Origin of the sequence: Klebsiella sp. 1SOBk5mer, assembly GCF_046603115.1 — a bacterium.
GTDB lineage: Bacteria > Pseudomonadota > Gammaproteobacteria > Enterobacterales > Enterobacteriaceae > Klebsiella > Klebsiella quasipneumoniae.
In genome coordinates this window covers 1-57,204 of the sequence record NZ_JBKIUU010000006.1, presented here as the reverse complement: position 1 = coordinate 57,204, position 57,204 = coordinate 1, and the positions used below count along the sequence as shown (strand labels likewise).

Genomic DNA, 57,204 nt, shown 5'->3' with positions numbered 1-57,204 from the left:
CCACGCCCTGGCGACAACCGGCGGCGTCGCGGCCAAACCGCCATATCTTTTGACACAGGCGAAGAGGCTAGAGTGTTAACAGGTTATGCCGATAGTAGCGCGTTCCAGGCGGTTTCGCCATTTGCGATTTCGCTATATATTCTTGTATATATCGCTACCTTCGTGCATTTTCGTTACAGAATAGCCATAAATCATCTTTTTGCCTTGATATCGGTCAGTTTGTCGGGCTCCTCCCATCGTCTTTTAGGGGTAGATCGGGTAGTGTGTGGCCGTTTATGTGAAATAAGGAATTTCTATGCGCAATCGTACATTCGCTGACCTGGATCGGGTGGTGGCGCTCGGCGGCGGGCATGGTCTGGGTCGGGTGATGTCCTCCCTCTCCTCGCTGGGCTCACGGCTGACCGGCATTGTGACCACCACCGACAACGGGGGATCCACCGGGCGGATCCGCCGCTCGGAAGGCGGCATTGCCTGGGGCGATATGCGCAACTGCATCAATCAGTTAATCGCCGAGCCGAGCGTGGCGTCGGCGATGTTTGAGTACCGTTTTAGCGGCAATGGCGAGCTTTCCGGCCATAACCTGGGAAATCTGATGTTAAAGGCGCTGGATCACCTCAGCGTGCGGCCGTTAGAAGCGATCAATTTGATCAGAAACCTGCTCAAAGTGGACGCTTTTCTTATTCCGATGTCGGAACAACCGGTGGATTTAATGGCGCTCGATCATGAAGGCCATGAAGTATACGGTGAAGTGAATATCGATCAGCTGGATAGCGTGCCGCAGGAGTTGATGCTCACCCCGCCGGTACCGGCCACCCGCGAGGCGGTAGAGGCCATCGCCGAAGCCGATCTGATCCTCATCGGCCCGGGCAGTTTCTATACCAGCCTGCTGCCGATCCTGCTGCTTGACGAGATGGCCCAGGCGCTGCGCCGCACTCCGGCGCCGATGGTGTTTATTGATAACCTCGGCAAAGAGCACAGCCCGGCCGCGAGGCTCTCGCTGGCGGAGCGCATCGCGATTATGGAGCGCTACGTTGGCAAGCGGGTGGTGGATGCAGTCATCGCCGGCCCAAAAGCCGATATCAGCGGCATCGACGACCGGCTGGTGATCCAGACGCCGCTGGAAGCCAGCGACGTGCCCTATCGCCATGACCGGGCGCTGCTTCGCGGGGCGCTGGAGAAAGCGCTCCAGCTGCCGGGCTGATCCTGCGCGCCGAAGGCTCGGCTTTCGGCGCACCTTAAAATCTTAAGGTTGTCTTAAAACAGAGCTGGCACTATACCCTTATCTCTTCCTGTGGGTATGTACTATGTCGTTATTGCCTCTGCGTCGGCCGGTCGTCAGCCGCACGACTTATCTGATTATTTTCGCGGTCTATATCGGGCTTTTTCTTAACCTCGCCTTCTACCGCCAGGCGTATACGCTGCTGCCGGTGAACAACCTGCACACCGCGCTGGTGTTTCTGAGTATGCCGCTGGTGGCATTCAGCGTGATGAATATCCTCACCACCCTCGCCTCGTTCCTCAAGCTTGACCGGCTGGTGATTAGCCTTTTTATTCTGCTCAGCGCATCGGCGCAGTACTTCATCTGGAGCTTCGGCGTGGTGATCGACCGCAGCATGATCACCAACATCCTCGACACCACCCCAGCGGAGAGCTTTGCCCTGCTCTCCGGCGAAATGATCGTTGTCCTTGGACTCTCCGGGGTGCTGGCGGTGCTGGTCGCCTGGTGGGTTAAAATTCGTAAACCGGCCACGCTATGGCGCGGCGTGGCCTGGCGCCTGGTGAATATGGTGGCCTCCGCGCTGCTGATCGTCCTGATTGCCGTCCTCTTTTATAAAGACTATGCCTCGCTGTTTCGCAACAACAAGGAGCTGGTGAAATCCCTGAGCCCCTCCAACAGCATTGTGGCGGTGAACTCCTGGTATGCGCACCATCGCATGGACAACCTGCCGCTGGTGAAGATTGGCGAAGATGCCAAACAGAACCCGGTGATGCATAACGGTCCCCGTAAGAACCTGACGATTGTGGTGCTGGGCGAAACTTCCCGGGCGGACAACTTCTCGCTGGGCGGATATCCGCGCGACACCAACCCGCTGATGCAACAGGACGGGGTGATCTACTTCCCGTACACCACCTCCTGCGGAACCGCCACGGCGGTCTCGGTGCCGTGCATGTTCTCCAATATGCCGCGCGCGCACTATGACGAAGAGCTGGCCCATCATCAGGAAGGGGTGCTGGATATTCTGCAGCGCGCCGGCATTCAGGTGCTGTGGAACGACAACGATGGCGGCTGTAAGGGGGCCTGCGATCGGGTACCGCACCAGAACGTGACCGATCTGAAGCTAACCGGGCAGTGCATCGACGGCGAGTGCTACGATGACGTGCTGTTCCATCATCTCGACAGCTATATCGATAACCTGCAACAGGATGGCATTATTGTGCTGCATACCATCGGCAGCCATGGGCCGACGTACTACAATCGCTATCCGGCTGAATTCAAAAAATTCACCCCAACCTGCGACACCAATGAGATCCAGGGCTGTACCCGGGAGCAGTTGACCAACACGTATGACAACACCATCCTGTACGTCGACCACGTGGTGGATAAAGCGATAAAACTCCTGCAGGCGAAACAGGACAAATTCACTACCAGCCTGGTCTATCTTTCCGACCACGGCGAGTCGTTAGGGGAAGATGGGGTCTATTTGCATGGTCTGCCGTACTCTATCGCGCCGGATACGCAGAAACACGTGCCGATGGTGATGTGGCTCTCTGCCGACTACCAGCAACGCTACGGCATTTCCGCGCAGTGTCTGCAGCAGCGAGCGAAAAAAGAGAATTACTCGCAGGATAATCTGTTCTCCACCCTGCTCGGCCTGCTCGGCGTCAGCACCCACGAGTACCAGGCGGCAGATGATATTTTAACGCCATGTAGAGAGGCTGGTTGATGAAAATCTTAGTCATTGAAGACGATGCGCTGCTGTTGCAGGGGTTAATCCTGGCGATGCAAAGTGAAGGATACGTGTGCGACGGCGTCTCCACAGCGCACGAAGCGGCGCTGTCGCTGGCCAGCAATCACTATAGCCTGATCGTGCTCGATCTTGGCCTGCCGGACGAAGACGGCGTGCATTTTCTCGCCCGCATGCGACGGGAGAAAATGACCCAGCCGGTGCTGATCCTCACCGCCCGCGATACCCTTGAGGATCGCATTAGCGGTCTCGACACCGGCGCGGATGACTATCTGGTGAAACCCTTTGCCCTGGAAGAGCTGAACGCGCGCATTCGCGCCCTGCTCCGTCGGCATAATAATCAGGGCGATAACGAAATCAGCGTCGGCGACCTGCGCCTCAACGTCACCCGTCGCCAGGTGTGGCTCGGTGAGACGGCGCTGGATCTGACGCCGAAGGAGTATGCCCTGCTATCGCGACTGATGATGAAAGCCGGCAGCCCGGTACATCGCGAGATCCTCTACAACGATATCTACAGCTGGGACAATGAGCCAGCGACCAATACCCTGGAAGTGCACATCCACAACCTGCGCGATAAGATTGGCAAATCGCGGATCCGCACCGTCAGGGGCTTCGGCTATATGCTGGCTAACCACAACGAGACGGAATAGACCATGGCTCTGTTTGCAACCGAAAACTGGACCATGCGCCACCGGCTGCTGTTGACCATCGGCGCCATTCTGGTGGTCTGTCAGCTGATCAGCGTCTTCTGGCTATGGCATGAGAGCAAAGAGCAGATCCAGTTGCTGGTGGCCAGCGCCATCGAAGGGCACAACAATCAGAAGCATGTGGAGCATGAGGTAAGGGAAGCGGTCGCCAGCCTGCTGGTGCCGAGCCTGCTGATCGTGGGTCTGGCGCTGTACATCAGCATGCTGGCGGTACGTAAAATCACCCGCCCGCTTTCACGTCTGCAAAGCGAGCTGGAGAGTCGCACGCCGGACAACCTCACCCCCATCGTGCTCAGCGAATCGGTTCCCGAGGTGACGGCGGTGACCACCGCCCTGAATCAGCTGGTTTCCCGCCTCAATCTGACCCTTGACCGCGAACGGCTGTTTACCGCCGACGTGGCGCACGAGCTGCGCACCCCGCTGGCCGGGCTGCGGCTGCACCTTGAGCTGCTGGCGAAAGTGCATGGCATGGGCGTCGACCCGCTGATCCAGCGCCTCGACCAGATGACCACCAGCATTTCGCAGCTGCTGCAGCTGGCGCGCGTCGGTCAGTCCTTTTCCGCCGGCAGCTATCAGCAGGTGCTGCTGCTGGATGACGTGGTCAAACCGCTGCAGGATGAGCTGGAGACCATGCTGGCCGAGCGCCAGCAACGGCTGCTGCTGACGGATGTCGAAAGCGAGGCCGTCGTCTCTGGCGACGCGACGCTCATCCGCGTCATTCTGCGCAATCTGGTGGAGAATGCCCATCGCTACAGCCCGCAAGGGTCGACGATCCGCGTGTCGGTGAAAGCGGGTCTGATGCCGGTGATGGCAGTGGAAGATGAAGGACCGGGGATTGATGAGGCGAAAAGCGGCGAACTCAGTAAGGCCTTTGTACGCATGGACAGTCGCTACGGCGGCATAGGGCTCGGACTGAGCATCGTCACGCGCATCGCTCAGCTGCATGACGCCCAGTTCTTTTTGCATAACCGCCAGCCGGGGCCAGGGGTCCGCGCGTGGGTGTTATTCCCGCGGCGTGCGGGTCAGAACGTCAGCACCCACTGATGGAAGAAGGCAACAATAATGACCAGGGCGGTGGCGACCGCCAGATATTCACGGAAGTTGATTTTTTGCATGGGCGCTATCCTCATCAGGTTGAGGATAGTGTCGCCTGGCGAGATTAAGCAAACATTAAGAAGGCCGCTTTGCGGCCTTTTTTCTTCTCCGCCGTGGGTTATCTGGCTGCGGAACGGTCAGCGCAGCGCCGTACCTTCACTGCGCCCTCGCCTATCCCCGTCCGGCGGTATGCGCCAACACTCAGGAGGCGGCGATAAACAGTTCGCGCAGCTGATGCAGCTGGTCGCGAATTTGCGCCGCCTCTTCGAACTCGAGGTTCTGCGCGTGCTGCATCATCTGCCCTTCCAGCTCGTGGATTTTCTGCTGCAGCGCTTTTGGCGTCATATCCACGCCGCTGAGCCCGGCAGGCTCGACGGCCTTCGCTTTACCGCGCCCTTTGGCTTTGGTTTTCGCCAGGCTCTGGCCCAGCTGCAGGATATCCACCACTTTCTTGTTGAGCCCCTGCGGCACGATGCCATGCTCTTCGTTGTAGCGCTGCTGTTTCTCCCGTCGCCGCTCCGTCTCGCCGATGGCTTTCGCCATCGAGGGAGTGATCTTATCGCCGTACAGAATAGCCTTGCCGTTGACGTTGCGCGCCGCGCGGCCGATGGTCTGGATCAGCGAGCGTTCGGAGCGCAGGAAGCCCTCTTTGTCCGCATCGAGGATCGCCACCAGCGACACCTCCGGCATATCCAGCCCCTCACGCAGCAGGTTGATCCCCACCAGCACGTCAAACTCGCCAAGACGCAGGTCGCGGATAATCTCCATACGTTCGACGGTGTCGATATCCGAGTGCAGATAGCGCACCCGCTCGCCGTGCTCCTCAAGGTACTCGGTTAAGTCTTCCGCCATCCGCTTGGTGAGGGTGGTGACCAGCACGCGCTCGTTGATGGCCGTGCGCAGGCGGATCTCCGACAGCAGGTCGTCGACCTGGGTGGCCACCGGCCGCACTTCGATGATCGGGTCCAGCAGACCGGTCGGACGCACCACCTGATCCACCACCTCGCCGCCGGATTTATCCAGCTCGTAGGCGCCGGGGGTCGCCGACACGTAGATGGTTTGCGGCGCCAGCGCTTCGAATTCTTCAAACTTCATCGGCCGGTTATCCAGCGCCGACGGCAGGCGGAAGCCGTACTCCACCAGCGTCTCTTTGCGCGCCCGGTCGCCGCGGTACATGCCGCCGATCTGCGGCACCGTGACGTGGGATTCGTCGATCACCAGCAGGCCGTCTGCCGGCAGGTAGTCGAACAGGGTGGGCGGCGGCTCGCCGGGCCCGCGCCCGGAGAGGAAGCGCGAGTAGTTTTCAATGCCCGAGCAGTAGCCCAGCTCGTTCATCATTTCGAGGTCGAACTGGGTGCGCTGGGTTAAGCGCTGCTCTTCCAGCAGCTTGTTGTTGGCCAGCAGCACCTTGCGCCGCTCCGCCAGCTCCAGCTTAATCTCTTCCATCGCCTGGACGATGCGTTCCCGCGGCGTCACGTAGTGCGTCTTGGGATAAATGGTGTAGCGCGGCACCGTCGATTCCACATGGCCGGTAAGCGGGTCGAACAGCGACAGGCGCTCAACCTCTTCGTCAAACAGCTCAATGCGCAGGGCGATATCGTCGGATTCCGCCGGGAAGACGTCGATCACCTCGCCGCGCACGCGGAAGGTGCCGCGCTGGAAGGCCTGATCGTTGCGGGTATACTGCAGCTCGGCCAAGCGGCGCAGGATCGCCCGCTGGTCAATCAGCATCCCCACCGTCAGATGCAACATCATTTTCAGATACAGGTCCGGGTCGCCGAGGCCGTAGATAGCCGAGACCGAGGCCACCACCACCACATCGCGCCGCTCGAGCAGCGCTTTAGTGGCCGACAGGCGCATCTGCTCGATATGTTCGTTTACCGAGGCGTCCTTCTCAATGAAGGTATCTGAGCTGGGGACGTAGGCTTCCGGCTGGTAGTAATCGTAGTAGGAGACGAAATACTCGACGGCATTCTCGGGGAAAAATTCTTTCATCTCGCCGTAGAGCTGGGCCGCCAGGGTTTTGTTTGGCGCCAACACCATCGTCGGCCGCTGCAGATCGGCAATCACGTTGGCGATGGTAAAGGTTTTACCGGAGCCGGTGACCCCCAGCAGCGTTTGATGCGCGAGCCCATCCTCCAGCCCCTCTTCCAGGCGGCGGATGGCTTCCGGTTGGTCTCCGGAGGGGCGAAAGGCGGAATGCAGAACAAACGATTTACTCATCAATCAGAACCTGAAAAAGATTTAGCGGCCGGTGTTTAATTCTACCCCTAGGGCCGTTTTTTGCCAACAAAATATACTGGATATTTAAACAGTGCGTGATTATGATAGCGCCACAATATGGCCTTTTTTGCCGGCAACCGGGGGATAAAACGCGCGCCGGGCGGAATAATCCTCCGGCCGTCAGGGTTATCCCCAGAAATTTTTACCTTTTAACATTTGTCAAGCGGACGGGTGAAAGTTTTATGGCAGCAGATGACGCTTTTCTTACACCCATTGATTTTATCTAACAAGCTGATATTTAATGCCTTTAAAGAAAAGACGCCTTTCGCGCCAATTCAGCCGCAAGCCGCGTACGCTCTAGCTTACCGCAGGTTTTCTAACTCTAATACACAAGGTTATCCACAGGAATAGTGGATAACTGTCTGCAGCCCAAGACCACCGCCGCCCGGCGCAAATCGTCTGGCGGCCTAAACCGCGCGGCGAAAAATTTTTATCGAACTATTTTTGATAACTATCCGCTTAAAGCCGCTCGATTTTTGCTGCTTTTTGCACCACCCTTTAGCGTCGGGCACCGGAAAAGTGCAGCCCCGGCGCTGGCTGTGCCTGATGGTATCGGCGTTTAGCGTTTTTTTCCGAGCGTTCTTTTTCCTGGCAAGAGTTTTGCAGCATCTTTCTGTCGCCCTGACGCCAGGATAAGGAGAAAACGTCCATGTTGAATTTACAGGCAGTAAATCACTTTTACGGCAACCAGCATTCGCTGTGGAATGTCGATCTTGAACTACGCCCGGGGGAGTGCATTGGCGTACTGGGACGCGAGGGCATGGGAAAAACCACCCTGGTTAACTGCATTGCCGGGCACCTGCCGGTGGCCAGCGGCCGGATGACCTGGCATGACATTGGCGCCCCGCCGCAGGATCTCACCCCCCTGTCGGCCCAGTCGCGCAGCGCCATCGGTATCGGCTATGTGCCGCAGGATAAACGCATCTTCTCCCAGCTCAGCGTGGAAGAGAATCTACATATTGCCCTCGCGGCCGGGAAACCCGGGGCTAACGCCAGCGGCGGCGAAATCTATGAACATTTTCCCGAACTCTATGCCCTACGGCAGCGCAAAGGCGCCTCGCTGAGCGACGACGATCAGTACCAGCTGGCGCTGGCCAGGGCGCTGATTGTCCAGCCGCGGCTGCTGATCCTTGATGAACCCTCGCGCGGCAGAGGGCCGCGCTGTCTGCAAAAGCTGGCGGATCTGCTGCTGCGGTTGAATCGCGATATCGGCCTGACGGTGCTGCTCGCCGAGCAGCACCTGCCCTTTATCCGCCGGGTGGCGGATCGTTTCTGTGTTTTGCACCGGGGCCGTAACGTCGCCGAAGGCGATATTATGGCGCTGGATGAACCGCTGCTGGCGCAGTGGATGACGCCGGATCCAGCGCCCTGAGGTCCAGATACTGGCCGAGATCGTCGCGCTGCGCGATATCGGCAAGCCACGGTATTTCACCGAGGAACGGCGCGGCCAGCCGGTTTTTCAGCGTCGCCAGATACTCGGCGTGGCGCTTGCCCGGCGGCAGCACGTCATTGGCGATCCACCCCGCGAGCGGCAGCCCCGCCTGGCGTACCGCCTGGACGGTAAGCATCGCGTGGTTGATGCAGCCGAGCTTGACGCCCACCACCAGAATCACCGGCAGCTGCTCCGCCTGCGCCCAGTCGGCGAAGGTCAGGGTTTCCGAAAGCGGCGTAAACCAGCCGCCGGCCCCTTCCACCAGCACCCAGTCGGCGAGGCGTTCTAACTCGCGCAGCCCGCTGGAGAGCCTCGCCGCGGCGATCGGCCGTCCTTCGTCGGCGCTGATGATATGCGGTGAGGTCGGCTCGGCGAAGGTATACGGGTTAACCTGCTCATAGCGCAGCGCGACCCGGCTATGACGCTGCAGCGCCAGCGCGTCTTCATTACGCAGCCCGGCGGCGGTAAGCTCGCTGCCGGAAGCCACCGGCTTGTAGCCGGCGGTGTGAAAACCCAGCTGATTCGCCGCCTGCAGCAGGGCGCTGCTGGCGATGGTTTTCCCGACTTCAGTGTCGGTCCCGGTGACAAAAAAACGTTTAGTCACGCTCAATGACTCCTGTAAAAAGAGAATACGTCAGCGGGCAGACGCCCTGCCGCTGCGGCCAGGCCAGCTGTAGCTCGCGCAGTTTGCTGCGGCTAAGCGGGGCCGATGCCCGCCCCTGGTGCAAATGGGTGGCGCCGATGCCCTTCAGCGATCGCATGGCGCTCAGCGCATCGACGAACGGCAGGCTAATCTGATGCACCTCGCCGGACGCCCGCAGGCCGCTCAGCGCCTCGCGCACCGCCGCTTCGCTGAGAAAACGGTTGGCATGCGGCCGGTCGTCGATGGCCTGCCACGCCTGATTGAGCTCCGGCAGCGAGTCGGCCAGCAGCGTGCTAAACGCCACGCTGCCGCCGGGACGCACCACCCGGTACAGCTCGCCAAGGGCTGCGCGCAGATCGTCGCACCACTGCACCGCCAGATTGCTCCACGCCAGATCGACGCAGGCATCGGGCAGCGGCAGCGCCTCAATGTCGCCCAGCAGGTAATGCTGGGCGGCGTCGTTACGCTGCGCCTGGGCCAGCATCCCGGGGGAGAGATCCAGCGCGGTCACCACGCTGCCCGCCTCACGCCAGCGGCGGCTCATGCTGCCTGGGCCGCAGCCGGCATCCAGCACCCGGGGAAAATCGCGATGCGCCAGCTGGCGCAGCAGCAGTTCCGCGCTGCGCCGCTGCAGTTCATCATGTTGCGAATAGCCGCTGGCCGCCCGGCCAAACGCCGCGGCGACCGCCTGCTTATTCACCGTGGCCATGCAGCACCTCCAGTAAACGGTTAATGTCCTCAGCCTGATGGGCGGCGGTCAGGGTCAGGCGCAGACGAGCGCTGCCGACCGGCACCGTCGGTGGACGGATCGCCGTTGCCCAGCAGCCCGCGTCGCGCAGACGGCTGGCCAGGCTCAGCGCCCGCCCGTTATCGCCGACGATCAGCGGCTGGATCGCGCTGACGGAGTCGGTCAAACCCAGCGACGTCTCGCCCATCCCCGCGCGGAACTGACGGATACGGGCGGCCAGGGTGTCGCGGCGGCGCTGGCCTTCATCGCTGCGAATCACCCGCAGCGCGGCGCTCAGCGCCACCGCCTGGGCGGGCGGCATCGCGGTGCTGTAGATCAGATGACGGGCAAACTGCAGCAGATAATCGGCCAGCGCGTCATCGCACAGCACCGCCGCGCCGCTGACGCCGAACGCCTTGCCGAAGGTAACCACCAGCAGCTCAGGGCGCACCGCCTGCGCGGCGCAGCTCCCGCGTCCTTCGTCGCCGACCACGCCGACGCCGTGGGCGTCATCCACCAGCAATAGCGCCCCGGCGGCCTGCGCCGCGGCGTGAATGGCCGCCAGCGGCGCGCTGTCGCCGTCCATGCTGAAAATGCCTTCGGTGACCGCCAACTGTTCGCCCGCCAGCGGCTTAGCCAGCAGTTGAGCGAGCTGTTGCGGATCGTTGTGGCCGAAACGGCGTAGCTGCGCCGGGCTCAGACTGGCCGCCTCCAGCAGGGAAGCGTGGCTCAGGCGGTCGGCCACAATCCGATCCTCTTTATCCGCCAGGGCGGCGATCAGCGCCTGATTGGCGGCAAAGCCGGAGATAAACAGCAATGCGCGCGGGTAGCCCAGCCAGTCGGCAAGTTCCTCTTCCAGCGCACGGTGGGCCTCGCTATAGCCGCTTACGTGTCCCGAGCCGCCGGAACCGACGCCATAACGTTCCGCCCCCTGCTGCCAGGCGGCGATAATCGCCGGATGCTGGCTCAGGCCGAGATAGTCATTGCTGGAGAAGTTAAGCCAGCGCTCCCCTTCCCGCTCCAGCCAGCGCCCGGCGCCGTGCGTCACCGGCAGGCGGCGGCGAAGGGCATCCGCCGCCCGTCGCTCGTCCAGCGCCCGATCGATTCGCTGCTGCCAGGTCATAGCGCCGCCGCGTTGTAATATTCCTCAGTGTCCGGGGTGAGTAAGGCCTGCTCCAGACGCTGCTGCTGCTCATTGTCGCCTTCCAGCACCGCCGTCTGTTGCGGGTTGATCCCCAGCTTGCGGAACAGCTGCAGATCGTTGTCCTCTTCCGGGTTCGGCGTGGTCAGCAGCTTGCAGCCGTAGAAAATGGAGTTCGCCCCGGCCATAAAGCACATCGCCTGGGTCTGCTCGTTCATCTGCTCGCGGCCGGCGGAGAGACGCACGTAAGAGGTGGGCATCATGATGCGCGCGATGGCGATAGTGCGAATAAAATCGAAAGCGTCGACGTCGTCGTTATCCGCCAGCGGCGTACCTTTGACTTTTACCAGCATGTTGATGGGCACGCTTTCCGGCGGCGTGGGCAGGTTGGCCAACTGCAGCAGCAGGCCAGCGCGGTCTTTCACGGTCTCCCCCAGCCCGACGATACCGCCAGAGCAGACTTTGATCCCGGCGTCACGCACTTTGTCCAGGGTATCCAGGCGCTCCTGGTAGGTGCGGGTGGTGATGATGTTGCCGTAAAATTCCGGCGAGGTATCAAGGTTGTGGTTGTAGTAATCGAGGCCCGCCTCGGCCAGGCGCTGCGCCTGGCTGTCGGTCAGGGTGCCGAGCGTCATACACGACTCCAGCCCCAGAGCCTTCACCCCTTTCACCATCTGCTCCAGATAGGGCATATCGCGATCGTGGGGGTTTTTCCACGCCGCTCCCATGCAAAAACGCGTGGAGCCGGCGTTTTTTGCCTGACGGGCGGACTCCAGAACCTGCGCGACCTCCATCAGGCGCTCGGTTTCGAGACCCGTTTTATAACGCGCGCTCTGCGGACAATATTTACAATCTTCCGGGCAGGCGCCGGTCTTGATCGACAGCAGGGTGCTGACCTGCACCTGGCGCGGATCAAAGTGTTGACGGTGGATTTGCTGCGCTTCGAATAGCAGGTCGATCAGCGGTTTATTAAATAATTCCGTAACTTGCGACATTGTCCAGCGGGGTTGGTGAGCCATTTTCCTCTCCAAAGGTCGTACACTACCTGTTTCACACAGCCTCTTTGTTGGCTGCACTCGCACACCCCTGTCAGATAGTGAACTATGCTGCTGGGGATGTTCTCGCTTGCCGCCTCGATGCTGCGCGAAATATTTTGTGTACGTTTCATTGTAAATAAGTTCAGTGTAGACTTGTAAACCTAAATGTTTTCAAAATGGTTTACAAGTCACTTATGACCCTGGACGATCTCGCCTTCGATCGGCGCCACATCTGGCACCCCTACACTTCTATGACTTCCCCCCTGCCGGTCTACCCGGTGGTTTCCGCCCACGGTTGCGAGCTGTCCCTCGCCAGCGGAGAACAGCTGATTGACGGTATGTCCTCCTGGTGGGCGGCGATCCACGGCTACAATCACCCGCGTCTTAATGCGGCGATGAAAGCGCAAATCGACCAGATGTCGCACGTGATGTTCGGCGGGATCACTCACCCCTCGGCGGTGGCGCTGTGTCGTCAGCTGGTGGCAATGACCCCGCAATCGCTGGAGTGCGTTTTCCTCGCCGACTCCGGTTCGGTAGCGGTTGAGGTGGCGATGAAAATGGCCCTGCAGTACTGGCAGGCGAAAGGCCAACCGCGTCGTCGTTTCCTGACCTTCCGCAACGGCTATCACGGCGATACCTTCGGCGCGATGTCGGTCTGCGATCCGCAGAACTCGATGCACAGCCTGTGGCAGGGCTATCTGCCGGATAACCTGTTTGCCCCCGCGCCGCAGAGCCGCTTTGACGGCGAGTGGGATGAAATGGATATGGTGCCCTTTGCCCGCCTGATGGCCGCGCACCGTCACGACATCGCCGCGGTGATCCTCGAACCGATCGTTCAGGGCGCGGGCGGGATGCGGATGTACCATCCGGAGTGGCTGAAGCGGGTGCGTAAAATGTGCGACCGGGAAGGGATACTGCTGATCGCCGATGAGATTGCCACCGGCTTTGGCCGCACCGGCAAGCTGTTCGCCTGCGAGCACGCCGGTATCGCCGCCGATATTCTGTGTCTGGGCAAGGCGCTGACCGGCGGCACCATGACCCTCTCCGCCGCGCTGACCACCCGCGAGGTGGCGGAAACCATCAGCAACGGTGAAGCCGGCTGCTTTATGCACGGCCCAACCTTTATGGGCAACTCGCTGGCCTGCGCGGTGGCCAGCGAAAGCCTGCGCCTGCTGGAGAGCGGCGAATGGCAGCGGCAGGTGGCGGCGATTGAAGCCCAGCTGCAGACCGAGCTGGCTCCGGCGCGGGGATCCGCCCTGGTCGCCGACGTCCGCGTGCTGGGCGCTATTGGCGTGGTTGAAACCTGTCGCCCGGTCAATATGGCTGCCCTGCAGCGCTTTTTCGTCGAGCAGGGGGTGTGGATCCGACCGTTTGGCCGCCTGATCTACCTGATGCCGCCGTATATCATCACGCCTGAACAGCTGTCCCGCCTGACCCGCGCCGTTAACCTGGCGGTGCAGGACGAAACATTTTTTAGCGAATAAATAGCGGAATTGCGTCGTGGTGCAGGCTACACTTCCTGGTTAATCAGCGCATTATCAATGAGGATGAAGCATGAAACTGATCAGTCACGATCTCCAGGACGGCGGTAAGCTGCCTAATCGTCACGTCTTCAACGGCATGGGCTACGATGGCGACAATATTTCGCCGCATCTGATGTGGGATGATGTGCCCGCAGGAACCAAAAGCTTTGTGGTGACCTGCTACGATCCGGATGCGCCGACCGTCTCCGGCTGGTGGCACTGGGTGGTGGCTAACCTGCCTGCGGATACGCGCGTCCTGCCGCAGGGGGCCGGTTCCGGTCAGGCGGAGTTGCCGGAAGAGGCCGTTCAGACCCGCACCGATTTTGGCAAGGCGGGATACGGCGGCGCGGCGCCGCCGAAGGGCGAGACCCACCGCTATATCTTTACCGTCCACGCCCTGGACGTTGAGAAAATTGAGGTGGATGCCGAGGCCAGCGGCGCAATGGTCGGCTTTAACGTCCATTTCCATTCCCTCGCCAGCGCCTCCATCACCGCCCTGTTCAGTTAATCTTCCCCCGGATAGCGGCTTGCGCCTTATCCGGGCTACCTGCTAACAGGCTCATACCTCGTAGGCCCGGTAAGCGCAGCGCCACCGGGCGATGACAGCAGGCACGGAGCCGATTTTGTGCCGGGTGGCGGCTGCGCCTGACCCGGCCTGGAGTTCGTGCGACCTGTCGTTCATTTATTCACCAGCCTTGCTGAAACTGCCGGTGCTGACGGCCTCAAAATCGCTGAGACGTTCCCGCAAGGCCGGGGCAGCCCGCATGGATGCGGGCTGAGGGCCGTGTTTTGCACGGACGCTGCCTCGGCCCGACCCGAAGCCTGCAGGGATAAGTCGAAGGTACCGCGTAGCGGCGATTTTGCTGGCCGGAGCCCGGGGGTACAGGGGGCGGCGGCGACTGGCCGCCCCCTGTGCGCTCCCTCCGCCGTAAGAGACATAACGCAGAAAATTAACCGGGAGCGCAATCTGCCCGGAATTAACATAGAAGTTGTAGCCCTGCCAGGCGCAGTGCGAACAAGGACATTTCCGCTTGTACCGTTATTTTGCCGGGTGGCGGCTGCGCCTTACCCGGCCTGGAGGGTCCTCTCCCAGGCTCATACCTCGTAGGCCCGGTAAGCGCAGCGCCACCGGGCGATGACAGCAGGCACAGAGCCGTTTTATGCCGGGTGGCGGCTGGCGCCTGACCCGGCCTACGGGGTCCTCTCACAGGCTCATACCTCGTAGGCCCGGTAAGCGCCGCGCCACCGGGCGATGACAGCAGGCACAGAGCCGATTTTGTGCCGGGTGGCGGCTGCGCCTTACCCGACCTACAGGGTCCTCTCCCAGGCCAACACCTCGCAGACCCGGCAAGCGCCGCGCCGCCGGGAAAGTATTGATTACCTTCCAGGCAACCCTGTTGCATGGTGATTTTGCCGGGTGGCGGCTGCGCCTTACCCGGCCTGGAGGGTCCTCTCCCAGGCCAACACCTCGTCGCCCCGGCAAGCGCAGCGCCGCCGGGGAGATCTGATTTACTGCTCAGTGACAACCTGCAGCGCGGTTTTACGCACCCGCGCGTACCACACCACCGTCAGCAGCCCGAGCCAGACCAGGCCGGCGATCAGCGCCATCCGCGTCTCGGCAAACATCCCCAGCACAGCGATGACCAGCCCCATAAACAGCAGCGTTAACAGCGGCGCCACCGGCCAGAACGGAACGGGGAAGGCAATCTGGCTGCGCTCTTCGGCAGACAAACTACGGCGCATGGCGAAATGGGACAGCAGGATCATCAGCCATACCCACACCGTGGCGAATGCCGCCAGCGAAGCAATCAGCACAAATACCTGCTCGGGGATCAGATAGTTCAGCACCACCGCCGCCAGCAGCGCGCCGCCCATGACCACCACCGTCATCCAGGGTACGCCGTTGCTGGCGATGCGCTGGAAGCTTTTCGGCGCCAGCCCCTCCTTCGACATGCCGTACATCATGCGTCCGGCGCCGAAGATATCGCTGTTAATCGCCGAGATGCTGGCGCTGATCACGATGATGTTAAGGATTGTCGCCGCCGCCGGGATCCCCAGACCGTCGAAAATCAGCACAAACGGACTCCCCTGCTCGCCAAAGCTGTTCCACGGGAAAATCGCCATCAGCACCGCCAGGGTGCAGACGTAGAACAGGATAATGCGCAGCGGAATGGTATTGATGGCCTGCGGGATGACCTTCTTCGGATCCTTCGCTTCCGCGGCGGTGACGCCGATAATCTCCACCCCGCCGAAGGCGAACATCACGATACCAAGCGAAGCGATAACGCCCTGCCAGCCGTTAGGGGCAAAGCCGCCGTGGCTCCAGAGATTTTCCAGCCCGGTGGCCGGGAAGCTATGGCCGAAGCCAAAGAAGATGATCCCCGCCCCCGCCAGCATCATGGCGATAATCGCCACCACCTTCACCAGCGACAGCCAGAACTCCATCTCGCCGAACACCCGCACGTTGCACAGGTTCATGGCGCCGATAAAGAAGATGATGCTGAGGATCCAGATCCAGCGCGGGACATCGGGATACCACAATCCCATATAGATGCCGAAGGCGGTCACGTCGGCCAGGGCGACGATTACCATTTCAAAAGTGTAGGTCCAGCCGGTAATAAACCCGGCCAGCGGGCCGAGATACTGGCGGGCATAGCTGCCGAAGGAGCCGGACACCGGGTTGCGCACCGCCATCTCGCCCAGCGCGCGCATGACGATAAACACCGCCGCGCCGCCAATCAAATAGGCCAGCAGCACCGCCGGGCCCGCCGCCTTGATGGCGGAAGCCGAGCCATAGAACAGCCCGGTGCCGATCGCGGAGCCGAGCGCAATAAATCGAATGTGTCGGGCATTGAGCCCGCGCAGCAGATGTGGCTTGTGTTGTTGTTGCATATACAGGTGTCCTGGTTTTTTTATTTGACGACAAATATGCGATGTAGGGCGGTCGGGGGAATGATTTCCCCCGACGCGGGTACAGAGAACAACGGTGATTAGTGCAGGCCTGGCAGTACGGCAGGCAGCAGACGCGTCAGGTGACGGGCCGCCAGAAGCGCAATGGCATTATCGATATCCGGGGCGAAGTAGCGATCCTGCGTATAGTGAGGGACGCGTTCGCGCAGCAGATGGCGCGCCTCTTCCAGCAGCGGGCTGGTGGTCAGCCCTTCGCGCATATCCAGCCCCTGCGCCGCCGCCAGCCACTCGACGGCCAGTACGCCGCGGGTATTCTCGGCCATCGCCCACAGGCGGCGACCGGCCGCCGGCGCCATCGAGACGTGATCTTCCTGGTTGGCGGAGGTCGGCAGGCTGTCGACGCTGTGCGGGTGCGACAGCGCTTTGTTTTCACTGGCCAGCGCCGCCGCCGTGACCTGGGCAATCATAAACCCGGAGTTCACCCCGCCGTTTTTGACGAGGAACGGCGGCAGCTGCGACATATGGCTGTCCATCATCAACGCGATGCGACGCTCGGAGAGCGAGCCGATTTCGGCAATCGCCAGCGCGATATTATCCGCCGCCATCGCCACCGGCTCGGCGTGGAAGTTACCGCCGGAGATCACGTCATTCTCGGCGGCGAAGACCAGCGGGTTATCGGACACCGCGTTGGCTTCGGCCAGCAGCACCTCAGCCGCCTGGCGGATCTGGGTCAGGCAGGCGCCCATCACCTGCGGCTGACAGCGCAGGGAGTACGGGTCCTGCACCTTGCTGCAGTTATGGTGCGACAGTGAGATCGCGCTGTCGTCGGTCAGCAGATGGCGATACAGCGCCGCCGCGTCAATCTGCCCGCGCTGGCCGCGCACTTCATGGATGCGCGCATCAAACGGACGACGGGAGCCCAGCGCCGCTTCGGTGGTTAACGCCCCGCAGACGACCGCGGAGGCGAACAAATCTTCGGCTTCGAACAGACCGCGCAGGGCAAAAGCGGTCGACGCCTGGGTGCCGTTGAGCAGCGCCAGCCCCTCTTTCGCCGCCAGGGTAATCGGCTCCAGCCCCGCCTGACGCAGCGCTTCGGTGGCCGGCAGCCAGTCGCCGCCGCGTACCCGCGCTTTACCTTCGCCAAGCAGGGTCAGCGACATATGGGCCAGCGGCGCGAGGTCGCCGGAGGCGCCGACGGAGCCTTTCGCCGGGATCCACGGCGTCACGCCGGCATTCACCAGGCCAATCAGCGCCTGGATCACGCTCAGGCGGATCCCGGAGAATCCGCGGGACAGACTGTTAATCTTCAGTACCATAATCAGGCGCGCCAGGTCATCGTCCAGCGGCTCGCCTACGCCCGCCGCATGGGACAGCACCAGCGAACGCTGCAGGTTCTCCAGATCTTCCGTCGAGATACGGGTCTGCGCCAGCAGGCCAAAACCGGTGTTGATGCCGTAGGCGGTCCGCCCTTCGGCAAGGATAGCGTTGACGCAGGCCACGCTCTCGTCAATGGCGGCAAACGCGCCGCTGTCGAGGGCAATATTCACCGGGTGGCTGTAGATGTCGCGGAGCTGCGACAGGCTGAGTTGACCCGGGATCAGAGTTAAAGATTTCATTTCGCGTTCCCCTGCGTTGCCGCCACCATCGGAAGATTCAGACCCTGTTCTGCCGCGCATTCAATGGCAATCTCGTACCCCGCGTCGGCATGACGCATCACGCCGGTGGCCGGGTCGTTGTGCAGGACGCGGGCGATACGCGCTGCCGCTTCATCGGTGCCATCGCAGACGATAACCATCCCGGAGTGTTGCGAGAAGCCCATGCCTACCCCGCCGCCGTGGTGCAGCGACACCCAGGTCGCGCCGCTGGCGGTGTTGAGCAGCGCATTCAGCAGCGGCCAGTCAGAGACCGCGTCAGAGCCGTCGCGCATCGCTTCGGTTTCGCGGTTCGGGCTGGCGACGGAGCCGGAGTCAAGATGATCGCGGCCAATCACGATCGGCGCGGAGACTTCGCCGCTGCGCACCATTTCGTTAAACGCCAGGCCCAGCTTCTGCCGCCATTCCAGACCGACCCAGCAGATACGCGCCGGCAGTCCCTGGAAGCTGATGCGCTCGCGCGCCATATCCAGCCAATGGTGCAGATGCTTATCATCCTTGATGATCTCTTTCACTTTCGCGTCAGTCTTGTAGATATCCTGCGGATCGCCGGAGAGCGCCACCCAGCGGAACGGACCGATACCGCGGCAGAACAGCGGGCGGATATAGGCCGGCACGAAGCCCGGGAAATCGAAGGCGTTGCTGACGCCCACTTCCTGAGCCATCTGGCGAATGTTGTTACCGTAGTCGAAAGTCGGCACCCCCATCTCATGGAAGGCCAGCATCGCCTGCACGTGGTCGGCCATCGAGCGTTTCGCCGCCAGAATGGTGCCCTGCGGATCGGATTCAGCTTTCTGCTGATACGCTTCCCAGCTCCAGCCTTTCGGCAGATAGCCGTGCAGCGGGTCGTGGGCGCTGGTCTGGTCGGTGACCATATCCGGGCGCACGCCGCGTTTCACCAGCTCCGGCACGATCTCCGCGGCGTTGCCGCACAGCGCGATGGAGATAGCCCGGCCTTCGGCGGTGTATTTCTTGATACGCGCCAGGGCGTCATCCAGAGAAGTGGCTTGTTCGTCCACGTAGCGGGTGCGCAGACGGAAATCGATGCGGCTCTGCTGGCATTCAATATTCAGCGAGCAGGCGCCGGCCAGCGTCGCGGCCAGCGGCTGCGCGCCGCCCATGCCGCCCAGCCCGGCGGTTAGCACCCAGCGGCCTTTCAGGCTGCCCTGATAGTGCTGGCGACCGGCTTCGACGAAGGTTTCGTAAGTGCCCTGGACGATGCCCTGGCTGCCAATGTAGATCCAGCTGCCGGCGGTCATCTGGCCGTACATCGCCAGCCCTTTGGCATCCAGCTCGTTAAAGTGTTCCCAGGTCGCCCAGTGCGGAACCAGGTTGGAGTTAGCGATCAGCACGCGCGGCGAGTGTTCATGGGTTTTGAAAACGCCCACTGGCTTGCCGGACTGGACCAGCAGGGTCTCGTCGCTTTCCAGGTTCTTCAGCGCCTTCACGATAGCGTCATAGCATTCCCAGTTGCGCGCTGCGCGACCAATACCGCCATAGACCACCAGTTCGTGCGGGTTTTCGGCGACATCGGGATCGAGGTTATTCATTAACATACGCAGCGGGGCTTCGGTCAACCAGCTCTTCGCGGTCAGCGTCGTGCCTCTTGGCGCACGGACGTCCAGCTGGCGATATTTGCTTTGCGACATCGGGGTTTCTCCTGACAATGAACGTTGTTTACGTAGATACATATACTTGTCTATACAAGCATGCGCAAGCCAGGATTTAACAGAAATGATACAATTTTGTTATATTGCGTCAGCAATCACGTTTTGCTGACGCCAGCGTGGATCAGGAGCCAAAGCGGCCCTGCAGACGATAGCGGCTACCGGGGAACAGCAGGCGCGCGTGGGAGACGATGTGGGTTGTCGACCAGGTGCGCCGGCGGATCAGCAGGCAGGGATCGTGGGCGTGAATATGCAGCAGCGCGCACTCTTCCGTCGTGGCCTGCACCGCTTCAACAATATGTTCACCTTCTGTTAACGGGGCGATCAGCGACAGATAATCATGGGGCGTGGTGGCGGTATAATCCTGCTGGAGATAGTCCGGCACCACCGCGGCATTGACGCAGCGATCTTCGATTTGCACCGGCACCTCGTTTTCGTAATGCACCATCAGCGAGTGAAAGATGCGGGTGCCTTCCGCTACGCTGAGCGCCGCCGCCTGAATATGATCCGCCCGGGTCTCCTCCAGCAGCAGCACCTCGCAGCGGTGCTGATGGTGACGGGCAATAATTTCTTCGGCAATGCTGCGCACCTCAAACAGCGCCGACTGCCCTTTCGGCTCGGCGACAAAGGTCCCCACCCCTTGCAACCTGACCAGCAGGCCTTCATCCGTTAGCTCGCGCAGCGCGCGGTTGATGGTCATCCGGCTGAAGCCGAACTGGGCCACCAGCTCCGCTTCGGAAGGGATACGGTCATGCGGTCGCCAGACGCCGCTGTGAATTTTTTCACCGATAGCCTGCTTCACCTTCTCATAAAAAGGCGCGGGCGCGGAACGGGGTTGCTGTGAAAACATAGCCTGGCTTTCCTTTTGCAAAATGGGCGGCGAAACACCCAGAATATACCGGAATGGCTACTGCCACCAATGGACGATTTGCCATGCCAGACGGGCGGCCGCGCGGGCGCCCTGACCGTCAATGTCAAACTGCGGGTTGAACTCCACCAGATCCACCGCCTGCAGCTTACCGCTGCGGCACAGCGGCTCAACGATGCGCAGCAGGGTCGCCAGCGGCACGCCCAGCGCCGCCGGGGCCGACACCGCCGGCATTTCCCGCGCCGGGAGCACGTCGAGATCGATGGTCAGATACAGACGATCGTACTGCGCGATGTTGCGCTCAAGCTCCGCCAGCACCCGGGTTTCGAAGGCCTCCAGCACCTGGAGATCCTCCACGATAGCCACCTCGCGCCGCGCCGCTTCCTCCCAGAGCGCCTGGGTGTTGGCCGCCCGACTGACGCCGATGCAGGTATAGTGAAAAGCGCGCTGCTGCGCGTCACACTCCAGCGCCAGCTGGCGAAATGGCGTCCCGGAGCTGGCGCGCTCGGCAATGCGCAGATCAAGATGCGCATCGAGATTAATAATGCCCACTTTTTCGCCCGGGAAGGCATCCAGTACCCCCGCGCCATGACCGAAGGCGGTCTCGTGGCCGCCGCCCAGAACCAGCGTGCGTTTCCCGGCGCGCTGGCAGGCGGTCACCGCCTCGCGCAGCGCCTGATGCGCGGCTTCCAGCTGTTCGCCATCGACGCTAATCGTGCCCATATCCACGCAGCGGTCGTGGCCCTGATGGCTGGCCATATTGGCCAGCGCCCGGCGTAGGGTCGCCGGGCCGTCAGCCGCTCCGGTACGCCCTTTGTTGCGCCGGACGCCTTCGTCACAGGCGAAGCCAAGCAGCGCGATATCGCCGGGCAGCGCCTGCGGCGCGAAGCGTTCCGCGCGGGGGATGGTCTGAAACAGGCGCAGCGCATTCGGCGCTTCCGCGCTATCATCGCGCCCCTGCCAAAGGTTGGCGGGCGTAGCTTGCCACAGCGTCATTGCCATTCTCCTTGTACCACGCGTCCCCAGAGCGGACTGCGCCCCGGCTCATACACCATCTCGACCGGATGCTCGGCATCCCAGATGGCAAAGTTCGCCGCAAAGCCCGCCGCCAGCTGACCGTGGCTGTTCTGCCGCCCCAGCGCCCGCGCGGCATGGCGCGTCACACCGGCCCACGCCTCCTCCGGCGTTAAACCAAACTTGACGCAGGCCATATTCATCGCCAGATGCAGGCTGGCGAAGGGGCTGGTGCCGGGGTTGAAATCGGTCGCCACCGCCATCGGCACCTGGTACTTGCGCAGCAGTTCCACCGGCGGTTTGCGGGTTTCATTGAGGAAGTAAAACGCGCCGGGCAGCAGGGCCGCCACGGTGCCGCTTTCGCGCATCGCCGCCACCCCCTCTTCCGTCAGATATTCAATATGGTCGGCGGACAGTCCGTGATAACGGCTCACCAGCTGGGCGCCGCCCAGCGAGGAGAGCTGCTCAACGTGACCTTTAACCGGAATGCCCAACGCCTGCGCCGCCTGAAACACCCGCTCGGTTTGCTGCGGGCTGAAGCCGACGTTTTCGCAGAAGACGTCAACGCTTTCAAACAGTCCCTCCCGCCACAGCGTCGGCAGGATAGTGTCGCAGACCAGCGTAATATAGCCGTCGGCGTCGCCTTGATATTCCGGCGGCGTGGCGTGGGCGGAGAGCAGCGTCGCCGAGAGTTCCACCGCGTTATCGCGCGCCAACTGGCGGGCGACCCGCAGCATTTTGCGTTCGTTTTGCAGATCGAGACCGTAGCCGGATTTGATCTCCAGGGTGGTCACCCCTTCACGCAGAAGGCGGGCCAGACGCGGCTGCGCCAGCGCCAGTAATTCGGCTTCGCTGCTGTCGCGGGTGGCGCGCACGGTGGCATTAATCCCCCCGCCGCTGGCGCTGATGGTCTGATAGGAGACGCCGTTCAGCCGCTGCTCCCACTCCTGCGCCCGGCTGCCGCCGAAGATCAGGTGGGTATGGCAGTCGATTAATCCCGGCGTGACCAGCCGGCCTTCGAGATCGATCCTGCGCCCGCTGGGGAGGTCATCTTCGGGGACGATTGCCGCAATGCGACCGTCGCGCACCAGCAGCGCGTGGCGCTCCAGCAGACCGTACGGTTGGGAAGCATCAGGGTTCAGGGTGGCGAGACGGGCGTTTCGCCAGATAACGCGTTCGGAGGTGGCTTCAGTCATAGCGCTTAACTTGTCATGGGTTGTATAGACATTTATTTTCATAACGCCGGGAATGTCAACAAAAGCGCGAGTAAATGTTATTTATTTGTGACTGGAGACCGTCCGGCGACGCGGCGTATTGCGTAAAGAAGGTAAGTTTTTCAGCCCACGTCTTCCCGTTTCGTTCAAGTTAGTATAAAACAGCAGGTTTTAAAGGACTTATACCCTGGCGTCTCAGCCGGGGTATTTCACTACGCTTAATTTTGCCCGGAGCAACATGAACACATATTCCGTTTCCCGTCTGGCGCTGGCGCTGGCCTTCGGCGTGACGCTGTCCGCCTGTAGCTCGACGCCTGCCGATCAACAGCCCTCAACGCAGACTGCACCGGGCACCACCGCGCGTCCCATTCTGAACGCCGATGAAGCGAAAAACTTTACCCAGGCGGCCTATTTCCAGTCGCTGACCCCCAATGCCGCGGCCTGGACGCCGTCCGCCATCAGCCTGCCGGCGCAGCCTGACTTTATCGTCGGCCCGGCGGGAACCCAGGGCGTGACGCATACCACCGTCCAGGCGGCGGTGGATGCGGCGATTGCCCGCCACTCTAACCGTCGTCTGTTTATCGCCATCATGCCGGGCGAATACCCGGGCACCGTCTACGTTCCGGCGGCGCCGGGCGCCCTGACCCTGTATGGTACCGGCGATAAACCGATCGACGTGAAGATCAGCGAAGCCATTGATTCCGAAATGGATCGCAACACCTGGCGTCGTCTGGTCAATCCGGGTGGCAAATACATGCCGGGCAAACCAGCGTGGTATATGTTCGACAGCTGCCAGAGCAAATCCACCGCCACCGTCGGCGTGATGTGCTCCGCGGTCTTCTGGTCGCAGAATAACGGCCTGCAGCTGCAGAACCTGACCATCGCCAACAACCTGGGCGACAGCGTCGATGCCGGCACCCACCAGGCCGTTGCCCTGCGCAGCGATGGTGACCAGGTGCAGATCGATAAAGTGAACATTCTTGGCCGCCAGAACACCTTCTTCGTGACCAACAGCGGCGTGCAGAACCGTCTGCAGGACAACCGTCAGACCCGCACCCTGGTGACGAACAGCTATATTGAAGGCGACGTGGATATCGTTTCTGGCCGCGGCGCCGTGGTGTTTGATAACACCGACTTCCGCGTGGTGAACTCGCGTACTCAGAAAGAAGCCTACGTCTTCGCGCCGGCCACCCTGAAGAGCGTGACCTACGGCTTCCTGGCGACCAACAGCCGCTTCACCGCCTCCGGGGATAACGTCGCGCAGCTCGGCCGCGCGCTGGACGTTGACGGCAACAGCAACGGCCAGGTCGTGATCCGCGACAGCGCCATCAATGAAGGCTTTAACATCGCCCAGCCGTGGGCGGCGGCGGTAGGCTCCGGCCGTCCGTTCAGCGGCAACACCGGCAGCGCGGATGACAAAGGCAATCTGCAGCGCAACCTCAACGACAACGGCTTCAACCGTATGTGGGAATATAACAACCGCGGCGTGGGAAGCAGCGTGGTCGCCGAGCCGAAACAATAAACCGCGATACCGGCACAGCACAATAAAAAGAGGGGGCGATGCCCCCTCTTTCCTTTTTCGTTCAACGCTTCACGCCGTCAGGCGGTTCGCCATTTGCGGGTCAGCGGTTTTTCCAGCTCCACAATCAGGAACATGGCGAAGCCGATGATAAAGGTGATCACCCAGTAGCGGAACGGCAGCCCGGTGGTGCCGAACAGCAACTGCATAAACGGCGCATAGATAATCAGCAGCTGCAGCACCAGCAGCACGCCGCTGACGATCCAGATCCCTTTGTTAGCCAGCAGACCTTTGGTCAACGAGAAACCATCCGACACGCGGCAGTTCAGCATATAGAACCACTGGGCGGTGACCAGAGTCTGCAACAGCACGGTACGGATAAACTCCGGCGAATAGCCGCGCGGCTGCAGCCAGGCTTCGAGAATAAAAGCGCTGACCGCAATCATCGACCCCACAAACGCCACGCGCCAGATGGCAAAGCCGTCCATCACGTGCAGTTTCGGGTCGCGCGGCGGCCGTCGCATAATATTTTTCTCACCGGCTTCAAACGCCAGACCAAACGACAGCGTGGCGGAGGTGGCCATGTTCATCCACAGGATCAGCACCGGCGTCAGCGGCAGTACGTTGCCCGCCAGCAGCGCGATCACGATCAGTAACCCCTGCGCAAGGTTGGTCGGCATGACAAAAAGAATGGTTTTTTTCAGGTTGTCATACACCCGGCGCCCCTCGCGGACCGCGCTGGCGATGGTGGCGAAGTTGTCATCGGTCAGCACCATATCGGCGGCTTCCTTGGTCACCTCGGTCCCCTTGATCCCCATCGCCACGCCGACGTCAGCCTGCTTCAGCGCCGGGGCATCGTTCACCCCGTCTCCGGTCATGCCGACAATCTCTTTCTTGCTCTGTAGAGCCTGCACCAGACGGAACTTATCTTCCGGGCTGGTGCGGGCGAAGATATCGAACTGCTGCGCGGCCACGCTCAGCTGCGCGTCGTCCATCACCTCCAGCTCGCGCCCGGTAATGGCGTTCCCCGCATTGCCAATCCCCAGCATTTTGCCGATGCTCATCGCCGTTTGCGGGTGGTCGCCGGTGATCATCTTCACGCGGATCCCGGCCTGCAGGCAGTCGGCAATCGCCGTGATCGCTTCCGGACGCGGCGGATCCATCATCCCGGCAACCCCTAATAAAATGACCCCCTGCTGTAGATCCTGATGGGTCAGCTCGGTCTGGCCTGCGGCAGCCGGCTTCCAGGCCGCGGCCACCATTCGCAGCCCCTCCCGGGCGTACTCTTCAATTTTGCTTTCCCAGTACGGGAGATCCAGCGGCTGCAACCCGCTGTCGCTCTGCTGATACTGGCACAGGCGGAACAGAACATCCGGCGCGCCGGTGACCAGCACCACCTCCTCTTCGCCCAGCCGGTAAAGCGTCGACATGTATTTATATTGCGAATCAAAAGGAATTTTACTGCGCAACTCGCTGGGCTGCGGCGACAGGGTTATCTTCGCCGCCAGCACCTTCAATGCCCCCTCGGTGGGGCCACCGGTGATTTTCCACAGCCCGCTTTCCTCTTTGATAAGCTGGCTGTCGTTACACAGATCGATGGTGCGCAGATAGCGCTCAAGAAGCGATCCTGGCGCCACCGCAACCGGCGACGGGTCGTCGATAGCATGGATTTTACCGACCGGCTCATAGCTGTCCCCTTCCACCCGATAGACGCTGTCCGCGGTGATCACCGCCTTCACCGTCATTTCGTTCATGGTCAGGGTCCCGGTTTTATCCGAGCAGATAACGGTCATCGCGCCGAGGGTTTCTACCGTCGGCAGCTTGCGGATAATCGCTTTCTGGCGGGCCATCGCCTGCACGCCGAGCGACAGAATAATCGAGATAATCGCCGGCAACCCTTCCGGGACCGACGCCACCGCGAGGCTAATCAACGACAGCATCAGTTCGGAGACCGGCATATCGCGGAACAGCAGGCTAAAGACGAACAGCGCCGCCATCATCACCAGAATCAGGATGAAGATGGCTTTGCCCAGCTTGTCCATCTGCACCAGCAGCGGCGTGCGGTGCTTCTCAATGCCCGCCATCATTTGGTTGATGTGGCCCAGCTCGGTATCGCCGCCGGTGGCCACCACGATCCCTTTCCCCGCCCCTGAGCTGACGGTGGTCCCGGAAAACAACAGGTTGCTGCGATCGCCGAGCGGTAAATCGCCGCTTAGCGGCTCGGTGGTTTTTTCCACCACCGTCGACTCGCCGGTGAGGATCGCCTCTTCCACCCGCAGGTTGTGCGCCTCAATCACCCGTAAATCGGCGGGGATACGGTCGCCGGTGCGGATCACCACGATATCGCCGGGTACCAGCGAGGTGGTGGGGATGGTTTCATGGTTGCCCTGTCGGATCACCACCGCCTCGCTGGACAGCATATTGCGGATACTCTGCAGGGATTTTTCAGCATTACTTTCCTGAATGAAGCCGATCAGCGCATTGACCACCGCCACCGCGAGGATCACTGACATGTCGATCCAGTGGCCCATTACCGCCTTCAGCAGCGCCGCCGCCAGCAGGACGTAGATCAGCACATCGTTAAAATGCACAATAAAACGCAGCCAGGCGGGTTTACCCGGCTTCTGCGGCAGGGCGTTTTCGCCATACTGCTGCAGGCGCGTGGCCGCCTCTGTTCCGCTAATCCCGTCCGGCGAACTCTGTACGCTGGCGAGCGTCTCCTCGACGGAGCGCTGATAATAGGGCGCCCCCGGTTTATCTGTATTCATACTCTCTCCCTCGATTTCTGAAGCGGAAGTCAGGACGACATCCCGCCGTCATCAGCGCACAACGAAAACCGGTACATGGGCATAGCGCACGATATTGGCCGCTTCCGAGCCCAGCAGGTGAGTCTGAATCCCCGGATTGCGCGAACCGACAATCACCACGTCCGCTTGTAGCTCATCGGCCAGAGCAATCACTTGATCGCGAACATTGCCACTGCGCACATAAAGATGGCTGGCGTCTTCCGCAAGGCCATTTTTTTTGACCAGCTCAGTCAGTTTTTCCTTAGCGGTATTAATCAAATGGTCTTCCATCTTTCGGGCATCAGAGATAAATCCGCGCGTTAACACCGGAGAGAATGCCGGAATGACATGGACAAGATGAATTTGCCCGGAAGAATGCTGGGCGAGGAATTTCGCATGAGAGAGGGCTTTGTCGGCCAGGCCTGCATCAAACACGTCAACGGGAACAACGATATTTTTATACATGAGATAATCCTTTTATTACCAATACAATGCGTAGTGATGAATAACCCCATACTTGGGGAGGAACGAAATCTCAACAACAGAAGCGGCGAGCGGAATAGATGTTATTAAACGTAGCACAGGAAAATTAACATTAGAAAATGACGGATTAATAGACTGAAAAATATTATAAAAACCACATATTCCCTGCAGTTCTCCTGCGTTTTCCCCAACCGTGCCGCTGCCGCTCGCGGTATGCTCTTTTTTAACACTTCACCTTTTCTCCGACTATGCTGATTACAAGCAGGAGTGCCGCTCCGAATGTCCGGTGGTCACCGTGGGGGCCGAATTAAATGACATTCGCGGTTCGGGTGGGAGTAAAGGGAGAAAATCATGTTTGGTTATAGCCTGTTACGTCTGGGATTATTTGTCGCGCTGGCCATTGTCGCCTGCACGCTGGTGGGACTATTCACCTATCTGGTTGTCGCCGCCCTCGCCGAATAAGCGTGCGCCGCGTAATAAAAATGTAAAATAAATCCTGAATCTGAGGGGAATACTGTGAACCGTTATTTTTCTCTCATCCCGGTTGTTATTTTATTTACAACCGCTTGCGATCAGAAATCGCCGTCCGTCGAGTCCGCCCCGCGCATGGTCAAGGTGGCGCAGGTGACCGCCGTGGGCAATACCCAGCAGCGAACGTTTCCGGCACGTATCGAGTCTGGCGACTCCACCGAGCTGTCGTTTAAGCGGGGGGGCCAGGTGGAATCGCTGGATATTCGCCAGGGGGCGACCATCGCCCAGGGGCAAACGCTGGCGCGCCTGAATGCCCGCGAGGCCCAACAGCGGGTCAATGAACGACAAACGGCGGCTACCCTCGCCCAGCGTCAGTTTGATCGCTTCCAGACCCTGGCGGGACGTCAGGCGATTTCCCAGGCGGAGATGGACGTGCAGCGCGCCAATCGCGATGCCGCCAACGCGGCCTTAAAAATCGCCCGTGAAGAGCTGGCGCAAATGAGCCTCACCGCGCCCTTCGGCGGGATTGCCGCCGGCGTGCATATCCGCAACCATCAGGTGGTCGCCGCCGGCCAGCCGGTGATCACCCTGACGCGTACCGACCTGCTGGATGTGGTCTTCAGCATTCCCGAAAATCTGTTCACCTCCCTGGATATCCGCAATACCGCCTACCGCCCCGTCGTCAGGATCAATACCCTGCCGGGCCGCGAATTTACGGCGGAATACAAAGAGCATACCGGCAGCAGCGACAACAGCACCCTTACCTGGCAGATCATTTTAACCATGCCGCGGCCGGATGATTTTCCCACCGTCGGCGGGGTCAGCGGCACCGTGACGGTCAATCTCGGCAATTTACCGGCCAGCGCCGGAAGGGAAACGCTCATGGTGCCGGTAGAGGCGGTGTTTAACCCGGATAACCGGCCGAAGAATGAACCGGTCGTCTGGGTGGTGAAAGGCGACAACGCGCATCGGTTTCTTGAGGAGCGCAAGGTCACGGTCGGCGAGGTGACCTCGCAGGGAGTGGCCATCACCGACGGTCTCCGCGCGGGTGAAGAGGTGGTCGCGGCGGGCGTGAGCGAGCTGCATGCCGGGCAGCCGGTGCGGATCTGGACGCGTGAACGAGGATTATAAATGGACATTTCCCGTCAGTTTATTAATAACCCGACCCGCGTCTGGTTAGCCATTCTGCTGCTGGGGGTGGGTGGTCTGTTCGCCCTGCTCAATATCGGCCGTCTGGAAGATCCTGCCTTCACCATTAAAACGGCGGTGATCGTGACCCACTACCCGGGCGCGTCCGCTCAACAGGTGGAGGAGGAGGTGACCCTGCCGCTGGAAAACGCGATTCAGCAGCTTCCCTCACTGGATAACGTCAGCTCCATCTCCTCAAATGGCTTATCGCAAATTACGGTGAATATCGCTTCGCAGTACCATTCCAGCGAGCTGCCGCAAATCTGGGATGAGCTACGTCGCCGCGTCGGTGACGCCAGCCGACTTTTCCCCCCTGGCGTAGTGACCCCCTTCGTCAACGATGACTTTGGCGATGTGTTTGGCTTTTTCTTCGCTATCTCGGGCGACAGTTTTACCAACCCCGAGCTGGTGCGCTATGCCGAACAGCTGCGTCGGGAGCTGGTGCTGGTTCCTGGGGTCGGTAAAGTCGCTATCGGCGGTGTCATTCCGCAACAGATCAATGTTGATATCTCGCTGGCGAAAATGGCGGCGCGCGGGATCACGCTCAACCAGCTCGCCGCTATCCTGACCCGGCTCAACGTGGTGTCCAGCGCCGGAGAGATCCGCGTTGGCAGCGAATCGATCCGCCTACACCCCACCGGGGAGTTTCAAAGCATCGATGAACTGGGGGATCTGCTGGTCAGCCCTCACGGCGCCAGCGCCACCACTCGACTGCGGGATATTGCCACGCTGTCGCGCGGGCTGACTGACTCGCCGTCCAGTATTTATCATGCCAACGGCCGCCAGGCGGTGACCATGGGGGTCTCTTTTATTCCTGGCGTCAACGTCATTGACGTCGGGCACGCCCTTGAAGCCCGCCTCCAGCAGATGGCCGTCGACAAACCGGCGGGTATCGATATCGCCATTTTTTACGATCAGGCGGCTGAGGTCGCCCACTCGGTCAATGGCTTTATTACCAACTTCCTGATGGCCCTGGCGATCGTGGTCGGCGTGCTGCTGGTGTTCATGGGAGTACGCAGCGGGATCATTATCGCCCTGTCGCTGGCGCTCAACGTCCTCGGCACCCTGCTTATCATGTTTGTCTGGGGGATCGAGTTACAGCGGATCTCCCTCGGGGCGCTGATCATCGCCCTGAGTATGCTGGTGGATAATGCCATTGTCATTGTCGAAGGGGTGCTTATCGCCCGCCAGCAAGGATCGCCGCTGCTGGGCGCCATTAACTATGTGATCCGCCGCTCCGCCCTGCCGCTGCTCGGCGCCACGGTCATCGCCATCCTCGCCTTCGCGCCGATTGGCCTCTCGCAGGACTCCACCGGAGAGTATTGCAAATCCCTGTTCCAGGTGCTGCTGATCTCCCTGATGCTCAGCTGGTTCTCCGCCCTGACCATCACTCCGGTGCTCATTAAGTGGTGGTTGTTTAAACACGCCCCGCCGGCCGCCGCGCCGGAGGAAAAAGCCGATCCCTACCGCGGCCGCTTTTACCGTGGCTATCAGCAGACGCTGCGAATACTGCTGCAGCAAAAGACCCTGACCCTGGTGCTGATGGGCGCCCTGCTGGCCGCGGCGATCTGGGGCTTCACCTTCGTGCGACAGAATTTCTTTCCGTCATCGAATACGCCCATTTTCTTTGTCGACCTGTGGCTGCCCTACGGTACCGATATTAACGCCACCGAGCAGATGACCCGCGATATTGAGCGGTCGATCGCCGGCCAGCCGGGGGTGGTCACCACCGTCGCCACCATTGGCCAGGGCAGTATGCGTTTTATTCTTACCTACAGCGGTCAGCGGCAGTACAGCAACTACGCGCAGATTATGGTGCGGATGGACGACCAGCGCGGCATCGCCCCCGTCACCCGCCACGTCGAAACCTGGATCGCCAGAAACTACCCGCAGGTGAACGCCAGCACCAAACGCATTATGTTCGGCCCCTCCGGCGATAGCGCGATTGAAGTGCGCATTAAGGGCCCTGACCCGGATACGCTGCGCGCGCTGGCCAGTCAGGTGAGCGATATTCTCGCTGAGGATCCGGCGACCGACAGCGTGCGTAACGACTGGCAGAACCGCAGCAAGGTGATCCGCCCGCAGTACTCCCTAGCCCTGGGGCGCGAGCTGGGGGTGGATAAACAGGACATAGATAACGCGCTGGAGATGAATTTCTCCGGCAGTCGCGCCGGGTTATATCGCGAGGGCGCCGATCTGCTGCCGGTGATCGTCCGGCCGCCGGCAGCGGAGCGACAGGATGCCAACCATCTGCATAACGTGCTGGTCTGGAGCCAGAGCCGCCAGCAGTATATCCCGTTGAGTAACGTCATCCATGGCTTCTCCCTGGAGTGGGAAGATCCCTTGATTCTCCGCCGGGATCGCACCCGGGTGCTGACGGTCCAGACCGATCCCAGCCCGCAAAGCGGCCAAACCTCGGGTGATATTCTCGCCCGGGTGAAACCGCGCATTGACGCATTGACGCTGCCGCATGGCTACCGCATCGAATGGGGCGGCGATGCCGAGAACTCAAGTGAAGCACAGCAAGGGCTGTTCACGACCTTGCCGCTTGGCTATCTGGTGATGTTTATCATTACGGTGCTGATGTTCAGTTCGCTGAAAAACGCCGTCGCCATCTGGCTGACCGTCCCGCTGGCGCTGATCGGCGTCACGCCCGGCTTTTTGCTGACCGGCATCCCCTTCGGCTTTATGGCCTTAATCGGCCTTCTCAGCCTCAGCGGCATGCTGATCCGCAACGGCATTGTGCTGGTGGAAGAGATAGAGCAACAAAAACAGGAGAAAGATCAACGACAAGCGATCATTGATGCGGCAACATCTCGTCTGCGGCCGATCCTGCTGACCGCCTTCACCACCGTGCTTGGCCTTGCCCCGCTGCTGCGCGATGTTTTTTTCCAGAGTATGGCAGTGGTGATTATGTTCGGTCTGGCCTTCGCCACCGTGCTAACGTTGCTGGTTCTGCCGGTGATTTACGCCTGCTTTCACCATAAGGATATGACGCCTCAACGATGAACAGTACCGGCCTGAGCATTATTAAGACACTCGGCTGTATGACAGCGGTGACTTTTTTCACCATCTATAATACCTGGGATCGCTTTGATTATGACTATCACTGGATCCTCGGGCTGCTGACCTTTGTCTCGACCATCGCCACGCCGCTGTTTTTTGTGGTGGCCGGCTATCTTGATGCGCAAACGCGACACGACGCCAACTGGCAAATTGGTAAAATTAAAAGCGTGGTGATCGTCTTTCTGTTTTGGGTGACGGTCTATTATGTCTGGGAGCCTTACCAGCGCGGCTACCTGATCCAGCCCTGGTTTATTTTCGCCCTGATTGTCATCTATACCTTCCATCCCCTGATTGCCTGGCTCAGCCAGCGGCGCGGTCTGTTTTTCACCGTGGTCCTGACGCTACTGTGCTGCTCTTATGGTTACGACCTGCTCTCGGTGCTCTACCCGGAAAGACATCTTTTCAGCCTGGCGCCGCAGTATCGTCTGTGGACGTGGCTACTTTTTTATTTAACCGGGCAGTTATTTAACGATCCGCGGGTCACGGAGTGGATACGCGACCCGCGGGTGATTAAAGCCGCCATTATCGCCCTGCCCTTTGTCTATTTATTTACCTGGTTTTATGAACGCCACTTTTTCTTCGCGCTGTTTAAAGCCGATCGCAATGCGTTCATTCTCACGGGGTCGCAGATTTATATTCTAATCGTCCTGCTGGTGATCGCCGCTAACGCCGTGCAGTTTAAAAAGAACCGCGAACTGAAGGAGGCCGTGCTGGCGACGGTTAGCAAAGCGATGACCGGGGTCTATATTTTGCACTACTCCGTTTTTCATCTGCTGGTGATGCTGATCCCTATTCACTCGTTAGCCACCAAGCTGGGAGTGATTGCGCTAACGTTTGTCCTGTCGGTGCTCATTTCCCTCGCCGCGCTCTCCAGTACGCTGCTCAGGAAGGTGATAACCCTGTAACAAACGACGCGGTAACTTAGCGGAAGCTCCACTGGATGCTGATCACAAACACGCTGGGAATAATAATGCCGCTCTCAAGTGCGAAATAGTCGGTAAAGTTGTACTGGATAGCATGGTAGATATAGGGTGAAAAGCCGATCCCGGTGGCGTCCTTAAAATCTTTATAGGAGCCATGATCGCCGCAATGCTCGAAGGCGTTGAAGAAGAATTCGCCGGTATAGCCGTAAACGCCTTTGAACGTCCACCCGCTGCCGTTGTGGTACCAGTCTCTTCTCACCCCCAGCGCCAGACAGCGATCGTCGAAACTGTTATTCATGGTGCCAATCAGCAGGCTGTATTTCGAGTCGTCAGAGAATTTCCGCTCCACCGAGAAAAAGTGGTTCTCGAAATTCTCAGTATATTGACCGTGATTATTGGTCAGATGGTAAACATAGGAACCGGTATTCACCGAATAGAGGTTAATCTCTTTCGCCTGCGCGAGAGTCGCTAACCCGGCCAGGAGCATCACGCTTTTACCGCGCATTTCCCCTCCTCACACCTCTACGCCTGTCCATAGACAGACTGCCTTTGCCGTATTTACCGGCCGTGACAGGGGTAAAAGACCCGACAGGGAAATGGGGGAAAGATAACGATGCCGAACCATCGCATCGCTAGTAAAAAGCGTAGCACACGCCTTATCCGCCAACAAACCGACCGAAGGATTAACGAAATGGCCGATGTGTTGCTCTTTACCTGATTGTGCAAAAAACAGACAAAACCTCACCTGATATCCGCTATGATCAGCGTCCGACGCGGAAGAAAGCCACCTGTCGACGACAGAGTTGCTGTGTACCCCTTCCTGCGTCGGCGCGATTTCATCCAACACGCCAGCCAGCACAACACCTTCCCATTGAGCTCACGCCTGTCGTCAGCCTCTTCCCGCTAGTTTTACAAGTGGAACCTGCACAAACCGGCTTTAATGTACAAGTTATGCAGCTATTCAAATCCTTTAAAATCAATAAGTAAAAACACACATTAAAAATAAGCCGTTCCGTTGTACATATACTTCTGAAAAAAGTTGTACATAGTGGGATCACCGTCTATAGTTTGGAGTGTTAACTGCTTGTTGCGCAACGAAGCGGGGATGTTTAACGGTGGCGCGGCAAGTCAGGCGGTGGTTCCTGGTTTTGCATTTCCTGTTCGTGACTTGGCGCGTACCGATGGTACGTAGCGACTTTTATTGTCAGTTTGCGTTATACGTGGGAGAGTTCGAGCTATGCATATTAAAAATACCATTCCAGCAGAGTTTGTCTTCAATTCGGCCCTGATGAAGAATATTGAAAATACGCTCATTAAGCAGCACAGAACGATAAATAATGAGCGGATGATTACGGAAATTCAGCATCGCCTGCAAACGGAAAGTAATGAAATACTCTCCGACCTCTATTTGCAGGCGCTGGATATGCTGTACAGCAAACCTCATCATTAATTAAACTCGCGGAGCTGGCAGCAGACTTAAGCCTGCGGCGCCGGCACGCCTGGGTCTCTATCGGCTAACTGAGGCAAATAAAATGTCACACCATAATACCTGCTATCGTACTGAACATTACGATCTGTGGTTTGATAATCGTTTTCTTCTCTATGGGATGTCGCTGATCCTGAATAGTCTGCCGGCATCTTACTTTCGCAAAAAACATGTTTTCTTTACCAGCGACAATTATTTCGCGGTACTACAGCACAACTATAATCGTCGGGATACGTTATTTATTCTGTTAACCGAAGGCAACGATCTTAATTTTCTTAGTGAACTGCCTATGCTGCGCTTACCGGCCAATTCAACGCCGGAAGAGTTAAAGATATTTCTGCACCAGCCAACCCGCTACTATAAAACCCACCCGGCGCCGGGCGCCTCGGTGCAGTTTACCGAGCGGGAAAAGAAAGTGATTCAACTTATCAGCAATGGCGAAGCGGTCGCCAGCATTGGCCGGTCGCTGAATCTGCATATTAAAACCATTTATCAGATCCGGCTGAATCTGATTAAAAAGCTCGGCTGTAGCGGTAGGACCGATTTTTTTAATATCAGCCGCAGCGAAACCTTTAAATCCTGGAGCCAGATCCACCTGTAACCCGGCGCGTTAGCCCCGGTCTGCTTTGCGGATCGGGGCGATTAATTATTACCGTGAAAATGGATGCTGAAGCCCTGCTCCTGCCAGTGGCTGAGCAGCTCTTCCTGGAGAGGGGTGGCGGCGCGTCCGGTCCAGACGAAGATATGCTGCCCGGGGAACAGCTCGGGCCGCGGCGACTCCAGCGGTTCGGCGAGGACGTTGACGTGCCAGCCGCGCTGGGAAAGACGCCATGCCTCCAGCCACAGACGCGTCCTGTCCTCATTGCTCCAGCCCACCAGCAGCGTCTCCCTGCCGTTCTTTTTACGCGCTTCGGCGAGAAACAGCGCCACGCAGTCAATCAGCAGACCATCCAGCAAACTACTAATCACCAGAGAGGTATTCTGATCGAGCTTCAGACGCTGACGTACCGGCACTAACAGGCTGTCGATGAGCGTGTCGACGGGGTGTTGATGGCTTAGCGCCAGTAATTTGGCACGGATTCTGGCGGGCTGCATATAACGCAGAATGGACATCATCTCTTCCTGAAGATGCGCGGATTCGTCGCGCGCCGCCGGCAGGTTACCCTCCAGAAGCGCTTTGACTTTCCCGACGGATACGCCGCGCTCGATCCAGCGCTTGATCTCTTCAATGCGCAGGATATCTTCTTCATCAAATTGCCGATGCCCGCCTTCGCTACGCTGCGGTTTCAGTAGACCGTAACGACGCTGCCAGGCGCGCAGTGTGACCGGATTGATTCCGCAACGTTCGGCGACTTCACCGATACTGTAAAACGCCATAGCAGCCTCACATCAACCTGATACTTTAATACCTAAACTAACGAATTCAGGCATCCTGTACAACTCTATTTTCTTGTACAGATAAAGATAACAGGTTGTGGCTCACAGCGCTTGGGAAAAAGATGAAAAAATAGTTGACTGATTTCGCGGTGGATTATTTTTTTTCCGGCCAGGCGACGGCGGGTAAGCCCCCCAGGCGCGCGCTGGCGAACAAATTCCCCTGAAACTGCGAAATACCGGCTGATTCCAGCCACATCCACTCTTCAGCACGCTCAACGCCGACGGCAGAGACAGCAATCTCCAGCGAAAAACAGCATTTGATAATCGCCTGTACAATTGACTGGCGCGGTCCATCCTGGTGGATATTGCGGATCAGCTCATGGTCGATTTTAATTCTGTCGGGCTGGTATTGCGCCAGCAGCGACAGCCCGGCAAACCCGGCGCCGAAGTGATCGATGGCAAGATTGATACCCGCCCCTTTTAGCTTTCGCACCGCATCGGTAAAATCATCCATCCGCGAAATCACTTCCCGTTCGGTAAACTCGACAATAATCTGTTCAGGAATAAGATCATTACGCTGAATTTGATCGAGCAGGAAACCCACCGCGTTCGGCGCTTTAACCAGCGTCATCGGCAGTAAATTAATACTTAACGCCTTATTACGTAAGCCTAATTGCCCGGCCAGCGACAGCGCGACGCGTTTACTGTGCAGATCGGCGAGATAAATATCGTCCCCGGAAAGCCCGGCAAAATAGGCGCCAGGCGACTGGCCGTCCGGTGTGCGTAACAGCGCTTCCCACGAAATAATTTCGCAAGCGAAAGGGTCGACAATCGGCTGGAAGGCAAAGGACCAGCTTTCCTTATTATCAATTATCGGCGTATCAGGATAGAAAGTATTCTGATCGGGGATAAATACCCAGCTGTCAGCGGAAGGAATCTCAAAATAGTTCGCTTTTTCCGTTGATTCGACAAAGGTGCGGAAAAATTGCAGTGCCCGGTCATCATAGGTGAGCTGATATTTTGTGGTCCCGCGGTCCATCACCGCCTGCAGCACCTCCTCGCGATCATGTTCCCGTAAATCAAACAGTTCCATGCCGACCTTACCGAAACGGCGGGACGGCGCATAATCGCACAGAAGCTCCACCAGGTTATAATGGCGGGGATCCCGGCAAATATGCTGATAAATATCCTGAACCTTTTCTTCAGGTCCCTCAATGAGTTGAAAAAAATGCGTCCCGTTAAAAAGTAAAATACCGGTGACGTCCGCCTGCCCATTTCTTTCGTTTGCCCTGGCAACCATGGCCTCGATCGATTTGAATGAGACATTGTCGCAAATATGGCTGCGATAAATGATGGTGGTTAGCATAGTGATTCCAGATGGGAGGGTAAGCATTCACAGTAGCAGTTATCAGGCTAATCGTCTTGTAAAACTACGTTTTGTCTTAACAAAAAAGATACACTAAAAATCCCTTTTTTGTGCAAGGCTTTTTCATTTTTCTTTTCTTGTACAACGTGCACCGTTAAACCCTACCTTTACAAGCCAGAACCGCACAAAACACATAAAAATAAATTATTAAAAATCAATTAGTTAACGATGCCTGAATCATTATTGTTCAACTTTGTGTGTACAGGTTAACAGTTATTGTATAAGTTTAATGGCAGTTAACAGATGAGTGAAATGTAAGGAGCAGATATGCAGCAGAATGGTTACATTCCAGATACAGCGAACGCAATTGCCCAGTATTTCAACAAAGCATCGTTACCTTCCCAGCAGGAAACGCTGGGTCAGATTGTGATGGATATTCTCAACGAAGGGCGTCATCTCAACCGCAAGGCGCTGTGCACTAAACTGTTGAGCCGCCTCGACCGGGCCCGTGCCCCCGAGGAAGAGAGTCACTATCAGACCTTAATTGGTCTGCTGTTTGCCGATCAGGAATAACGTCATCGATCGTCGCCTGTTGCGCCGCAGTAGCAGATGAGGGGCGATCGCTTCCATAAACCTGCTGCTGACCTGAATGTCCGTTCGCAGATTCAGGGAGAGAGTGGCATGCAGTGAGACGGTTATGAATAGCAGTGAAACTGAGGAAATCACCGATGAGATCATCGGCGAGGCGGTACTCGCGCTTCTGAAAACGAATCGCCCTATTACCACCCCGACCCTGCTGGTTCGACTTCGGTTGATGCAGGCGACAGAGTCAGACCGACAGCGAAGAAAGGTTATCGCTGCCGTGATTGAAGAAATTTGCGCAAAGCTTGCCCGTCAGCGGAAGCAAGCGCCTTTGCAGGTAAAGAAAATCAATGGCCGTTGGGAAACCCGAGGATCGCCGGCGCAAAGCGCCATGGCGCCGGAAGGTAAAAAGATCCACTGAGTATCCTAACCGTGGTGAATAACACAGAGTGAGAATGTGATGAGACAGACTATGCATCAGCAACCCGATATTTACGCAGGACTGCAGGACACCGCGCTCTCCGACTATTTCCGTAACGCCGGTGATAAGCTGGTTGATGAGTCCGCCGTGATGTCGCTGGCCATCAACAGTATTCTCCAGTCAGAAGGTCACCTGAACAATAAGGCCATTATTTTATGGCTGATTCAGGCGCTGGAAAGCACCGATGACGTGGTGACCGCAGACGTGATCCGTAAAACGCTGGAGATTGTCGTCGGCTACACCATGGACGATATCTAAGGCCGTCACGCTTCAGGCCCGCCAGGGCAACCCCTTTCCGACAGAGCCTGTCCGCTCTGTTAAAAAAAACCTCGCTGACGCGAGGTTTTTTCATTTACGCCTGACGGATCAGTGGGCGTTGACTACCACCCACATCGGCCCCTGCCCGACCGCATAACGCCCCTTCTCCTGCAGCAGTCCCTGCTCGCCGGTAATTTCGTATACCGCGATATGGTGCGACTTCTGCCCGGCGGCAATCAGATACTTACCGCTGTGATCGAGATTAAAGCCGCGCGGCTGGGTTTCGGTCGGCTGATAGCCTTCCACCGCCAGCACGCTGCCATCTTCCGACACGCTGAACACCGTGATGATGCTGGCGGTACGATCGCAGGCGTACAGGTGACGACCGTCCGGAGTGATATGAATATCCGCCGCCCAGCGCACGCCGGTGAAATCAGACGGCATCATATCCAGAGTTTGTACACATTCGATATTGCCATTCGGGTCTTTCAGCTCCCAGACGTCAATTGAGCTGTTTAGCTCATTGACGCAGTAACCATACTGCTGGTTCGGATGGAACACCATGTGGCGCGGACCCGCCCCTTCGACGGTGGTGACTTCCGCTGGCTCCTGGGCGGAGAGGAAACCATCCTCGCTGAGGGTAAACAGGCAGATGCGATCCTGCTTCAGCGCCGGCACCCACAGGGTACGATTGTCCGGGGAGATATTGGCCGAGTGGCAGCCTTCCAGCCCGTCCACCACGGTGATGGTTTCGCCCGGCAGACCATCCTGCAGCGGGGTCACGCTGACGCAGCCCTGATTGTAAGAGGCGCTGAAGACAAAGCGACCATGATGATCGGTAGAGATGTGGGTCGGGCTGCCCGGCAGCGCCGCTTCCCCTGCGAAGGTCAACGCCCCGTTATCCGGCGTGATGCGATAAGCTAACACGCGAAACTCCGGACGAACGCCAACGTACAGATACTCCTTATTGGGGCTGACCACCATCGGCTGGACCTGCCCCGGGGCATCAACCACCTGCACCAGCGTCAGTTTGCCGTCCGCTTCAAGACTCCAGACGTGGATTTGTTGGCTTTCCGGGCTGGCGGTATAAACGGTTTGTTTCATGACTACTCCTTCCCTCACTGCACGTGGATTTTTCATTTTCAGGATAACTGCACCCCGAAAATTATAAGACATCCGCCCATGATACTCGCATCGCCCGCCGAATTACCGACTGACGGCGGCACAAAGGGCATACAGACATTCACGGCAGATGTGGAAAAATTGGTCCTGACGCCACGGCGGTGTACCATCATGGCCAGGTCACTTTTCAACATCAACCGGAAATAACACATGACAACACGCGTGATTGCCCTGGATTTAGACGGCACCCTGCTCACCAGCAAAAAAACCATCCTGCCCGCTTCGCTGGAAGCGCTGGCCCGCGCCAGAGAGGCGGGCTACCAGGTGATCGTCGTTACCGGACGTCATCACGTCGCTATTCATCCTTTTTATCAGGCACTGGCTCTCGATACACCTGCAATTTGTTGTAATGGCACTTATTTGTATGATTATCACGCAAAAAAGGTTTTGGCGGCCGATCCTATGTCGGTGGAACACGCGGTAAGCCTCACCGCCATGCTCGCCGAACAGCAGATCCACGGCCTGGCCTATGTGGATGACGCGATGCTTTACGAACAGCCCACCGGGCATGTGATCCGCACCCGCAACTGGGCGCAGGCGTTACCGGAGGATCAGCGCCCGGTCTTCAGCCAGGTCGACTCGCTGGCGCAGGCGGTCCGCGAGGTCAAGGCGGTATGGAAATTCGCCCTCACCGACGACGACATTCCCCGTCTGCAGCGCTTTGCGCAGGAGGTCGGCGAGACGCTGGGCCTCGAGTGCGAATGGTCGTGGCACGACCAGGTGGATATCGCTCGCGCCGGCAACAGCAAAGGCAAACGCCTGGCGCAGTGGGTCGCTGACCAGGGGCTGTCGATGCAGAACGTGGTGGCCTTCGGCGATAACTACAACGATCTGAGTATGCTGGAAGCGGCAGGCACCGGGGTGGCGATGGGTAATGCGGTGGACGACGTCAAAGCCCGCGCCAACGTGGTCATCGGCGACAATGAGTCCGCCAGCATCGCCGAGTTTATCTACCGTCAGCTGCTGTGATCAGGCGGCAATCGACACGCTTTTGATCTGGGCAAATACCTGCTGGCCTGGCGCTATCGCCAGGTCATCCCGCGCCCACGGGCTGATTCGAGCCCACAGCGGATGGCCGCTCACCCTGAGCTGAACCTCAATCTGCCCGTTGACCTCCAGACACTGAACCACCTCGGCGCGTAAGATATTGCGGATGCTGGTTGCGGACGGCTGGGCCAGCACCAGCGAGACGTCCGACGCCTGGATGCGGATCCGCGCGCTCTCCCCGGCGGGACGATCGAGCCGGTTAACCCACAGCATTTGATCCCCCAGCGTCAGCGCGGTCATCGCGTACTGCGGATGCTGCGCGGCGACGGTGGCGCTGAGGATCGTACTCTGCTGTTCCGCCGGCAGCCAGGGGTGCATCACGCTGCTGCTCCAGACCTCCTCCAGCGGACCGAAAGCCTTCACCTTACCGGCCTCCAGCACCAGCACGCGATCGGCCAGATGCTGGATCTCATCCAGCGAGTGGCTGACGTAGAGCATCGGAATATGGATCTCCTGCGCCAGCCGCTGCAGATAGGGCAACAGTTCGCGTTTGCGCGGAATATCCAGCGAGGCCAGCGGCTCGTCCAGCAGCAGCAGCTCCGGCGCGGTCAGCAGGGCGCGGCCGATGGCCACGCGCTGCTTTTCGCCGCCGGATAACCGGCCCGGCAGCCGATCCAGCAAGGGCGCAATTCCCAGCAGTTCCACCAGCTTATCGAACTGGCTGACCATGGATTTCGCCATTCCGTACTGCAGATTGCCGCGCACTTTATAGTGGGGAAACAGGCGCGCATCCTGAAATACATAGCCGATCCGCCGCTGCTCCGGCGCCAGGCAGATACGCTGCGCGGTGTCGTTCAGCACCCTGCCGTTGAGGACGATCCGCCCCACCTGCGGCCGGGTCAGGCCGCTGATAGCGTTGATCAGCGACGTTTTCCCGGCGCCTGAGACGCCAAAGATGGCGGTGATCCCGCTGCTGGGCAGCGTTTCACGGATCTGCAGACAGTGGCTGCCGAGGGTTTGGGTGAAGTCCAGCTCGAGCATCATGATCCTCCCATTCGCTGGCGGCTCACGCGGGCCAGCCATTCTGAAATCAAGAGCGAGACCAGCGCCAGGCCGATAGCAATGAGGCAGAGGCGGGCCGCCGCCCCCTCCCCGCCCGGGGTCTGGATCAAGGTGTACATCGCCGAAGGCAGGGTGCGCGTTTCACCGGGAATATTGGAGACGAACGTGATGGTCGCGCCAAACTCCCCTAACGAGCGGGCGAAGGCCAGCACCGTGCCGACAATAATTCCCGGCAGAGTCAGCGGCAGCGTAATGGTGAAAAATACCCGCCAGCGGCTGGCCCCGAGGGTTCTCGCCGCCTGCTCCAGTTTGATGTCCACCCCCTCCAGCGCCAGGCGGATGGCGCGCACCATCAGCGGGAAAGACATCACCGCCGCCGCCAGCACCGCCCCGCGCCAGCTGAAGGCAAAGCTGATGCCGAACCAGTCATACAGCCAGCTGCCAATAAACCCGCGCCGCCCCATGGCCACCAGCAGCAGATACCCCACCACCACCGGCGGCAGCACCAGCGGCAGATGGAGAAGACTGTCGAGCAGCGCCTTGCCGGGGAAGGTGCGCCGGACCAGCAGCCAGGAAAAAAAGATGCCAAAGGGCAGGCTCAGGGCCACCGCCAGGGAGGAGACTTTCAGGCTCAGCAGCACCGCCTGCCATTCGGGTTCGCTCAGAAACATCAGCGGGTGGTAAATCCGTAACGTTGAAAAATCGCCGACGCTTCCGGCCCTTTCAGGTAGTCATAGAAAGCGCTCACGGCCGCGTTGCGGTGGCCATCGACAATCGCCAGCGGGTACTCGACTTTCTGATGCGACGCCTCAGGGAAAGTGCCAACCACTTTCACCCCTTTGCTGGCCACGGCATCCGATCCGTAGACGATGCCCAGCGGCGCTTCGCTACGCTCCACCAGCGCCAGCGCGCCGCGCACGTCTTCCGCCGGGGCGAGCTTCGGCGACAGGGTCTCCCAGGCGCCCAGTTTCTGCAGCGCTTCTTTGGCGTAGATACCTGCCGGAACGTGCTGCGGATCGCCCACCGCCAGACGGCCCCCTTTCAGCAGGCTGGTCCAGTCGGTTTTCTCATCAATGGTTATCGCCCCCTGCGCGCTGGCTTTCGGCGCCACCACCACCAGGCTGTTGCCAAGCAGGGTGGCGCGGGTCGCCGGATCGATGGCCTTTTTGTCTGCCGCGTAATCCATCCACTTTTGATCGGCGGAGATAAACAGGTCCGCCGGGGCGCCTGCTTCAATCTGCCGCGCCAGCGTTGACGACGAGGCAAACGACGAGACGACCTCGACGTTTTTCGCTTTCTTATACGCCTGGGCGATATCCTGCATCGCGTTGGTTAACGACGCGGCCGCGAAAACGGTCACTTTCCCCTCTGCCGCCAGCGCCTGACCCGCGACGCACAGCGTGAGCGATACCCCGACCACCCCGCGTAACCAAGAACCTGTCATCTGAATCTCCTGTCAATGCGTTATGTACTCGACAATATAACGATATGCGAAGCGTTTTTATAGTGACGCAGGACAATAAAATGAAGGGAAATGATACAGGAGGGAAATAGCACAGCGCCCGGTTAAACCGGGCGCCGGGAAATCAATGATTTTGCTGGCTGCGATCTTTGTGGCCGACGCCGGAGAAGAGGTTGAACACTTCGCCAAGACCGTAAATCAATCCCAGGATGACCGCCATCACCACCGGTACCATGATGACCGCAAAAACCAGACTTTTCAAAAGCTCTAACATGGTTCACTCCAGATAGTATGATTCCCTGATTGTAACGGTTTCAGCCGAAAAAACACGCCCCATTTGTGCGGTGGTTAATGACAAACCGCGCAGAGAGGTTTTGCAACGGGGTGACTATCGGTCACAATACGCTTTTTTGTCAGGAAACGATTATGCAGGCCGAAATTCTTCTCACCCTTAAGCTTCAGCAGCGCCTGTTTGCCGACCCCCGGCGGATCGCCCTGCTCAAACAGATTGACCAGACCGGTTCGATAAGCCAGGGGGCGAAGCACGCGGGTATCAGCTATAAAAGCGCGTGGGATGCCATCAACGAGATGAACCAGCTCAGCGAACAGCCGCTGGTGGATCGCGCCACCGGCGGCAAAGGCGGCGGCGGCGCGGTGCTGACCCGCTACGGGCAGCGTCTGATCCAACTGTACGATCTGCTGGCGCAGATCCAGCAGAAAGCGTTTGATGTGCTCAGCGATGACGACGCCCTGCCGCTGGACAGCCTGCTGGCGGCCATCTCGCGCTTTTCCCTGCAAACCAGCGCCCGCAACCAGTGGTTCGGCACTATCACCGGCCGCGATCGCCAGCAGGTGCAGCAGCACGTCGAGGTGCTGCTGGCCGACGGGCAGACCCGCCTGAACGTCGCCATTACCGCCCAAAGCGCTGAAAAGCTGGGGCTCGATGAGGGCCAGGAGGTGCTGGTCCTGTTGAAAGCGCCCTGGGTTGGCATCACCCTCGACCCGGCGGTGGCCCGCCAGGCCGAGAACCAGCTGTCGGGTCGCATCAGCCATATCGAATGCGGCTCCGGGCAGTGCGAAGTGCTGATGACCCTTGCGGACGGCCAGACCCTGTGCGCCACCCTGCCGCAGGCCCAGACCTCTGGCCTGACGGAAGGGACGGAGGCGATCGCGTACTTCAACGCCGATCGCATCATTCTCGCTACGTTATGCTGACCCCATTGACATTGCGCGCCTGAAGTCGTATCCCTGATGCACATCGCTGCAAAAAATGGGATACATCATGTCATCATTGCAAATTTCGCAAGGCACGTTTCGCCTGAGCGATACAAAAACCTTAAAAATAGACCACCTGAGCGTGGCGGCGGGTGAAAGCTGGGCGTTCGTCGGCAGCAACGGCAGCGGCAAATCCGCCCTCGCACGGGCCCTGGCCGGCGACCTGACCCTGCTCAGCGGCCAGCGCGAAAGCCTCTTCTCCCGCGTAACCCGCCTCTCCTTCGAACAGCTGCAGAAGCTGGTCAGCGACGAGTGGCAGCGCAATAACACCGACCTGCTCAGCCCCGGAGAAGAAGATACCGGACGCACTACCGCGGAGATTATTCAGGATGAGGTGAAAGATCCGGCCCGCTGCGCGCAGCTTGCCGAACAGTTTGCCATCAGCGCCCTGTTGGACCGCCGCTTTAAGTATCTGTCCACTGGCGAAACGCGTAAGACCCTGCTGTGTCAGGCCCTGATGAGCGATCCGCAACTGCTGATCCTCGACGAGCCGTTCGACGGCCTCGACGTCAACTCCCGCCAGCAGCTGGCCGCCCTGCTGGCCGACCTGCATCGCGCCGGCATCACCCTGGTGCTGGTGCTCAACCGTTTCGATGAGATCCCGGACTTTGTGCAATACGCCGGCGTGCTGGCTGACTGCCTCCTCAGCGAGACCGGCGAGAAGCACGCTCTGCTGCAGCAGGCGCTGGTCGCCCAGCTGGCGCACAGTGAAAAACTGGACGGTATCACCCTGCCGGAGCCGGATGCCCCACCGGCCCGCCATACGCTGACGGAGACGGCGCCGCGTATCGTCCTCAATGACGGGGTGGTCTCCTACAACGATCGCCCGGTCATCAACCACCTCTCCTGGACCGTAAACCCTGGCGAACACTGGCAGATCGTCGGCCCCAACGGCGCGGGTAAATCCACCCTCTTAAGCCTTATCACCGGCGATCACCCCCAGGGCTACAGCAACGATCTCACCCTCTTTGGCCGTCGGCGCGGCAGCGGCGAGACCATCTGGGATATTAAAAAGCATATCGGCTACGTCAGCAGCAGCCTGCATCTGGACTACCGGGTCAGCACCAACGTCCGCAACGTGATTCTGTCGGGCTATTTTGACTCGATCGGCATTTATCAGGCGGTGTCGGATAAACAGCATAAGCTGGTGCAGCAATGGCTGGATATTCTCGGCATCGATAAGCGCACCGCCGACGCGCCGTTTCACAGCCTGTCGTGGGGCCAGCAGCGGCTGGCGCTTATCGTCCGCGCGCTGGTGAAGCATCCAACCCTGCTGATCCTTGATGAACCGCTGCAGGGGCTGGATCCCCTCAATCGCCAGCTGGTGCGCCGCTTCGTCGACGTCCTGATTGGCGAAGGCGCCACACAGCTGCTGTTTGTCTCGCACCATGCGGAAGATGCCCCGGACTGTATTACCCATCGCCTGGCGTTCGTTCCCAGTGGAGACGGTTACACTTATCAGCTCGGCCCCGTGGCCTGACGCCCCCTGCCGGGGATCGCAAGATCCCTGGTATTTTTCAGAAAAATAGCGCCTTTCTCACCTAACCAGATGTATTTAAAACAAAATATATTAAACGATGCCGTTTCACTCTTGAGTGTAAACGATTCCACTAACTTGTTCTGTGTCACACTTTTCACTTCTTTGATATGCTATCTTCCTCATACACGATAAGCCGAATGGAGCGAATCATGAAAGTTCTGGTTACAGGTGGTAGCGGTTACATTGGAAGTCATACCTGCGTTCAACTGCTGCTGCAGGGGCATGAGGTGGTAATCCTCGACAATCTCTGCAACAGCAAGCGCAGCGTACTGCCGGTGATTGAGCGTCTCGGCGGCAAAGAAGCCACCTTTATTGAAGGCGATATTCGTAACGAAGCGCTGATGACCGAGATCCTCCACGATCACGCCATTGAAGCGGTGATCCACTTCGCCGGGCTGAAAGCCGTCGGGGAGTCCGTCGCCAAGCCGCTGGAATATTACGACAATAACGTCACCGGCACACTGAAATTAGTCTCCGCCATGCGCGCCGCGGGCGTGAAGAACTTCATCTTTAGCTCCTCCGCCACCGTCTACGGCGACCAGCCGAAAATCCCGTATGTCGAAAGCTTCCCGACCGGCACCCCGCAAAGCCCCTACGGTAAAAGCAAACTGATGGTGGAGCAGATCCTGACCGACCTGCAAAAAGCGCAGCCGGAGTGGAGCATTGCGCTGCTGCGCTACTTCAACCCGGTCGGCGCCCACCCGTCGGGCGACATGGGCGAAGACCCGCAGGGGATCCCGAATAACCTGATGCCCTACATCGCCCAGGTCGCCGTTGGCCGTCGCGAATCGCTGGCCGTGTTTGGTAACGACTACCCGACCGAAGATGGCACCGGCGTGCGCGATTATATCCACGTGATGGACCTTGCCGACGGCCACGTCGCGGCCATGGAAAAACTGGCTGACAAAGCCGGGGTCCATATCTACAACCTTGGCGCCGGCGTCGGCAGCAGCGTGCTCGACGTGGTCAATGCTTTTAGCAAGGCCTGCGGCAAACCAATTAACTACCATTTCGCGCCGCGCCGCGATGGCGACCTCCCGGCCTACTGGGCGGATGCCGCCAAGGCCGACCGCGAGCTGAACTGGCGCGTGACGCGCAACCTGGACGAAATGGCGCAGGACACCTGGAACTGGCAGTCCCGCCATCCGCAGGGTTATCCAGACTAAGGAACCTTCATGAGCGTATTTAACCCCGTTGACCATCCGCATCGTCGTTATAACCCGTTAACCGGGCAGTGGATTCTGGTTTCTCCGCATCGCGCCAAGCGCCCCTGGCAGGGAGCGCAGGAGACGCCGGCAAAACAGACCTTGCCGGCCCACGATCCGGACTGTTTCCTGTGCCCGGGCAACACCCGGGTCACCGGCGACACGAATCCGAATTACACCGGCACCTACGTGTTTACCAACGACTTTGCGGCCCTGATGACCGACACCCCGGATGCCCCGGAGAGTGACGATCCGCTGATGCGCTGCCAAAGCGCGCGCGGCACCAGTCGGGTGATCTGCTTCTCGCCAGACCACAGCAAAACGCTGCCGGAACTGAGCCTTGAAGCGCTGGAAGGCGTGGTTAAAGCGTGGCAGGAACAGACCGCGGACCTCGGGAAAAGCTACCCGTGGGTGCAGGTCTTTGAAAACAAAGGAGCAGCGATGGGCTGCTCCAACCCACACCCGCACGGTCAGGTATGGGCCAACAGCTTCCTGCCTAATGAAGCGGAACGGGAAGACCGTCTGCAGAAAGCGTATTACGCCAGCCAGGGCCAGCCGATGCTGCTGGACTATGCCCGGCGCGAACTGGCCGACGGCAGCCGCACGGTGGTCGACACCGATCACTGGCTGGCGGTCGTGCCTTACTGGGCCGCATGGCCGTTCGAAACGCTGCTGCTGCCGAAAGCGCCCGTGCAGCGTATTACCGATTTAACCGACGCCCAGCGCAGCGATCTGGCGCTGGCGTTGAAAAAGCTGACCAGCCGTTACGACAACCTGTTCCAGTGCTCATTCCCCTACTCCATGGGCTGGCACGGCGCGCCGTTTAACGATGAAGACCATAACCACTGGCAGCTTCACGCCCACTTTTATCCGCCGCTGCTGCGCTCCGCGACGGTCCGCAAGTTTATGGTTGGCTACGAAATGCTGGCCGAAACGCAGCGCGATCTCACCGCCGAGCAAGCTGCCGAACGACTGCGCGCCGTCAGCGACGTCCATTTTCGTGAATCCGGAGTGTAATGATGAGTCTGAAAGAGAAAACCCAAACCCTGTTTGCTGAGGCCTTCGGCTACCCGGCCAGCCATGTCATTCAGGCACCAGGCCGCGTCAACCTGATCGGCGAGCATACCGATTACAACGACGGCTTTGTGCTGCCCTGCGCCATCGACTACCAGACGGTGATCAGCTGCGCGCCGCGCGACGATCGTACCGTGCGGGTGATTGCCGCCGATTACGACAATCAGACCGACGAATTCTCTCTCGACGCGCCGATTCTCAGCCACGACACCCAGCAGTGGTCGAACTATGTCCGCGGCGTGGTGAAGCATCTGCAACAGCGGAACAGCCACTTCGGCGGCGCGGATCTGGTGATCAGCGGCAATGTGCCGCAGGGCGCGGGCTTAAGCTCCTCAGCCTCGCTGGAGGTCGCCGTCGGCACCGTGTTCCAGCAGCTCTACCACCTGCCGCTCGACGGCGCGCAAATCGCCCTCAACGGCCAGGAGGCGGAAAATCAGTTCGTCGGCTGCAACTGCGGGATCATGGATCAGCTGATTTCGGCGCTGGGCAAAAAAGACCATGCGCTGCTGATCGACTGCCGCTCGCTGGGCACCAAAGCCGTCTCGATGCCGAAAGGCGTGGCGGTGGTGATCATCAACAGCAACTTTAAGCGCACCCTCGTCGGCAGCGAGTACAACACCCGTCGTGAACAGTGCGAGACCGGCGCGCGCTTCTTCCAGCAGCCCGCTCTGCGCGATGTCACCCTTGAGCAATTCAACGCTGTCGCCCATGAGCTGGATCCGGTGGTGGCGAAGCGGGTACGTCATGTGCTGACGGAGAATGCCCGCACCGTGGAAGCCGCCAGCGCCCTTGAAAAAGGCGACCTGAAGCGGATGGGCGAGCTGATGGCCGAATCCCACGCCTCGATGCGCGATGATTTCGAGATCACCGTCCCGCAGATCGACACCCTGGTGGAGATCGTCAAGGCGACAATCGGCGATAAGGGCGGCGTGCGCATGACCGGCGGCGGTTTTGGCGGCTGTGTGGTAGCGCTGGTCCCGGAAGATCTGGTCGATACCGTTCAGCAGGCCGTTGCCAACGAGTATGAAGCGAAAACCGGAATTAAAGAGACGTTTTATGTCTGCAAACCGTCACAGGGGGCTGGTCAATGGTAACGCAAACTACCGCGCAGGCGCCGGACGGCCAGCCATGGCAGCAGGTAACCCTGCGCAATAAGGCGGGGATGACCGTCACCGTGGCGGACTGGGGCGCGACGCTGCTCAGCGCCGAGGTGCCGCTGGCCGATGGCAGCGTGCGCCATCCGCTGCTGGGCTGCGCAAAGCTGGAAGACTATGCCCGCCAGGCCGCGTTTCTTGGCGCCTCGGTAGGCCGCTACGCCAACCGTATCGGCAATAGCCGCTTCCCGCTTGACGGCCAGCTCGTCACCGTCACGCCGTCAAACGACGCGGGCCACCAGCTTCACGGCGGCCCGGAAGGGTTTGATAAACGCCGCTGGCGCATCGTCCGCGCCGACGAGCAGGAAGCGCTGTTCGCCCTGACCTCGCCCGATGGCGATCAAGGCTTTCCGGGCACTCTGCAGGCCACCGCGCACTATCGTCTGACCGACGATAACCGCATCGCGATTACCTATCGCGCCACCGTGGACCAACCCTGCCCGGTGAACATGACCAATCACGTCTATTTCAACCTCGACGGTGACCAGGGCGACGTGCGCCAGCACCAGCTGCAGATCCTCGCCCATCGCTATTTGCCGGTGGAAAGCGATGGTATCCCGGGCGGCGGACTCAAAGACGTCGCCGGCACCAGCTTTGATTTCCGCCAGCCGAAAACCATCGCCGCCGACTTCCTCGCGGATGCCGATCAGCAAAAGGTGAAGGGTTATGACCATGCCTTCCTGCTGGACGCCAGAGGCGACGCCAGTCAACCTGCGGCGCAGGTCTGGTCGCAGGACGGTAAGCTGCAGATGACGGTCTATACCTCCGCTCCGGCGCTACAGTTTTATTCCGGCAACTATCTCGGCGGCACCCCGTCGCAGACGACGGAACCCTACGCCGACTGGCAGGGGCTGGCGCTGGAGAGTGAATTCCTGCCGGATTCGCCGAATCATCCGGAATGGCCGCAGCCGGACTGTGTGTTACGTCCAGGCCAGGAGTACGTCAGCCTGACGGAATATCAGTTTATCGCCCGCTAATCGCCAGCGCCCTCCGCCGGGGGGCGCTGAGTTTCGTCCCCGCCCTCCTCTCCGCCGCCTCTTTTTTCAGCAACCTGCTCTATTTTCCATCATCAAAGGACAAAAAAATAACCTGTGTTTTACAAGCACCTTACACTGAGCCACTATTTTCGCTATGGTTAGGGATAAGCATTGCCGTGAGCCAAATCACGGCAATATAATGAGAATAGTTATCAATCAATAACACATACACCAACATATTCAGCGCACCGTTCGCGGCGCGAGGGATGGCGTGTAGAGAGGAGTAAGAGAATGGCTGTAACTAAGCTGGTACTGGTTCGTCATGGCGAAAGCCAGTGGAACAACGAAAACCGCTTCACCGGTTGGTACGACGTTGATCTGTCCGAGAAAGGCGTTAGCGAAGCGAAAGCAGCAGGTAAACTGCTGAAGGCTGAAGGCTTCAGCTTTGATTTTGCTTATACCTCCGTGCTGAAACGTGCCATCCACACCCTGTGGAACGTGCTGGACGAACTGGATCAGGCCTGGCTGCCGGTTGAGAAATCCTGGAAGCTGAACGAGCGTCATTACGGCGCGCTGCAGGGCCTGAACAAAGCGGAAACTGCTGAGAAATACGGTGACGAGCAGGTTAAACAGTGGCGTCGCGGCTTCGCCGTTACTCCGCCGGAGCTGACCAAAGACGACGAGCGCTACCCGGGCCACGATCCGCGCTATGCAAAACTGACCGACGCGGAACTGCCGACCACTGAAAGCCTGGCGCTGACCATCGACCGCGTCGTGCCTTACTGGAACGAAACCATTCTGCCGCGCCTGAAAAGCGGTGAGCGCGTGATCATCGCCGCTCACGGTAACTCCCTGCGCGCGCTGGTTAAATACCTCGACAACATGGGCGAAGACGAGATCCTCGAACTGAACATCCCGACCGGCGTACCGCTGGTGTATGAGTTCGATGAAAACTTCAAGCCGATCAAACATTACTATCTGGGCAACGCGGAAGAGATCGCGGCGAAAGCGGCTGCCGTCGCCAACCAGGGTAAAGCGAAGTAATTTCCCCCGGTGAAAATAAAAAAGCGTGGAAATCTCCACGCTTTTTTTATGACCTGCGCGAGCGCAACGTAGCTTAGCCGCGGCGGGTTTTCACCGCTTCCGCCAGCTGACGCAGGATCGCTTCGGTATCCTCCCAGCCGATGCAGGCGTCGGTGACGCTCTTGCCGTAGGTCAGCGGTTCACCGCTCTCGAGGCTCTGGTTGCCTTCCACCAAATGGCTTTCAATCATCACGCCCATAATGGCGCGCTCGCCGCCGGCAATCTGCTGGCATACGTCGGCGCCTACTTCCATCTGCTTCTTGAACTGCTTGCTGGAGTTGGCGTGGCTGAAGTCGATCATCACCTGGGCCGGCAGGCCCGCTTTCGCCAGACCGATTTTCACCTCCGCCACGTGCTTCGCGCTGTAGTTCGGCTCTTTGCCGCCGCGCAGAATAATATGGCAGTCGCCGTTGCCGCTGGTATTGACGATAGCGGAGTGGCCCCACTTGGTGACCGACAGGAAACAGTGCGGCGCGCCGGCGGCGTTAATCGCGTCGATAGCCACCTTGATGGTGCCATCGGTACCGTTTTTAAAGCCCACCGGGCAGGAGAGCCCCGAGGCGAGCTCGCGGTGCACCTGGGATTCGGTGGTGCGCGCCCCGATGGCGCCCCAGCTCATCAGATCGGCGACATACTGCGGGGTGATCATATCGAGGAATTCCCCCGCCGCCGGCAGGCCGCTGTCGTTAATATCCAGCAGCAGTTTGCGCGCAATGCGCAACCCGTCGTTGATGCGGAAGCTGTTATCCATATGGGGATCGTTGATAAGCCCTTTCCAGCCGACGGTGGTGCGCGGTTTCTCAAAATAGACGCGCATGACGATCTCGAGCTCGCCCTTCAGCGCCTCGCGCAGGGTCAGCAGACGGGAAGCGTACTCTTTCGCCGCCGCCGGGTCGTGAATAGAACAGGGCCCAATCACCACCAGCAGGCGGTCATCATCACCTTTGAGGATCTGGTGGATCGCTTTGCGAGCATGTGCAACGGTGTTTGCAGCATTTTCGGTAGCAGGGAATTTTTCCAGGAGCGCAACGGGAGGTAATAATTCGTTGATCTCTTTAATGCGTAAATCGTCGTTCTGATAATTCATCTTCTTTCCAGCGTTGCCATACTTATTCAATGAAATGCAATCCCTCCAATCTATCTCTTCGCTGAAATAGTGTAAACGTGATTTTACAGTAGTGATGGAATAATCCTGGAAATAGGCAAAAATACGCCATAAAGTAGCGAAACCAGACTCATGAACTACAATATTTAACTGTTAAAGCTAATTAAGTCTTACGTTTCAGGATTATATAGTGACACTGCGATCGTCTGCGGAGTCTTTAACCATAGCGAGTCAGATCCCTGGCACACTTACCGCTGGAGGCGTAGTTACCGCTTCCCGACCCAACAGGAGTATCCGATGAACATGAAAAAACTGACGACCCTTTTGCTCACCGCCACCTTAGGTCTTGCCAGCGGCGCGGCCCTGGCGGCAGACACCGGCGCCCAGTCCAACAATGGCCAGGCCAACTCTTCCGCTGATGCCGGTCAGGTGGCGCCGGACGCCCGTGAAAACGTGGCGCCGAATAACGTCGATAATAGCCAAATCAATTCTGGCTCTGGCACTGGCGGCACCATGCTTCATCCTGACGGCTCGACGATGAGCCAGGACAATATGTCGAGCGATGAGGTCCATAAAAACTCGATGTGTAAAGACGGCCGCTGTCCGGACACCGGTAAGAAGCTGGACAACGGCGACAGCATGAACCATGACAACAGCAAAACCGACGGCACCACCCAATAATTGATGCGGTGAGTGCAAACAGAGAAAAGGCGAGCCGGGCTCGCCTTTTCTCTGTTTGTTATCGTTCTCTGTTTATGATGTCATAGCGTGATAATGATAACTATCAAGGGACGACACTATGGCGCACTCGCATTCGCACTCCCCTGCCCAGGCTCCGGATAACGGCAACGCCCGCCGGCTGCTCTGGGCGTTCATCGTCACCGCCGGTTTTATGCTGGTAGAAGCCATCGGCGGCGCGATCTCCGGCTCGTTGGCCCTGCTGGCGGATGCCGGCCATATGCTCACCGACTCCGCCGCCCTGCTGTTTGCGCTGCTGGCGGTTCGCTTCGCCAGCCGTCCCCCGAATGCCCGCCATACCTTTGGCTGGCTGCGTTTGACCACCCTGGCGGCGTTTCTCAATGCCATTGCTCTGGTGGTGATCACCATGCTGATTGTCTGGGAGGCCATTCAGCGCTTCCAGCACCCGCAGCCGGTTGCCGGCGTGACGATGATGGTGATTGCGGTCGCTGGCCTGCTGGCCAACGTGCTGGCTTTCTGGATCCTGCATCGTGGCAGCGAAGAGCGGAACCTCAACGTGCGCGCCGCGGCGCTACACGTGCTCGGCGATCTGCTGGGCTCGGTTGGCGCGATTGTGGCCGCCGTGGTGATCCTCACCACCGGCTGGACACCCGTCGACCCGATCCTTTCCGTGCTGGTTTCCTGCCTGGTGTTACGTAGCGCCTGGCGTCTGCTGAAGGAGAGTCTGAATGAGCTGCTGGAAGGCGCGCCGCGTTCGCTGGATGTGACGGCCCTGCAGCGGGATATCCGCCGCTCTATCCCGGAGGTGCGCGATGTTCACCACGTCCACGTCTGGCTGGTGGGGGAAAAACCGGTGATGACGCTGCATGTGCAGGTTGTACCGCCGCACGATCATGATGCGTTACTCAACCGCATCCTGCATTTCCTGGAACATAAATATGAAATTGAGCATGCCACGGTACAGATGGAGTACCAGCCCTGCAGCGGCCCGGAGTGCCATCTCAACACGATGCACTCCGGGCACGATCATCACCACCACCATTAGCCAGAAAACGCGTGAGAACCACGCTCACGCGCGCTGTTTATCCACATCCGGCTGCCGTTCAGCGCAATGAACGTCAGCAAGAGATATTCCAGCGACATCGCATAGACGCCCTGACGGGCAAAAATCACCACGCTGATGACGTTGACGATGACCCACAGCAGCCAGTTCTCAACGTATTTGCGGGTCATTAAGATCATCGCCACTACCGACAGCACCGTCATACAGGAGTCCCAGAACGGGAAGGCGTCCGGCTGCAGTTCCGGCATAGTGACCTGCAAACCGAGCGCTTGCATCAGGCTGACCGCGATCCGCGTCAGGAAAGCAAAAAACGGATTGATAAACAGGGTCAGCAAGCCGATCGCCACCACGCAGGCCGCCAGCCAGCCCAGGGCTTTACTGCGCGGTAGCCAGCGGATCTGCAGCTCAGCCTCATGGTTGCTGCTTTGCCGCGACCAGGCATACCAGCCGTAAACGTTAGCGGCAAAGAAGAACAGCTGCAGCAACAGGCTGGCATACAGCTGGATCTGAAAGAAGATGATGGCGAACAGCGTGACGTTGACCAGACCGAAGGCATAGTTACTGATCTTCTCCAGGCTCGCCAGCCAGATACACAACAGCCCGGCGATGGTCCCCACGGCCTCTATCCAGGAGAGATCGTACCCCCCGGCGCCGATGGGTATATGTACTAAAATATTCTGCGTGCTAAAAAAATCCATTTTATCCTCTCAGCGCCAGATGACGCGGCAATAGGTTATCCCCGTAGTGTAGCCGCAAAATCCAGCATCCGGTTAAGGGGAATTAATGCGCCAGTCCGCAGCGCTTCGTCGACGTGGATTTCATGTTCAGCGCCGCCCTGCTCGAGACCCTCGGCAATGGCTTTCAGGCCGTTCATCGCCATCCACGGACAATGCGCGCAGCTGCGGCAGGTCGCCCCTTCACCGGCGGTGGGCGCTTCCAGCAGCGTTTTCTCCGGCACCGCCTGCTGCATTTTATAAAAGATACCGCGATCGGTCGCCACGATCAGCTGGCGCTGGGGCAGGCTTTTCGCCGCCGCGATCAGCTGGCTGGTGGAGCCTACGGCATCGGCCATCTCGACGATCGCCTGCGGCGACTCGGGATGGACCAGCACAGCGGCTTCGGGATGCAGAGCCTTCATCCGCATCAACGCCTGGGTTTTAAACTCGTCGTGCACGATGCACGCCCCCTGCCAGCAGAGCACATCTGCGCCGGTCTGACGCTGAACGTAACGGCCAAGATGGCGGTCCGGCGCCCAGAGGATTTTTTGACCAAGGCTATCCAGATGGTCAATGAGTTCCACGGCGATGCTGGAGGTCACCACCCAGTCGGCGCGAGCCTTCACCGCGGCAGACGTATTGGCATAGACCACCACGGTGCGGTCAGGATGAGCGTCGCAAAAGGCGTTGAACTCCTCAATCGGACAGCCCAGATCCAGGGAACACTCGGCGTTCAGGGTCGGCATCAGAATGGTCTTTTCCGGGCTGAGGATTTTGGCGGTTTCCCCCATAAAACGCACCCCGGCGACCAGCAGCGTGGAGGCCGAATGGCGGGCGCCAAAGCGCGCCATCTCCAGCGAGTCGGCAATACAGCCGCCGGTCTCTTCCGCCAGCTGCTGAATTTCAGGATCGGTGTAGTAATGCGCCACCATCACGGCATCGCGCTCGCGCAGCAGACGCTTGATTTTTTCGCGGTAAAACTGCTTTTCATCGACGGTCAGCGGCTGCGGTTTCGGTGGAAAGGGATAAATCGCCGTTTCAGGATCAAACATTACGCTCATCATGCAATCTCGTTTTACTGGCTTAACTCTAAGACCGTCAGTATGGCCTGCCCGCGCCATGATACGGTCATGGTGTTTTATATGCTAAACAAGATAGCCGATTACGCGCCAAAAGTCGTGATGAATTTTGTACATCAGCGCCTGTTCCAGGGGACGATGCTGCGTCGCTGTCCGGGCTACCGGTTCGCGCCCTGTGCAGGCGTGGTAAGCGCAGCGCGAGCGTGGGAAAGCGCTGAATACAATATTGTGGAAATTGATGGGCGGGCAGATAGCAAAAAGGCGCCTTTAGGGCGCCTTTTTACATTGGTGGGTCGTGCAGGATGACTCGGCTTCGCCTCGCCCTTCGGGCCGTCGCCGCAAGCGGCTCCGTTGTCTCACTGCGTTCGACCCGAACCTGCTGCAGGTTCGAATCGTTAAGTTCCGCGGATAGCAAAAAGGCGCCTTTAGGGCGCCTTTTTACATTGGTGGGTCGTGCAGGATGACTCGGCTTCGCCTCGCCCTTCGGGCCGTCGCCGCAAGCGGCTCCGTTGTCTCACTGCGTTCGACCCGAACCTGCTGCAGGTTCGAATCGTTAAGTTCCGCGGATAGCAAAAAGGCGCCTTTAGGGCGCCTTTTTACATTGGTGGGTCGTGCAGGATGACTCGGCTTCGCCTCGCCCTTCGGGCCGTCGCCGCAAGCGGCTCCGTTGTCTCAC

General features: G+C 59.2%; 51 protein-coding genes, 2 other RNA genes, 1 pseudogene and 1 riboswitch (1 of these 55 only partly in view). Of the genes and pseudogenes, 28 read left to right on the top strand and 26 right to left on the bottom strand.

Annotated features, from left to right (window positions below; translation table 11 throughout):
* Positions 1–87, bottom strand: a riboswitch (molybdenum cofactor riboswitch); it reaches 52 nt to the left of the window's first position.
* A 208-nt stretch (positions 88–295) separates the two neighbouring features.
* From yvcK to pmrB, 4 genes are all read left to right on the top strand, one after another.
* A complete protein-coding gene (gene yvcK / locus ACLH1U_RS14855) occupies positions 296–1,201 on the top strand; it encodes a uridine diphosphate-N-acetylglucosamine-binding protein YvcK (protein WP_023288920.1) in 906 nt (301 codons plus the stop codon).
* Between the two features lie 103 nt (positions 1,202–1,304).
* Positions 1,305–2,945: a phosphoethanolamine transferase EptA gene (gene eptA / locus ACLH1U_RS14850; protein ID WP_275257134.1), complete on the top strand. Its 1,641-nt coding sequence runs from the start codon at positions 1,305–1,307 to the stop codon at positions 2,943–2,945.
* Entirely contained in the window at positions 2,945–3,616 is a 672-nt protein-coding gene (pmrA, locus tag ACLH1U_RS14845) for a two-component system response regulator PmrA (protein WP_411299319.1), read from the top strand. Before eptA ends, pmrA begins: the two co-directional genes overlap by 1 nt.
* 3 nt (positions 3,617–3,619) lie before the next feature.
* Positions 3,620–4,717, top strand: coding sequence for a two-component system sensor histidine kinase PmrB (gene pmrB / locus ACLH1U_RS14840; RefSeq protein WP_023288917.1), 1,098 nt, complete (start codon positions 3,620–3,622; stop codon positions 4,715–4,717).
* A 252-nt stretch (positions 4,718–4,969) separates the two neighbouring features.
* On the opposite strand, the gene uvrB is transcribed toward pmrB, so the two are convergent.
* A complete protein-coding gene (gene uvrB, locus ACLH1U_RS14835; RefSeq protein WP_004886127.1) occupies positions 4,970–6,991 on the bottom strand; it encodes an excinuclease ABC subunit UvrB in 2,022 nt (673 codons plus the stop codon).
* A 410-nt stretch (positions 6,992–7,401) separates the two neighbouring features.
* Between uvrB and ACLH1U_RS14830 the strand changes: the two genes are divergently transcribed.
* Together ACLH1U_RS14830 and ACLH1U_RS14825 are read left to right on the top strand one after the other, a co-directional pair.
* Complete coding sequence (locus ACLH1U_RS14830) at positions 7,402–7,614, top strand: dTDP-4-dehydrorhamnose reductase (protein ID WP_101861839.1); 213 nt, start codon at positions 7,402–7,404, stop codon at positions 7,612–7,614.
* A gap of 86 nt (positions 7,615–7,700) precedes the next feature.
* Positions 7,701–8,423 carry an ABC transporter ATP-binding protein gene (locus ACLH1U_RS14825; protein ID WP_017900923.1) on the top strand — a complete coding sequence of 241 codons (723 nt, stop codon included), beginning with the start codon at positions 7,701–7,703 and terminating at the stop codon, positions 8,421–8,423.
* Here ACLH1U_RS14825 and bioD read toward each other — a convergent pair.
* The 4 genes from bioD to bioB are packed head-to-tail and all read right to left on the bottom strand — an operon-like array spanning position 8,365 to position 12,013.
* Positions 8,365–9,087, bottom strand: a complete 723-nt coding sequence (gene bioD, locus ACLH1U_RS14820; RefSeq protein WP_032455199.1) for a dethiobiotin synthase — start codon at positions 9,085–9,087, stop codon at positions 8,365–8,367. The genes ACLH1U_RS14825 and bioD overlap by 59 nt on opposite strands.
* Entirely contained in the window at positions 9,080–9,835 is a 756-nt protein-coding gene (gene bioC, locus ACLH1U_RS14815; protein WP_101861838.1) for a malonyl-ACP O-methyltransferase BioC, read from the bottom strand. The genes bioD and bioC overlap by 8 nt, the downstream gene beginning before the upstream one ends.
* On the bottom strand, positions 9,819–10,976 hold the full coding sequence (gene bioF / locus ACLH1U_RS14810) for an 8-amino-7-oxononanoate synthase (RefSeq protein ID WP_072421490.1): 1,158 nt from the start codon (positions 10,974–10,976) through the stop codon (positions 9,819–9,821). The genes bioC and bioF overlap by 17 nt, the downstream gene beginning before the upstream one ends.
* On the bottom strand, positions 10,973–12,013 hold the full coding sequence (gene bioB / locus ACLH1U_RS14805) for a biotin synthase BioB (RefSeq protein ID WP_101861837.1): 1,041 nt from the start codon (positions 12,011–12,013) through the stop codon (positions 10,973–10,975). Before bioB ends, bioF begins: the two co-directional genes overlap by 4 nt.
* 212 nt (positions 12,014–12,225) lie before the next feature.
* Between bioB and bioA the strand changes: the two genes are divergently transcribed.
* Positions 12,226–13,515, top strand: coding sequence for an adenosylmethionine--8-amino-7-oxononanoate transaminase (gene bioA, locus ACLH1U_RS14800; RefSeq protein WP_411299341.1), 1,290 nt, complete (start codon positions 12,226–12,228; stop codon positions 13,513–13,515).
* Positions 13,516–13,585: 70 nt separating this feature from the next.
* Positions 13,586–14,062, top strand: coding sequence for a kinase inhibitor (locus tag ACLH1U_RS14795; protein WP_411299318.1), 477 nt, complete (start codon positions 13,586–13,588; stop codon positions 14,060–14,062).
* Between the two features lie 1,001 nt (positions 14,063–15,063).
* Here ACLH1U_RS14795 and ACLH1U_RS14790 read toward each other — a convergent pair.
* From ACLH1U_RS14790 to hutI, 6 genes are all read right to left on the bottom strand, one after another.
* On the bottom strand, positions 15,064–16,446 hold the full coding sequence (locus ACLH1U_RS14790) for an amino acid permease (protein ID WP_023288910.1): 1,383 nt from the start codon (positions 16,444–16,446) through the stop codon (positions 15,064–15,066).
* 98 nt (positions 16,447–16,544) lie between these two features.
* Positions 16,545–18,080, bottom strand: coding sequence for a histidine ammonia-lyase (hutH, locus tag ACLH1U_RS14785; RefSeq protein ID WP_032455192.1), 1,536 nt, complete (start codon positions 18,078–18,080; stop codon positions 16,545–16,547).
* Positions 18,077–19,765, bottom strand: a complete 1,689-nt coding sequence (gene hutU / locus ACLH1U_RS14780) for a urocanate hydratase (RefSeq protein ID WP_023288908.1) — start codon at positions 19,763–19,765, stop codon at positions 18,077–18,079. Before hutU ends, hutH begins: the two co-directional genes overlap by 4 nt.
* Positions 19,766–19,907: 142 nt before the next feature.
* Positions 19,908–20,633, bottom strand: a complete 726-nt coding sequence (locus ACLH1U_RS14775; RefSeq protein WP_411299317.1) for a histidine utilization repressor — start codon at positions 20,631–20,633, stop codon at positions 19,908–19,910.
* A gap of 57 nt (positions 20,634–20,690) precedes the next feature.
* The gene (gene hutG, locus ACLH1U_RS14770) at positions 20,691–21,647 is read right to left on the bottom strand and encodes a formimidoylglutamase (protein ID WP_065804718.1); all 957 of its coding nucleotides are present in this window, start codon (positions 21,645–21,647) and stop codon (positions 20,691–20,693) included.
* A complete protein-coding gene (gene hutI / locus ACLH1U_RS14765) occupies positions 21,644–22,903 on the bottom strand; it encodes an imidazolonepropionase (RefSeq protein WP_176221034.1) in 1,260 nt (419 codons plus the stop codon). Before hutI ends, hutG begins: the two co-directional genes overlap by 4 nt.
* Before the next feature lie 214 nt (positions 22,904–23,117).
* On the opposite strand from hutI, the gene ACLH1U_RS14760 reads away from it, so the two are divergent.
* The gene (locus tag ACLH1U_RS14760) at positions 23,118–24,401 is read left to right on the top strand and encodes a putative acyl-CoA thioester hydrolase (protein WP_032455186.1); all 1,284 of its coding nucleotides are present in this window, start codon (positions 23,118–23,120) and stop codon (positions 24,399–24,401) included.
* Positions 24,402–24,478: 77 nt separating this feature from the next.
* Here the strand turns inward: ACLH1U_RS14760 and ACLH1U_RS14755 are convergent, their stop codons facing one another.
* Together ACLH1U_RS14755 and ACLH1U_RS14750 are read right to left on the bottom strand one after the other, a co-directional pair.
* Positions 24,479–27,166: a cation-transporting P-type ATPase gene (locus ACLH1U_RS14755; protein WP_411299316.1), complete on the bottom strand. Its 2,688-nt coding sequence runs from the start codon at positions 27,164–27,166 to the stop codon at positions 24,479–24,481.
* Between the two features lie 51 nt (positions 27,167–27,217).
* Positions 27,218–27,649: a universal stress protein gene (locus tag ACLH1U_RS14750; protein WP_023288902.1), complete on the bottom strand. Its 432-nt coding sequence runs from the start codon at positions 27,647–27,649 to the stop codon at positions 27,218–27,220.
* 534 nt (positions 27,650–28,183) lie between these two features.
* Here ACLH1U_RS14750 and ACLH1U_RS14745 point away from each other — a divergent pair.
* Genes ACLH1U_RS14745 through ACLH1U_RS14735 form a run of 3 tightly spaced genes read left to right on the top strand, consistent with a single transcriptional unit; the run spans position 28,184 to position 33,297 of the window.
* Positions 28,184–29,269 (top strand): efflux RND transporter periplasmic adaptor subunit, encoded by a 1,086-nt coding sequence (locus tag ACLH1U_RS14745; protein WP_023288901.1) that lies wholly within the window; start codon positions 28,184–28,186, stop codon positions 29,267–29,269.
* Entirely contained in the window at positions 29,270–32,335 is a 3,066-nt protein-coding gene (locus tag ACLH1U_RS14740; RefSeq protein ID WP_032455183.1) for an efflux RND transporter permease subunit, read from the top strand.
* Positions 32,336–32,373: 38 nt separating this feature from the next.
* Positions 32,374–33,297, top strand: coding sequence for an acyltransferase (locus tag ACLH1U_RS14735; RefSeq protein WP_072096501.1), 924 nt, complete (start codon positions 32,374–32,376; stop codon positions 33,295–33,297).
* 16 nt (positions 33,298–33,313) lie between these two features.
* Here ACLH1U_RS14735 and ACLH1U_RS14730 read toward each other — a convergent pair whose 3' ends face one another.
* A complete protein-coding gene (locus ACLH1U_RS14730) occupies positions 33,314–33,820 on the bottom strand; it encodes a hypothetical protein (RefSeq protein WP_411299315.1) in 507 nt (168 codons plus the stop codon).
* A 732-nt stretch (positions 33,821–34,552) separates the two neighbouring features.
* Here ACLH1U_RS14730 and ACLH1U_RS14725 point away from each other — a divergent pair.
* Positions 34,553–34,765, top strand: coding sequence for a biofilm development regulator YmgB/AriR family protein (locus tag ACLH1U_RS14725; protein ID WP_023288897.1), 213 nt, complete (start codon positions 34,553–34,555; stop codon positions 34,763–34,765).
* Positions 34,766–34,847: 82 nt separating this feature from the next.
* Positions 34,848–35,402, top strand: coding sequence for a helix-turn-helix transcriptional regulator (locus ACLH1U_RS14720; protein WP_017899620.1), 555 nt, complete (start codon positions 34,848–34,850; stop codon positions 35,400–35,402).
* Between the two features lie 41 nt (positions 35,403–35,443).
* On the opposite strand, the gene ACLH1U_RS14715 is transcribed toward ACLH1U_RS14720, so the two are convergent.
* Positions 35,444–36,178, bottom strand: coding sequence for a MerR family transcriptional regulator (locus tag ACLH1U_RS14715; protein WP_023288896.1), 735 nt, complete (start codon positions 36,176–36,178; stop codon positions 35,444–35,446).
* A gap of 154 nt (positions 36,179–36,332) precedes the next feature.
* The gene (locus ACLH1U_RS14710) at positions 36,333–37,544 is read right to left on the bottom strand and encodes a diguanylate phosphodiesterase (RefSeq protein ID WP_032455180.1); all 1,212 of its coding nucleotides are present in this window, start codon (positions 37,542–37,544) and stop codon (positions 36,333–36,335) included.
* A 327-nt stretch (positions 37,545–37,871) separates the two neighbouring features.
* Between ACLH1U_RS14710 and ycgZ the strand changes: the two genes are divergently transcribed.
* The 3 genes from ycgZ (at position 37,872) to ACLH1U_RS14695 (ending at position 38,865) form a co-directional block, all read left to right on the top strand.
* Positions 37,872–38,117 carry a regulatory protein YcgZ gene (gene ycgZ, locus ACLH1U_RS14705; RefSeq protein ID WP_023288894.1) on the top strand — a complete coding sequence of 82 codons (246 nt, stop codon included), beginning with the start codon at positions 37,872–37,874 and terminating at the stop codon, positions 38,115–38,117.
* A gap of 124 nt (positions 38,118–38,241) precedes the next feature.
* Positions 38,242–38,547 carry a hypothetical protein gene (locus tag ACLH1U_RS14700; RefSeq protein ID WP_023288893.1) on the top strand — a complete coding sequence of 102 codons (306 nt, stop codon included), beginning with the start codon at positions 38,242–38,244 and terminating at the stop codon, positions 38,545–38,547.
* A 51-nt stretch (positions 38,548–38,598) separates the two neighbouring features.
* Positions 38,599–38,865 carry a biofilm development regulator YmgB/AriR family protein gene (locus ACLH1U_RS14695; RefSeq protein ID WP_004886050.1) on the top strand — a complete coding sequence of 89 codons (267 nt, stop codon included), beginning with the start codon at positions 38,599–38,601 and terminating at the stop codon, positions 38,863–38,865.
* A gap of 108 nt (positions 38,866–38,973) precedes the next feature.
* On the opposite strand, the gene pgl is transcribed toward ACLH1U_RS14695, so the two are convergent.
* The gene (gene pgl, locus ACLH1U_RS14690; RefSeq protein WP_023288892.1) at positions 38,974–39,969 is read right to left on the bottom strand and encodes a 6-phosphogluconolactonase; all 996 of its coding nucleotides are present in this window, start codon (positions 39,967–39,969) and stop codon (positions 38,974–38,976) included.
* Between the two features lie 228 nt (positions 39,970–40,197).
* Between pgl and ACLH1U_RS14685 the strand changes: the two genes are divergently transcribed.
* Positions 40,198–41,016, top strand: coding sequence for a pyridoxal phosphatase (locus ACLH1U_RS14685; protein ID WP_044521692.1), 819 nt, complete (start codon positions 40,198–40,200; stop codon positions 41,014–41,016).
* Here the strand turns inward: ACLH1U_RS14685 and modC are convergent, their stop codons facing one another.
* The 4 genes from modC to ACLH1U_RS14665 form a co-directional block, all read right to left on the bottom strand.
* Complete coding sequence (modC, locus tag ACLH1U_RS14680) at positions 41,017–42,075, bottom strand: molybdenum ABC transporter ATP-binding protein ModC (RefSeq protein WP_023288890.1); 1,059 nt, start codon at positions 42,073–42,075, stop codon at positions 41,017–41,019.
* Positions 42,075–42,767 carry a molybdate ABC transporter permease subunit gene (modB, locus tag ACLH1U_RS14675; protein ID WP_023288889.1) on the bottom strand — a complete coding sequence of 231 codons (693 nt, stop codon included), beginning with the start codon at positions 42,765–42,767 and terminating at the stop codon, positions 42,075–42,077. Before modB ends, modC begins: the two co-directional genes overlap by 1 nt.
* On the bottom strand, positions 42,767–43,540 hold the full coding sequence (gene modA, locus ACLH1U_RS14670) for a molybdate ABC transporter substrate-binding protein (RefSeq protein ID WP_023288888.1): 774 nt from the start codon (positions 43,538–43,540) through the stop codon (positions 42,767–42,769). The genes modB and modA overlap by 1 nt, the downstream gene beginning before the upstream one ends.
* A gap of 142 nt (positions 43,541–43,682) precedes the next feature.
* Complete coding sequence (locus ACLH1U_RS14665) at positions 43,683–43,832, bottom strand: AcrZ family multidrug efflux pump-associated protein (protein ID WP_002895156.1); 150 nt, start codon at positions 43,830–43,832, stop codon at positions 43,683–43,685.
* 152 nt (positions 43,833–43,984) lie between these two features.
* On the opposite strand from ACLH1U_RS14665, the gene modE reads away from it, so the two are divergent.
* From modE to gpmA, 7 genes are all read left to right on the top strand, one after another.
* On the top strand, positions 43,985–44,773 hold the full coding sequence (modE, locus tag ACLH1U_RS14660) for a molybdenum-dependent transcriptional regulator (protein WP_004886029.1): 789 nt from the start codon (positions 43,985–43,987) through the stop codon (positions 44,771–44,773).
* 67 nt (positions 44,774–44,840) lie between these two features.
* Entirely contained in the window at positions 44,841–46,313 is a 1,473-nt protein-coding gene (gene modF, locus ACLH1U_RS14655) for a molybdate ABC transporter ATP-binding protein ModF (RefSeq protein WP_023288887.1), read from the top strand.
* 209 nt (positions 46,314–46,522) lie between these two features.
* The gene (galE, locus tag ACLH1U_RS14650; protein ID WP_023288886.1) at positions 46,523–47,539 is read left to right on the top strand and encodes a UDP-glucose 4-epimerase GalE; all 1,017 of its coding nucleotides are present in this window, start codon (positions 46,523–46,525) and stop codon (positions 47,537–47,539) included.
* 9 nt (positions 47,540–47,548) lie between these two features.
* Positions 47,549–48,595 carry a galactose-1-phosphate uridylyltransferase gene (galT, locus tag ACLH1U_RS14645; RefSeq protein ID WP_044521687.1) on the top strand — a complete coding sequence of 349 codons (1,047 nt, stop codon included), beginning with the start codon at positions 47,549–47,551 and terminating at the stop codon, positions 48,593–48,595.
* 2 nt (positions 48,596–48,597) lie between these two features.
* Entirely contained in the window at positions 48,598–49,746 is a 1,149-nt protein-coding gene (galK, locus tag ACLH1U_RS14640; RefSeq protein WP_032455171.1) for a galactokinase, read from the top strand.
* The gene (galM, locus tag ACLH1U_RS14635) at positions 49,740–50,783 is read left to right on the top strand and encodes a galactose-1-epimerase (RefSeq protein ID WP_065804715.1); all 1,044 of its coding nucleotides are present in this window, start codon (positions 49,740–49,742) and stop codon (positions 50,781–50,783) included. Before galK ends, galM begins: the two co-directional genes overlap by 7 nt.
* Before the next feature lie 291 nt (positions 50,784–51,074).
* Positions 51,075–51,827 (top strand): 2,3-diphosphoglycerate-dependent phosphoglycerate mutase, encoded by a 753-nt coding sequence (gene gpmA / locus ACLH1U_RS14630; protein ID WP_002895089.1) that lies wholly within the window; start codon positions 51,075–51,077, stop codon positions 51,825–51,827.
* Between the two features lie 73 nt (positions 51,828–51,900).
* On the opposite strand, the gene aroG is transcribed toward gpmA, so the two are convergent.
* Positions 51,901–52,953: a 3-deoxy-7-phosphoheptulonate synthase AroG gene (gene aroG, locus ACLH1U_RS14625; protein WP_023288882.1), complete on the bottom strand. Its 1,053-nt coding sequence runs from the start codon at positions 52,951–52,953 to the stop codon at positions 51,901–51,903.
* 315 nt (positions 52,954–53,268) lie between these two features.
* Between aroG and ACLH1U_RS14620 the strand changes: the two genes are divergently transcribed.
* Both ACLH1U_RS14620 and zitB read left to right on the top strand, forming a co-directional pair.
* Entirely contained in the window at positions 53,269–53,652 is a 384-nt protein-coding gene (locus tag ACLH1U_RS14620; protein WP_065804714.1) for a YbgS-like family protein, read from the top strand.
* A gap of 118 nt (positions 53,653–53,770) precedes the next feature.
* Positions 53,771–54,715, top strand: a complete 945-nt coding sequence (gene zitB, locus ACLH1U_RS14615) for a CDF family zinc transporter ZitB (RefSeq protein WP_065804713.1) — start codon at positions 53,771–53,773, stop codon at positions 54,713–54,715.
* On the opposite strand, the gene pnuC is transcribed toward zitB, so the two are convergent.
* Positions 54,712–55,431 carry a nicotinamide riboside transporter PnuC gene (pnuC, locus tag ACLH1U_RS14610; protein ID WP_004151689.1) on the bottom strand — a complete coding sequence of 240 codons (720 nt, stop codon included), beginning with the start codon at positions 55,429–55,431 and terminating at the stop codon, positions 54,712–54,714. The two genes, zitB and pnuC, sit on opposite strands and share 4 nt — an antisense overlap.
* 35 nt (positions 55,432–55,466) lie before the next feature.
* The gene (gene nadA, locus ACLH1U_RS14605; protein WP_023288879.1) at positions 55,467–56,510 is read right to left on the bottom strand and encodes a quinolinate synthase NadA; all 1,044 of its coding nucleotides are present in this window, start codon (positions 56,508–56,510) and stop codon (positions 55,467–55,469) included.
* Between the two features lie 69 nt (positions 56,511–56,579).
* Here nadA and ACLH1U_RS14600 point away from each other — a divergent pair.
* Positions 56,580–56,726, top strand: a pseudogene (locus tag ACLH1U_RS14600) (hypothetical protein); the annotation flags it as partial.
* An 88-nt stretch (positions 56,727–56,814) separates the two neighbouring features.
* On the opposite strand, the gene ACLH1U_RS14595 reads toward ACLH1U_RS14600, so the two are convergent.
* Positions 56,815–56,948: non-coding RNA, RtT sRNA (locus ACLH1U_RS14595), on the bottom strand.
* Between the two features lie 24 nt (positions 56,949–56,972).
* Positions 56,973–57,106, bottom strand: a non-coding RNA gene (locus ACLH1U_RS14590) — RtT sRNA.
* Positions 57,107–57,204 lie beyond the last annotated feature (98 nt).

Bases quoted from the DNA above. Each gene is read 5' to 3' on its own strand.
- yvcK (WP_023288920.1), top strand. From the start codon at position 296: ATGCGCAATCGTACATTCGCTGACCTGGATCGGGTGGTGGCGCTCGGC.
- eptA (WP_275257134.1), top strand. From the start codon at position 1,305: ATGTCGTTATTGCCTCTGCGTCGGCCGGTCGTCAGCCGCACGACTTAT.
- pmrA (WP_411299319.1), top strand. From the start codon at position 2,945: ATGAAAATCTTAGTCATTGAAGACGATGCGCTGCTGTTGCAGGGGTTA.
- pmrB (WP_023288917.1), top strand. From the start codon at position 3,620: ATGGCTCTGTTTGCAACCGAAAACTGGACCATGCGCCACCGGCTGCTG.
- uvrB (WP_004886127.1), bottom strand. From the start codon at position 6,991: ATGAGTAAATCGTTTGTTCTGCATTCCGCCTTTCGCCCCTCCGGAGAC.
- ACLH1U_RS14825 (WP_017900923.1), top strand. From the start codon at position 7,701: ATGTTGAATTTACAGGCAGTAAATCACTTTTACGGCAACCAGCATTCG.
- bioC (WP_101861838.1), bottom strand. From the start codon at position 9,835: ATGGCCACGGTGAATAAGCAGGCGGTCGCCGCGGCGTTTGGCCGGGCG.
- bioF (WP_072421490.1), bottom strand. From the start codon at position 10,976: ATGACCTGGCAGCAGCGAATCGATCGGGCGCTGGACGAGCGACGGGCG.
- bioB (WP_101861837.1), bottom strand. From the start codon at position 12,013: ATGGCTCACCAACCCCGCTGGACAATGTCGCAAGTTACGGAATTATTT.
- bioA (WP_411299341.1), top strand. From the start codon at position 12,226: ATGACCCTGGACGATCTCGCCTTCGATCGGCGCCACATCTGGCACCCC.
- ACLH1U_RS14795 (WP_411299318.1), top strand. From the start codon at position 13,586: ATGAAACTGATCAGTCACGATCTCCAGGACGGCGGTAAGCTGCCTAAT.
- ACLH1U_RS14790 (WP_023288910.1), bottom strand. From the start codon at position 16,446: ATGCAACAACAACACAAGCCACATCTGCTGCGCGGGCTCAATGCCCGA.
- hutH (WP_032455192.1), bottom strand. From the start codon at position 18,080: ATGAAATCTTTAACTCTGATCCCGGGTCAACTCAGCCTGTCGCAGCTC.
- hutU (WP_023288908.1), bottom strand. From the start codon at position 19,765: ATGTCGCAAAGCAAATATCGCCAGCTGGACGTCCGTGCGCCAAGAGGC.
- ACLH1U_RS14775 (WP_411299317.1), bottom strand. From the start codon at position 20,633: ATGTTTTCACAGCAACCCCGTTCCGCGCCCGCGCCTTTTTATGAGAAG.
- hutG (WP_065804718.1), bottom strand. From the start codon at position 21,647: ATGACGCTGTGGCAAGCTACGCCCGCCAACCTTTGGCAGGGGCGCGAT.
- hutI (WP_176221034.1), bottom strand. From the start codon at position 22,903: ATGAAAATAAATGTCTATACAACCCATGACAAGTTAAGCGCTATGACT.
- ACLH1U_RS14760 (WP_032455186.1), top strand. From the start codon at position 23,118: ATGAACACATATTCCGTTTCCCGTCTGGCGCTGGCGCTGGCCTTCGGC.
- ACLH1U_RS14755 (WP_411299316.1), bottom strand. From the start codon at position 27,166: ATGAATACAGATAAACCGGGGGCGCCCTATTATCAGCGCTCCGTCGAG.
- ACLH1U_RS14750 (WP_023288902.1), bottom strand. From the start codon at position 27,649: ATGTATAAAAATATCGTTGTTCCCGTTGACGTGTTTGATGCAGGCCTG.
- ACLH1U_RS14740 (WP_032455183.1), top strand. From the start codon at position 29,270: ATGGACATTTCCCGTCAGTTTATTAATAACCCGACCCGCGTCTGGTTA.
- ACLH1U_RS14735 (WP_072096501.1), top strand. From the start codon at position 32,374: ATGACAGCGGTGACTTTTTTCACCATCTATAATACCTGGGATCGCTTT.
- ACLH1U_RS14730 (WP_411299315.1), bottom strand. From the start codon at position 33,820: ATGCGCGGTAAAAGCGTGATGCTCCTGGCCGGGTTAGCGACTCTCGCG.
- ACLH1U_RS14725 (WP_023288897.1), top strand. From the start codon at position 34,553: ATGCATATTAAAAATACCATTCCAGCAGAGTTTGTCTTCAATTCGGCC.
- ACLH1U_RS14720 (WP_017899620.1), top strand. From the start codon at position 34,848: ATGTCACACCATAATACCTGCTATCGTACTGAACATTACGATCTGTGG.
- ACLH1U_RS14715 (WP_023288896.1), bottom strand. From the start codon at position 36,178: ATGGCGTTTTACAGTATCGGTGAAGTCGCCGAACGTTGCGGAATCAAT.
- ACLH1U_RS14710 (WP_032455180.1), bottom strand. From the start codon at position 37,544: ATGCTAACCACCATCATTTATCGCAGCCATATTTGCGACAATGTCTCA.
- ycgZ (WP_023288894.1), top strand. From the start codon at position 37,872: ATGCAGCAGAATGGTTACATTCCAGATACAGCGAACGCAATTGCCCAG.
- ACLH1U_RS14700 (WP_023288893.1), top strand. From the start codon at position 38,242: ATGAATAGCAGTGAAACTGAGGAAATCACCGATGAGATCATCGGCGAG.
- ACLH1U_RS14695 (WP_004886050.1), top strand. From the start codon at position 38,599: ATGCATCAGCAACCCGATATTTACGCAGGACTGCAGGACACCGCGCTC.
- pgl (WP_023288892.1), bottom strand. From the start codon at position 39,969: ATGAAACAAACCGTTTATACCGCCAGCCCGGAAAGCCAACAAATCCAC.
- ACLH1U_RS14685 (WP_044521692.1), top strand. From the start codon at position 40,198: ATGACAACACGCGTGATTGCCCTGGATTTAGACGGCACCCTGCTCACC.
- modC (WP_023288890.1), bottom strand. From the start codon at position 42,075: ATGCTCGAGCTGGACTTCACCCAAACCCTCGGCAGCCACTGTCTGCAG.
- modB (WP_023288889.1), bottom strand. From the start codon at position 42,767: ATGTTTCTGAGCGAACCCGAATGGCAGGCGGTGCTGCTGAGCCTGAAA.
- modA (WP_023288888.1), bottom strand. From the start codon at position 43,540: ATGACAGGTTCTTGGTTACGCGGGGTGGTCGGGGTATCGCTCACGCTG.
- ACLH1U_RS14665 (WP_002895156.1), bottom strand. From the start codon at position 43,832: ATGTTAGAGCTTTTGAAAAGTCTGGTTTTTGCGGTCATCATGGTACCG.
- modE (WP_004886029.1), top strand. From the start codon at position 43,985: ATGCAGGCCGAAATTCTTCTCACCCTTAAGCTTCAGCAGCGCCTGTTT.
- modF (WP_023288887.1), top strand. From the start codon at position 44,841: ATGTCATCATTGCAAATTTCGCAAGGCACGTTTCGCCTGAGCGATACA.
- galE (WP_023288886.1), top strand. From the start codon at position 46,523: ATGAAAGTTCTGGTTACAGGTGGTAGCGGTTACATTGGAAGTCATACC.
- galT (WP_044521687.1), top strand. From the start codon at position 47,549: ATGAGCGTATTTAACCCCGTTGACCATCCGCATCGTCGTTATAACCCG.
- galK (WP_032455171.1), top strand. From the start codon at position 48,598: ATGAGTCTGAAAGAGAAAACCCAAACCCTGTTTGCTGAGGCCTTCGGC.
- galM (WP_065804715.1), top strand. From the start codon at position 49,740: ATGGTAACGCAAACTACCGCGCAGGCGCCGGACGGCCAGCCATGGCAG.
- gpmA (WP_002895089.1), top strand. From the start codon at position 51,075: ATGGCTGTAACTAAGCTGGTACTGGTTCGTCATGGCGAAAGCCAGTGG.
- aroG (WP_023288882.1), bottom strand. From the start codon at position 52,953: ATGAATTATCAGAACGACGATTTACGCATTAAAGAGATCAACGAATTA.
- ACLH1U_RS14620 (WP_065804714.1), top strand. From the start codon at position 53,269: ATGAACATGAAAAAACTGACGACCCTTTTGCTCACCGCCACCTTAGGT.
- zitB (WP_065804713.1), top strand. From the start codon at position 53,771: ATGGCGCACTCGCATTCGCACTCCCCTGCCCAGGCTCCGGATAACGGC.
- pnuC (WP_004151689.1), bottom strand. From the start codon at position 55,431: ATGGATTTTTTTAGCACGCAGAATATTTTAGTACATATACCCATCGGC.
- nadA (WP_023288879.1), bottom strand. From the start codon at position 56,510: ATGAGCGTAATGTTTGATCCTGAAACGGCGATTTATCCCTTTCCACCG.